This is a genomic window from Rhizobium oryzihabitans, from assembly GCF_010669145.1.
Classification (GTDB): domain Bacteria; phylum Pseudomonadota; class Alphaproteobacteria; order Rhizobiales; family Rhizobiaceae; genus Agrobacterium; species Agrobacterium oryzihabitans.
Genome location: NZ_CP048635.1, coordinates 1,305,687 through 1,362,970, shown reverse-complemented (window position 1 = coordinate 1,362,970; position 57,284 = coordinate 1,305,687). Strand labels below are relative to the sequence as shown.

Here is a 57,284-nt window from a genome sequence, read left to right as displayed (position 1 = left end):
GAAGCCTGCGGCTGGCGGGGCTGGCGCTCCTGCCGTTCACGGCGGTCCGGACGTTCGCGGCGCTCTTGACGCTCCTGGCGCGGTTCGGACCGCTCCTGGCGTTCGGGCTGCTGCGCGCGTTCAGACTGTTCGGAATGCTGCTGCGATGCAACGACGCCGTCGTCGCCATCGTTTCCATCCATCTCGTCGCCATCCGCGGCATTGTATTCGCCACGGTCGTCGCGCTGGAAACGTTCCTGCATCTGGGCCTGAGCCGTGGCGATGATGCGATTGTAGTGTTCAGCGTGCTGCAGATAGTTTTCCGCAATAACGCGGTCGCCAGAACTCTGCGCGTCCCGGGCAAGGGCAGCGTATTTTTCCGCTATGTGCTGGGCTGTGCCACGGATTTTCACATCGGGGCCGGAGCTGTCATAAGTCCTGGTGAGCGGGTTTCCACCCTTGCGGTTGAAGTTGTTGTTACCACCGCCACCATTGTTATTGTTGTTGTTGCTTCCACGCCCCCGGCCGCGCTTGTTTTGCTGTCCTGGCCTCATCAATTGCTCACCTGAATTCTGTTTTGCTGACAATCTGGTTATTTTCATGCAATTCCGGACGGAAAACCGTTGGAAATTTTTCCTGAAATTGCTCGATCACGCGCCCTGCCGAAGATAACCCCAGACAAGACCTCGCGTATGACGACCGGTCGCGCAAATGCTGCACCGCGCCGCCTGCGAACAAAGTTTACTGATTCACATGCCGGAAACGCCCAGCCTTTCAGGGCTCTCAAAGAACCCGCTTCGGGACTGACCCATACCCTGACGAATCTGCGTTCGTCCTCAGCCACCCGGCATGTGGCCGCAAACTATCCCGCTTCATGCGGAAATCCAAGCCTTTTCTTTTGCTGTGCAAAATATCCTTGCAAAAAATCCGCAGACATATCGCGAACAACTATCTCCGGAAGGTCAAAACTCTGTCGTTGCCACCATAATCCTTCACGGCGTCGAGAAGAGAGAAGCCGTTGGAAGCAAATATAGCGGAAACATCAAGCCTTTGATCGAAACCGATCTCCACACCCACAATCCCGTTTTCCACAAGAAAGCGGCCTGCATCGGCAGCAATAAGGCGGTACGGTGCAAGGCCGTCCTGACCTCCGTCCAGCGCCGCCATCGGATCGTGGTTGCGAACCTCTTGGTCGAGCGTTGCGACGATATCACTTCTTATATAAGGCGGATTCGACACAATTATGTCAAAGCCGCCAGAGATTTTTTCAAACCAGTTGCTGTGCAAGGTTTCGAAACGCGAACCAAGACCGTTGCGAGCCGCATTCTTGGCGGCCGTCTCCAGTGCATCGGTTGAAATATCGCTGCCGATACCCGACGCCTGTGGGCATTCCTTCAGAAGCGCCAGACAGATCGCGCCCGTGCCCGTGCCCAGATCCAGAATGCGCGCACTGCCCTTATCGGCCACAGCTTTCTTCAAAGCCGGCAGCAGCGTGTCGACGAGAACTTCCGTATCCGGACGGGGTTCGAGCGTTTCCTTTGACAGAAGAAGATCGAGGCCATGGAACTCCCGATGGCCGAGGATGCGATGGACCGGTTCTCCCCCAACCCGCCTTTCGATCATGGCGGCAATGCGGTCGCTTTCTTCCGCCGTAACTGGATGCTGAGGTTTCATCACGAAATCGGTCAGTGAAAAACCGGTGACATCTGCAATCAACAGGCGTGCATCGAGAAGCGGATCGGCGACGCCCGCTGCCTGCAGCCGTTTGCGAGTTGCGGCAAGCTCGCTCGAAACCGTTGCGTCAGCGCCGCCGCTCACAACTGTTGTTCGCCAAGCTGGGCAAGCTGACCGGCCTGATAATCGGCGATCAGCGCATCGAGAAGTTCGTCGATCTCACCTTCAATCATCCGGTCGAGCTTGTAGAGCGTCAGATTGATGCGGTGATCGGTAACGCGCCCCTGTGGAAAATTATAGGTGCGGATGCGCTCGGAACGATCGCCGGAACCAACCTGGCTCTTGCGGTCGGCAGAGCGTTCATTGTCCACTTTCTGGCGTTCGATATCGTAGAGCCGCGAACGCAGAACCTGCATGGCCTTGGCGCGGTTCTGGTGCTGCGATTTTTCCGAGCTGGTGACGATCAGGCCCGTCGGAAGATGGGTGATGCGAACGGCGGAGTCGGTGGTGTTGACGTGCTGGCCGCCCGCGCCCGAAGCGCGCATCGTATCGATGCGGATATCTTCCGGGCGAATTTCAATGTCGATGTCCTCCGCCTCGGGCAACACCGCAACGGTGGCTGCCGAGGTGTGGATGCGGCCGCTCGCTTCCGTTTCCGGCACACGCTGCACCCGGTGCACACCGGATTCGAATTTCAGCTTGGAGAACACCCCTCGCCCGCTGATCGTCGCGATGATTTCCTTGTAACCGCCCGCTTCGCCTTCGCTGGCGGAAAGAACTTCGACTTTCCAGCCCTTTGTCGACGCGAAGCGCTCATACATGCGGAACAGGTCGCCGGCGAAAAGCGCGGCCTCTGACCCGCCGGTACCGGCACGGATTTCAAGGATCGCGCTTTTCTCGTCTGCAGCATCCTTCGGAAGCAGCAGGACCTGCATGTCCTTCTCAAGCTCGCTGATGCGGCTCTCGACCTCCGGCAGCTCCATTTCCGCCAGATCGCGCATATCCTTGTCGGTCGTCTTGTCGGCAAGCAGCGCCTCGAGATCGGCGGCTTCGGAGACAGCCTTCTCGTAATCGCGGATTTTCTTCACCACCGGCTCAAGTTCGGAATATTCCGAAGCCAGCTTCACATAAACATCCGCTGCAGGGCCGGCGGACATACGCGCTTCGATCTCGCCGAAACGCCTTTCCAACTCGCGCATTTTTTCGACGGGAAGCTTCGCCACCAGTCACTCCAATAATGAAACAGGTCTTTTAGAGCGCTTTCGCTTTTCTTCGAAACGCGAAAACGCTCTAACTTTTTGCTTTAACGCATTTCCGGACGGAAAACCGGGGTCCACTTTTCCTGGAAATGCTCTAAATGGGAATGGAATGCGTCGCAGCAAAGCGTAACAACACCTCGCGCGCGCTTTCCAGCGAATTGTGATCGTCCAGCGCGGCATTCAGCTCATCGGCAAGGCGCGCGGCATCAAGCCCGAGCAGCATGGCCTTGACCGGCCCGATCGCCGTCGGCGACATGGAAACGGAACGGAAGCCGAGACCGATCAGAGCCATGGCGGAAAGCGGCTTGCTTGCCATTTCACCGCACAGCGTGACCGAGGTATGGTGCTTCTCACCGGCGCGCACGATATCGCGCAGAATGCGCAGGAACGGCTTGCCGAGATTGTCGAAACGATCCGAAACTCTTGCATTACCCCGATCGACCGCCATCGAGAACTGGAACAGGTCGTTCGAACCGACGGAGACGAAATCCACCTCCTGCATCAGCTCGTCGAGCTGCCACATCAAAGACGGCACTTCCAGCATCGCGCCGAATTGCAGTTTTTTCGGCAGCGCATGGCTGAACTTCGAGAGATGCTGCACTTCCTTCTGGAGAAGATCGCGTGCGGCGCGGATTTCTGACACTTCCGTCACCATCGGCAGCATCATGCGCAGTTCCGCGCCCGAGGCGGCGCGCAGCAGCGCGCGCATCTGCGTGCGCATCAGGCCCGGACGGTCGAGCGACAGGCGGATCGCCCGCCAGCCCAGCGCCGGGTTTTCCTCTTCCTGGCCGCGCATATAGGAAACGACCTTGTCGCCGCCGATATCCAGCGTGCGGAAGGTAACGCTTTTCCCCTTAGCCTGCCGAAGAACCGACCGGTAAAAAGCCTCCTGCTCCTCGCCCTTGGGCATGTTGGAGGCGATCATGAACTGCAGCTCGGTGCGGAACAGGCCGATGCCATCGGCGCCGGACTCCTCAAGCTGAGGCAGGTCCACAAGCAGGCCCGCATTCATCTTGAGATTGACCTTCTGGCCATCCTTGGTGATCGGCTCGACATTGCGGAGAGCGCGGAACTGCTCCTGGCGCTTGGCGCGCAGACGCACTTTTTCCTCATAGGCGCGCTGCAGATCCGACATCGGACGCAGATGCACCTGACCGTCATCACCATCGATGATGATGGGGTCGTTATTTTCAGCAAGTGCTACGATGCCGGTTGCCTGACCGATGATGGGAATACCCATGGCGCGCGCCACGATGACGACGTGGCTCGTCACCGCGCCGTCTTCGAGCACGAGACCGCGCAATTTCTCACGCGGATAGTCAAGGAGTTCGGCAGCACCCATGGCGCGTGCCAGAACAATCGCGTCCAGCGGAAAATCCTGCTCCGGTCCACGCCCGCCGAAACCGATCAACTGGCGTAGCAGACGGTTGGCAAGATCGTCGAAATCATGCATGCGCTCGCGCAGATAGGGATCGGTCAGGCGCATCATGCGCGCCTTGGTGTCGCTCTGCACTTTCTCGACCGCGGCTTCCGCCGTCAGGCCGTTGCGAATCGCCTCTTCCATGCGCCGCACCCAGCCCTGATCGTGGGCGAACATGCGGTAAGTCTCAAGCACCTCGCGGTGCTCCCCTTCGGTCGGCACGTCGCGGCGCTGCAACATGTCGTCGATCGACAGGCGCAACGATCCGATGGCATCGGCAAGACGCCGGATTTCCGTATCCGCATCCTCGTTCAAGAGATTGGTGACGACGATACGGGGATCGTGCAGCACGACGTGGCCAAGACCGATGCCTTCGCCATAAGCATCGCCATCGATGGAGACGGCACGGGTCAGGTCCAGCTCCACACCGGGGCGGGTGATCTTCTTCAACTCGCCGCTCGCCACTATTTCAGCGATAAGCATCGCGGTTGTCTCGAGCGCTTCAACTTCATCCTCCCGGTATGTTCGGCTGGCCTTGTTCTGGACCACAAGAACGCCAAGAGTGCGACCGGAACGCAAAATCGGCACGCCGAGGAAGGAATGATAAATTTCCTCACCGGTTTCAGGAAGATAGCGGAAAGCGGGATGCGCCTGCGCATCGGAAAGATTGAGAGGCTGGGCAGAAGCGGCGATCGTGCCGACAAGACCCTGCCCCATTTTCAGCTGGGCAAGATGCACGGCATCCTTGTTGAGACCTTCTGTCGCGTAAAGCTCCAGCACGCTGTCGGAGCGCAGCACATAGACCGAGCAAACCTCCGCCACCATGTTGCTGGCAATCTGGCGAACGATCTGATCCAGGCGGTCCTGCGGCTCAAGGTGCTCCGCCATCATTTCGCGTAGCCGCTTGAGCAGGACGCGCGGACCTGCGGAAAGGTCTCTCATCGCGTTTGCTCCCCGACGCTTCCGATCCGAATGTCATAATATTCGAGAATCAAAACGTCATTTAAAAATTTATAGCGAGAGAAGCGCGTCCCGCAAGGGACACGCTTTCATGAAACGCCACATCGGAAGAACGCAACTCCGAAGAATCGGAGCGTCGGAAACCGATGTCTCGGGTTCAAGCCTTATCGAGACCGTAGGCAGAATGCAAAGTGCGAACGGCAAGTTCGGCATAGGCACCGTCGATCAGGATCGAAATCTTGATCTCGGAAGTGGTGATTGCCTTGATGTTGATGTTCTTCTCGGCAAGTGCCTTGAACGCACTGGCTGCAACGCCGGCATGGCTGCGCATGCCGATACCGATGACGGACACCTTGGCGAGACCCGTTTCGTTCTGAGCGACGTCGAAGCCGATCTGGGCCTTGTTCTCGTCGAGAACCTTCAGAGCCTTGGCAACGTCGCCTGAGGGAACGGTGAAGGTCATGTCGGTGCGCGAACCGTCTTCGGAGATGTTCTGCACGATCATGTCGACATTGATATGCGCTTCCGCCAGCGGCCCGAAGATCGCAGCGGAGACGCCCGGACGGTCGGCCACGCGGCGCAGCGAGATCTGTGCTTCATCCTTGGCATAGGCGATGCCGGTTACGACTTCCTGTTCCACGATTTCATCCTCGTCACAAATCAAAGTACCGGGCGGGTTGATGAGGTCGCCCATGCCCGGCGCATCGGGATCCTCGAAACTGGAGCGAACGAAGGTGCGCACCTTGTGTACCATGGCAAGCTCGACCGAGCGAACCTGCAGAACCTTCGCACCGAGAGATGCCATTTCGAGCATTTCCTCGAAAGCTATCTTCTTCATGCGGCGAGCCTTCGGCTCGATGCGCGGATCGGTGGTGTAAACGCCATCGACATCGGTATAGATATCGCAGCGATCCGCCTTGACGGCTGCGGCAATCGCAACAGCTGATGTGTCCGAGCCGCCGCGGCCCAGCGTCGCAATGCGGTTATCAGGGCCGATACCCTGGAAACCGGCAACAACGGCAACCTGGCCCTCGCCCATGCGGTGGACGATATCCGAACCGTCAATCTCGAGAATGCGGGCGGCGCCATGCGCATTGTCGGTGCGGATCGGAATCTGCCAGCCCTGCCAGGAGCGCGCATTGATGCCCATGGACTGCAGCGTGATCGCCAGAAGACCAGACGTCACCTGCTCTCCGGATGCAACGACCGCGTCATATTCGCGTGCATCGTAAAAGGAAGCGGCATTGGTGCCAGCCACCTTCGCGGCGTTCTGCACCCAGTCCACCAACTCGTTGGTTTTGCCGGACATGGCGGAAACGACAACAGCCACTTCATGGCCGGCATCCACTTCGCGTTTCACGTGCCTTGCGACATTGTGAATGCGTTCGAGGTTCGCGACGGACGTGCCGCCGAATTTCATGACAATGCGAGCCATAGCCTTGACCAGTACCATCCCTTTTTTCCGCCAGCCCGTTTGCCGGGTGCGGACAAGAACAAACCCAGTCGGCTCTTCCTGACAAAGAGCCTCAAGTTGCGGGTCTCTTAGCGAAAAGGCGGGGGCACGCAATGCCGTTTATGAACCATGCGGTACGCCTTTTTTAATGGCGCCAGAGAAAGAAGATGGCGGTACGGAGCAGGCGACCGCATATCCAACCGTGAAAGAGCGTACCGCAGTGCACTGTACAAACGGGCCCATTCGCAGTATGAGCGCGGCAATGCAACCGGCCAGATGGCCGAAATGGCCTGTATCGGCTGCCCCGGAGACATTAGGACCTATTGGTTTCGGGCGGATGCGGGCAGCTTCATATCCGAAAGACGGTAGATGACAGACACCCAGGGTATCGCCCCGGCGATCGCGCAGGCGTTGGAAAAACGCGGCTACAAAGACTTGACCCCCGTGCAGCAGGCAATGCTGTCGCCGGAACTCGCCGACAAGGACGCGCTGGTTTCCGCGCAGACCGGCTCCGGCAAGACGGTTGCCTTCGGCATCGCGCTTGCGACCACGCTGCTTTCGGAAAACACCCGTTTCGGTCAGGCTTCCGCACCGCTGGCGCTTGCCATCGCGCCGACCCGTGAACTGGCCATGCAGGTCAAGCGCGAGCTGGAATGGCTTTATGAATTCGCCGGCGTGTCGATCGCCTCCTGCGTCGGCGGCATGGATATCCGCAGCGAACGCCGGGCGCTGGAGCGCGGTGCGCATATTGTCGTCGGCACACCCGGCCGCCTCTGTGACCACATCAAGCGCGGCGCGCTCGATCTGTCGTCGCTGCGGGCCGTCGTTCTTGATGAGGCCGACGAAATGCTCGACCTCGGTTTCCGCGAGGATCTGGAATTCATTCTGGAAGAATCGCCGGATACCCGCCGCACGCTGATGTTCTCGGCCACCGTTCCGCGCAGCATCGCCAAGCTTGCAGAAAGCTACCAGAAAAATGCCGTGCGCATCGCCACCGCTTCCGAACAGAAGCAGCATGTGGATATCGAATATCGCGCCCTGCTGGTAACGGGTGCGGACCGCGAGAACGCCATCATCAACGCGCTGCGTTTTTACGAAGCCCGCAACGCCATCGTGTTCTGCTCCACCCGCGCTGCCGTCAACCATCTGACGGCCCGCTTGAACAATCGCGGCTTTTCGGTCGTGGCGCTCTCCGGTGAGCTCACCCAGAACGAGCGCACCCACGCGCTGCAGGCCATGCGTGACGGCCGCGCCCGTGTTTGCGTGGCAACCGACGTTGCCGCACGCGGCATCGACCTGCCGGGTCTCGAACTTGTCATCCACGCCGACCTGCCGACCAACTCGGAAACGCTTCTCCACCGTTCCGGCCGTACCGGCCGTGCCGGACAGAAGGGCGTCAGCGCCGTCGTGGTGCCGATCAACCAGCGCCGCAAGGCAGAACGCCTTCTCGAGGGCGCCAAGGTCAGCGCGGCATGGGTTCGCCCGCCGTCCGTTGAAGAAATCGTCGAGCGCGACGGCGCCCGTCTTCTGGCCGATCCTTCGCTGACCGAGGCCGTGGCCGAGGACGAACGCGATTTCGTCACCCAGCTGCTTGAGCAGCACGGTGCGGAGAAAGTCGCCGCCGCCTTCGTGCGTCTTTACCATGCCGGACGCTCCGCTCCGGAGGACATCACGGAAGTCGCGCTGGACAATACCCGCAAACCGCGTCGCGACAGTTTCGAACCGGTCGAAAACAATGCGCCGCGCCGCGAACGGTCGGATTTCTCCGACAGCGCATGGTTTTCGCTGTCCGTCGGCCGCAAGCAGAGCGCCGAGCCGCGCTGGCTCATCCCCATGCTCTGCCGTTTCGGCAAGATCACCCGTCAGGATATCGGCGCCATCCGCATGCAGCAGACGGAGACCTTCGTGGAACTGGCGGCCGATGCCGTTGATCGTTTCACCTCCGCCATCGGCAAGGACATGATGCTTGAGAAGGGCATTCGCCTGAAGGCGCTCGAAGGCAAGCCGGAAATGACCGGCAACGTCCGCGAAGACACCCGCCCGGCCAAGGCCCAGCGCAAATTCACCAAATCGGACAATGCAAGCGCACCGCGCGATGACCGCAAGGCTGAGGACAAGCCCTGGAAAAAGAAAAAGGCCTTCGGCGACAAGCCGAAATTCGAAGGCAAGAAAGACAAGCCCTTTGAAAAGCGCGGGCCGAAGCCCACAAAGGGTTGAAGACTCACCCGCTTTCAGAATTTTCAAGACAAAGGTCCCGTTTGCACGGGACCTTTTTTATTGTGCCAACCTGCGGGATGGACGCGGTTCCCAGGGATCAGTCTTTTGTCGTCACTTCGACAAGCGCCGTCACGGGTTTGCCGTCTACCAGAACGGGCTGATGGTGATCATTGGCCAGCAGAATGCCGATGACATGCCGCCCGGTCGGGCTTGGGCAATGTCCAAAACGGGCCTTGATCAGATCGCCACCGAAGTCGCTGTTCATGCTGTTATAGGCGCGGCCGGGAATGTTGCATGTATCGCCCGAGGGGTCGATTTTCATGTGCACATGGCCGCATTGGCCGTTTCCTCCGCATTGCCCGCCGGGAAGCAGTTTGAAGTTGCTTTTCACGACGACGCCGATCGCGCCTTCCGGATCATTGCCCAATTCGATGACATCGCCGGCCTTCGGCCAGACGATTTCCAGCTTCGGGCTTTCCTCGCCCTGGGCGGCGGCGATCGGAAGGAATGAAAATACGAGAGTGATTCTTAAAAACAAATACAGCATTGAAATCTCCATAACTCAATGTAATCGATGCTTACATAAGATTCACTCCGACGCAAGAAAATAAACAGTGATTACATCTGGGTTCGGTGCTAACCAAAGACCTATGGAAAAACGCCAGGATAAAAAGACGGGGCCAGACAGGCCCTACCACCACGGAAATCTTGTCGATGAACTTGTCGCGGCGACGATCGCCATCATCGAGGAGCGGGGTGCTGAAAACGTCTCCGTGCGCGAGGCGGCCAAACGCGCGGGCGTCTCCCCCGGAGCACCATTCAGGCATTTCCGTTCAAAAACGGCACTGATGACGGCTGTCGCGGAGCAGGCCATGAACCGGCTGACCGAATCCGTCGAAACCGCGAGAGCACAGGCCGGCGATGAGGCCCCGCTTGTCATCTTTGAGGCCATTGGCCACGGTTATCTACGCTGGGCGCTGGCCAACCCGACGCATTTCGAGGTCATAAGTTCTCGAACGCTTATCGACTTCAGTTCTTCCGATATTTTGCGTGAGCAGAATGACGCCATCCGGCGCCTGATGATCAGTCTGCTGACGCAGGCGCGTGAAAACGGCCAGCTATCCCCAAGCCTCGACTTCGACCAGCTCGTACTGGGCGCTCGCGCACTGGTCTATGGCCTTGCCCGAATGGCAATCGATGGGCATTTTCCGGAATGGAATGGTGGAGAACCGCCTTCGGAGGCAATGCATAAAACCCTGCATCTCTTCATAAGGCAGCTCACCAAAAGCTGAGGTCACCATTAAAAAAGCCCCGCTTTTGCGGGGCTTTTTTGTCTCGACAGATCGGAAGATCATCAATCAGAACGTCAGGGCGCGGTCGCCGTTTTCGTCCTTGATGCGGTTCGGCAGGCCGATCTTGTTCAGAAGGTTGAGGAACGGCTTCGGCGGCAGTTCTTCCACATTGGCCATCTGCTTCACATCCCACTCGCCGGTGGCGATCAGCATGGCGGCGGCGACCGGCGGAACACCGGCGGTGTAGGAAATGCCCTGCGAGCCGACTTCCTCATAGGCGTCCTTGTGGTCAGCCACATTGTAGATGAAGACTTCGCGTTCCTTGCCGTCCTTGGTGCCCTTGACGATATCGCCGATGCAGGTCTTGCCGACATAATCAGGTGCCAGCGAAGACGGATCGGGAAGGACAGCCTTGACCACCTTCAGCGGCACGACTTCAAGGCCTTCAGCCGTCTTGACCGGTTTTTCGGACAGCAGGCCGAGGTTCTTCAGCACGGTGAAGACGTTGATGTAGTGATCACCGAAGCCCATCCAGAAGCGCACGTCGGCGCCGTCCATGTTCCGGGACAGCGAATGGACCTCGTCATGGCCGGTCATATAGGCCTTCTGCTTGCCGACGACAGGCAGATCGAACTCCTGGCCGACTTCGAACATCTGGTTCGTCTGCCACTCGCCATTCTGCCAGGAATAGACGACCCCGGTGAATTCACGGAAGTTGATTTCCGGATCGAAATTGGTCGAGAACCAGCGGCCATGGCTGCCGGCATTGATGTCGACGATATCGACCGAGGTGACCTTGTCGAAATATTCATCCTTGGCAAGGCGGGCATAGGCATTGACCACGCCGGGGTCGAAACCGACGCCGAGAATGGCGGTCACGCCCTTTTCCTTGCATTCCGCGGCACGCTTCCACTCGTAGTTTCCGTACCACGGCGGCGCCTCGCAAATCTTGGTAGGATCCTCGTGGATCGCCGTGTCCATATAGGCAACGCCTGTATCCATGCAGGCCTGAAGAACGGACATGTTGACGAAAGCCGAACCGACATTGATGACGATTTCAACACCGGTCTGTTTAATCAAGGCTTTCGTCGCCTCGATATCCATAGCGTCAAGCGCATGGGCCTCAAGTTTCACATCTGTCTTGAGGCTCTTCTTTTCGCGTACGGACTCGACAATCTTGCGGCACTTTTCCAAAGTCCGTGACGCAATATGAATGTCTCCCAATACATCGCTGTTCTGGGCGCATTTATGCGCCACGACCTGTGCTACGCCACCGGCGCCGATGATCAGAACGTTCTTCTTCATTTCAGGTGATGCCTCCTTTTCCCCGCAGGGATGAGCTTCGTTTCATGTTAAAACAGGGGTTTAAGACAGGCTTTGCTCGAAATCGGCAAAGTCGAATTCGCGAACGGCGCGGACGGTGCCGTCGAGTTCCTTGATGGCGATGGTCGGCATCTTCACGCCGTTGAACCAGTTCTTCTTGACCATGGTGTAACCGGCCGCATCCTGGAAGGAGATGCGGTCGCCGACCTTCAACTCCTTGTCGAACCGGAAGTCGCCGAAAATATCGCCGGCGAGGCAGGATTTGCCGCAGACCATGTAGGGATGCTCGCCCTCGTTCGGAGAAACCTTGGCGGTTTCCCGATAGATCAGGAGGTCGAGCATGTGCGCTTCGATGGAGCTATCGACGATGGCGAGGTTCTTGCCGTTGAAAAGCGTATCGAGAACCGTCACTTCCAGCGTCGTGCTCTTGGTGATCGAAGCTTCGCCCGGCTCCAGATAGACCTGTACGCCGTATTTTTCCGAGAACTCCCGGAGACGGTCGCAGAACTGGTCGAGCGGGTAATTGTCGCCGGTAAAATGAATGCCGCCGCCAAGGCTCACCCATTCCGCGCGCGACAGGAGCGATCCGAATTTCTCTTCGATCTGTGTCAACATGCGGTCGAACAGCGAAAAATCGCCGTTTTCGCAATTATTGTGGATCATGAAACCGGAAATACGGTCCATGACCTTGTCGACCTTGGCGACATCCCATTCGCCAAGACGGCTGAAGGGACGCGCGGGATCGGCAAGATCGAAGCTTGAGGAGCTGACCTGCGGATTGAGCCGCAGACCCCGAGTAATGCCCGACGCCTTCTCCGCGAAACGCTCCAGCTGGCCGATGGAGTTGAAGATGATCTTGTCCGCGTTCGAGATCACCTCGTCGATTTCGTAATCGGCATAGGCGACGGAATAGGCGTGCGTTTCACCGCCGAATTTCTCACGGCCGAGACGGACTTCGTAAAGCGAAGACGAGGTCGTGCCGTCCATATATTGCGACATGAAATCGAACACCGACCATGTGGCGAAGCACTTCAGCGCCAGCAGCGCCTTGGCGCCGGATTTTTCCCGCACATAGGCAATCTTCTCCATGTTGCGAAGAAGTTTTGTCTTGTCGATGAGGTAATAAGGCGTCTGAAGCATGTCGTTTCACATATTGATTGAAGTCAAGGTACGTCTCGATGATGGGCCTTATATGATGCTTGTGACAGGAAAACAAATGTTCGGCACCGAATTCCCGGAAATTTGCCCCCGCCCTTAAATCTGCATGAAGAAAACATCGGAGACGCGGAACCAAGCATGCATCGGCGCGTTTGAATGGCGGACAGGCGGGTGTTTCGGTCGCCGGAACGAATGGTCTTGAGCGACAGAATGCACCTGCAGCGGCGGTCGGTTTGGCCCGCCGCAATTTCCATCAACGATGTTCCAGGAAGGACTTCACCTATGGCAAGCGTGCGTAGCAGCGTTAATGACAAGATCCAGCAATCCCTCGAAAGCGGTGATGCAGCCGACGTGGCGGCACAGCTTGCCCAGCTTCGCGAAGATCTCGCAAATCTTGCCAAGAGCGTTAAGGCGCTAGGCGTTGGCGCCTCGCATGAGCTGAAGGCGCAGGCCGCCCGCGTTGCCGACGATGCGCTGACCGCCTCCGGCGAAATGGCCGACAGCGTTCGCAACGAAATTTCTTCGCTGAACGACAATCTGACGGATCAGGTCCAGAAAAATCCGCTCCAGTCCCTCGGCATCGCCGTCGGCGTCGGCTTCGTGCTCGCTCTTCTCACACGTCGATAAGGCCGCATCATGCTTGAGGCATTGCTGGTCTATCTGGGAGACACCCAGCGCGAAGGACGCGTGGTGACGCGGCGTCTGCGCGCCACCATCATTCTGTGGGTGCTGACCGGTGTCTTTTTCCTGATCGCCTTCGTCGCCGCTGTGGTTGCGGGGTCGATCTATCTTGCCCGGCATGTCGGCGCCGGTCCTGCCGCGCTTGTCGTCGCCGGCACGGCGTTTCTACTCGGCGTCATCATGCTGGTGGCGCTGGCGATCGTCAAACGCCCAAGAGCCTATGCCGCACGGCCAGTCGCACCTTTGACGGCGGCACCCTTAACCGCAGCACCCCTCGCCCTGCAATCGCTGCTGACGCTGGCGATCCAGGCGCGGCCCTATGCAACGCTTGCTGTCGCCATGGCCGCCGGTTTTCTGGCGACACGGGCGAATACGAGGAAAAAGAAATAAACACGCCTCCGGGCGTGTTCTCGACACTTATTAAAACTCTCATGCAGGCTGCACATCCAGATGATGGATGCGCAGTTTTTTTTATGTTACCCGCGATGGATAGACTGGTTGCTGGCGCCTGCCGCCACGCCGCCCTTATTTGAACAAAGTGACATACAGTCTCGGCGCGTCCTCGTATTTTTCTGAAAGGCGATTGATGAAGAAGAAAGTCCTTGTCGTCGGTGGTGCCGGCTATATCGGTTCGCACACCTGCCTCCTTCTCTCCGAAAGAGGATATGAACCGGTCGTTTTCGACAATCTGTCTAATGGACATGAGGAATTCGTCCGCTGGGGACCTTTCGAGCAGGGTGATATTCGCGACCGGGCGCGGCTTGACGAAGTCTTTGCCAAACACCAGCCGGAAGCCGTCCTGCATTTTGCCGCGCTGATCGAGGTCGGCGAATCGGTGAAGCAACCGGTCGCCTTTTACGACAACAACGTCATCGGCTCGCTCAACCTTCTCTCCGCCGCCATCGATGCGGGTGTCACGGCCTTCGTCTTTTCGTCGACTTGCGCCACTTATGGTTTGCCGGAACAGGTGCCGATCGACGAAACGCACCGTCAGGCGCCGATCAACCCCTATGGCCGCACCAAATGGGTGGTCGAGCAGGCATTGAAGGATTACAGCACTTACAAGGGGCTGCGCTCGGTGATGCTGCGATATTTCAATGCTGCCGGCGCGGATTTCGAAGGCCGTATCGGTGAGTGGCACAAGCCGGAAACCCACGCGATCCCGCTTGCCATCGAGGCGGCACTTGGACGGCGTCAGGGGTTCAAGGTGTTCGGCACGGATTACGACACCCGTGACGGCACCTGCGTGCGTGACTATATCCACATTCTCGATCTCGCCGACGCCCATGTGCGGGCAGTGGATTATCTGCTGGCGGATGGTGAAACGGTTGAACTGAACCTCGGCACCGGCACCGGCACGACGGTGAAGGAATTGCTGGCGGCGATTTCGGAAGTGTCCGGCCGCCCCTTCCCCGTGGAATATACAGACCGCCGCGATGGCGATTCCACAACCCTTGTCGCCAATAATGACAAGGCAAAGGCGGTTCTCGGCTGGGAACCGCGTTATTCGCTGGCCGACATCATCAAATCCGCCTGGGCCTGGCATTCCTCGCGCAACGCTGGGGACTGAACACCTGCAGGTGTAAACAGCACAAAAAAGACACCGGCCTTTTGGCCGGTGCCTCTCGCGAGACGGCTGGTGTCAGCCAGTCCCGCTCCTGCCTCCCAGGTATGGGATTAAGGCTTTGTAGCGGAAGTGGTCGTGCTGTCGGGAGCAGCAGGTGTCGCGGCATTCTTTTCACTGGTCTTCTGCTCCAGCGTCTTGAATTCCGGAGCCGCCTTCAGCGTTTCCGCCGTCTCCGTCGTCGTCAGACGGATTGTCCCGTCCTCAGCATTCCGCGTCATTGTCACCTTGTCCATGGGAACAGCCACATCCTTGGCGCCGATGCCGAGGAAGCCGCCGACGCCGATCACGGCTGCGACAAGACCGCCATCTTCTTCCATGATGAGGTTGGTGACGTTACCGATGCTTTCATCAGCGGCGGTGTAGACCGATTTGCCGATATAATCATTGGCGCTGATCTGCGCTTCACCCTGCTCGGTGATATAGGCGCCGCCCGTCGTTGCTGCCGCGCTGTCATTGGCCATAGGGGCCGCCGGCGCCATCGGGGTGGCCGGGGGCGTTGCCGGCTCGGTCTGCGCGCTCGGATTTGCAGGTGCAGGCTGGGTGGTGCCCTGAGCGATGGCAAGCGGCGCGAAAGCCGTCGTGCCCATCAGGGCAGCGGTGACGAGTATCGTAAGTTTCTTTGCCATTTTCGTACCTTCCTTTCATCGTTCTCAACTGGCCGGGCGGTGAATGAATTTCGTTTCCGCTCCATGACCGGTTCGTCTTGCAAACGGGTTGATCGTTGAAATAGTTCCGATTTTTTCAATCATGCCGATGCAATTGTGGCGTGTCGCGACAACCGGGGGTAAAAATCAGGCATTGCTAAAGGGGCTGGCACGCTATTATCCCTGACGTAACAATGCAGTAACTGCCGGAGTTTTTGTATGCCTCAACCCGGCAAAAAAATGAAAGACGTGATCTCCGCTTTGCGTCGACGCAGCGCGAATTTTTTCCCGACCGCATCCATCGGCACCTATCTGGTGGTGATGGCAACCGTCATTACCCTGCCGCTTATTCTTTTCGGCGGCTATCTGATGCTGCGTCTCGAAGCGGAAAAACGCGATGACCTGCAACGCGAGACGATCGAGGATGCGCGGGTCGTCAGCCGCAATATCGATCGCCGCCTGCAGGAAATCGCCACCTCCCTCAATCTGCTGTCGCAATTCCCCGAGCTTGAAAGCGGCAATCTTTCCGCCTTTCAGGGACGTGTCGCCGAAAGTCTGAAGCGGGAGGGCTTTTCGCCATTCTCGCCACCAAGGACGGCCAGCAGCGCCTCAATACCCGCGTGCCCTATGGCCAGCCCCTGGGCAAAGTGCCGGCCGAGGCCAATCTCGCCAAGGCGATCGAGTCCCGCCGCATCACCGTCTCGGACATGTTTTTCGGCGCGACCAGCAAGGAATGGGTATTCAACGTCACCATGCCGCTCAACCCGGAACTGGGTTCGGCCGGAGACGCCCTGATCCTGACGCAGAATGCCAGCGACCTCAGCCGGCTCATCCCCACCGAAAACCTGCCGCGCAACTGGGTGGTCGCCATCATCGACGGTACAAGTCGCGTCGTCGTTTCCAGTTCGCAGGGTGAGGCGGAGGTGGGCAAACCCTTCGTCACCCCCGCCGTTCTTTCGGAAATGCAGGCCTTCAGCGGCAATTTTTTCGACGGCAAAGGCAATCTTTACGCTTACGCCCAATTGCCCGGCTGGCAATGGAAGATCGTGATGTGGGGACCGCTTGCAGCAAGCCAGGCGGCACTGGTGGATACCTGGCGGCAAATGATGATCGGCAGCCTGATGCTGGTGCTGATCGCCGTCGGCGGCGCGTATCTGGTCGGCCGGCAATTGCGGATGTCCATTCGCGACCTGACCCATATGGCCGAGCGCATCGGTGAGGGCGAGATCGTGGCACCCGTCGACACCAAGATCAAGGAGGCCAACCAGGTTGCCATTGCGCTCTCCAACGCCTCCTTCGACAGAAGTCAGTCGGAAGAACGGCTGCAATTGCTGCTGCACGAACTGGTTCACCGCTCCAAGAACATTCTGACGCTGGTTCAGGCCATGATCCGGCAGCTGGGTCGCGAAAACAAAAGCATTCCGGAATTCCAGAAAGAAGTGGATCATCGACTGCGCGGTCTTGGAATGTCGATCCGGGCACTGGCCGAGGTTCAGTGGCAGGGTCTGCCGATCCGCAAGCTGATCGAGACACACCTCGACGTCTTCGGCACCGTATCGGAGCGTTTCGTGCTTTCGGGAGACGATTTCATGCTTTCGCCGGAAGCGGCGCAGAATTTTGGCCTCGTGGTACATGAGCTGACGACAAACTCCATCAAATATGGGGCCCTGTCAGTTGCGGCGGGGAAGATCAACGTCGGCTGGACGGCTTTCGAAAAAGACGGGCGGCAGATGATCCGTCTCGTCTGGACAGAAACCGGAGGCCCCCTGCCATGGAGCCGACCCGCAAGGGTTTCGGCACCACCGTTATCAAAAGGCACGCCGAAGGCGCATTCGGCGGACAGGTAACGACGGAATATCGGGAAACCGGGTTCGAATGGTCGCTTGAAGCACCCATGCGCTACTTCATTCCCAAGCGGGCCGAACAGCCGCACTGAAGGATAAACCACGGGCAAAATCTGGCCTTTGTCAAAAAAATGCATTTTATGGGAACCGAATCCGGCGACATGCATTTTTACTGCAGGCCAAGCAATTCCCCCGTCCCCGCCTGAAGCTTGGCTGAAAATAAACAGGTTTCGCCCCTGAAAACCTGTTATAAAAATAGCACGGCTCTCATACGAGCCGTGCTTTTTTATTGCGCTTTTTGCACGATCGAAGCCGGGTCACGCCTGTCAGGCCCGACCTGCACATCCGGCAATCCTCTCAAGAATCTACGCTATCCCCGGTGGGAAATTTCAGCCGGTAGACGATCCGTTCCGGTGTCAGCTGATATTCGGCGCTTCCGCCCAGTGCGGATGGAACCACCTTTTCAAGCACAACGCTGCCAAAACTGCCGCGCCGGGTCTCTGCCGGCTCTTTCGACGGTTTGATCGGCTCTATCCATTCGACGATGTAGACATCATCTTCCTGGCGACACTGCAGCGATATCGGCGGATGATAGGCAAGATTGCCGCTGTGGCTCACCGTATTGACGACCAGCTCGTGGAAGGCGAGGCCGATATAAAGCGCACCATTTGGATTGAGCAGCAGGTTTTCCCCTTCCATGTGGATGAGGTTTGGATATTCCGGCACATAAAGATCGAATTGCTGGCGAAGAAGTTCGAAAATACGAGCGCCCCTCCAATCGGAATCGGTGATGAGATCCTGACTTTGGGCCAAGGCATGCAACCGCCCCGGAACTTGCGCAGAAAATCATCCTTGGTGAGGCTGAATCGAGCCGTCTGGCCCGCAAGGCTCTGGATGATAGCCAGGAGGTTCTTGGAACGGTGGCTGACTTCACGCAGCAGTGAGCGCAAAAGCTGCTCGCGCCGCCTTTCCGCTGTCACTTCCCGTATGGTGGTTTTCAACACGGTCTGGTTCGACTGATTGAAGGTGGAATAGACCTGAAACTGGAAGACCCGGTCATTCCCGGCATTGACTTCCAGCATGCCCCGGCTGCCCGCGGCATTCATATCCTTTTTAAGTTCGGCAAGCCGCGCAGAGAGATCGTTGCCGAACAGGTTCTCATCGGTCGGATGGGAATCTGCCGGCAAACGCCAGACATCCGGCAGGTTGGCCACGAATATGTAATCGCGGTTCCAGTCCTGCAGCATGACTGTTTCACCCGAGTCGAGCAACGCAAGGACGAGCGAATCGTGAAGCTCGCTCTCGTTCCTTTCCGCGTTATGCCATGCCAGCCGATGCAAATTCGTCTCCTTGCAGAAAGCCGCGGGATAGCCCCACGACCGTAACCGCCAACGCCCAGATACCCCACTGGTTCCCAGTTCGTCCGCGGTTTCGGCAAACTTCACGCTGCGACGCGAGAGCTTTCGTTAAAAAACAGAGCCTGGCTGATAAGTGCTTTTACCATATCCGGGTTAAACGGCTTGGTAACGAGGAAGGTCGGTTCCGGACGTTCACCCGTCAGAAGCCGTTCCGGGAAGGCCGTGATGAAGATCACCGGCAGGGACGTCATCTGAAGGATATCCTTCATCGCATCGAGGCCGGAGCTGCCATCCGCGAGCTGGATGTCGGCAAGGATCATTTTCGGCTGGGTGCGATGGAAGAGGTCGAGCGCCTCGGTATGTGTGCGGGCAATGCCCGTGACGCGGTGGCCGAGATCGGTGACCATCTGCTCGATATCCATGGCGATCAGAGGCTCATCCTCGATAATCATGATATCGGTCGCCACCTGGCGGGCGATTTCCGAAGCCGCCTCGTCGATCAACTGGCCGACGCGATCTTCGGACACTTTCAGAACCTCTGCTGCTTCCGAAGGCGTGAACTCCTCGACCGTGGTCAGAAGGAAAGCCTGACGGGCGAGAGGCGGCACGGCGGAGAGGTTCGCAGAGGCGCGTTTTTCCCATCCCGACAGGTTTTCGTCGGCCTTAATATTGATCGTGACGGAACTAAAGATTGATACAAACAATTGATAGAGCGAAGCCCGATCGCTGCTTGTCTGCGGGAAGATGCTGATATCGGCAATCAGAGCTTCGAGTGTTGCCGCAACATAGGCATCGCCCGTGGATTGTGAGCCGCAAACGGCACGCGCGAACCTGCGCAGATATGGCAGGTGCGGTGCGATGCGTGTAGAAACTGACATGGAATTCTCCCCTTTCATGCGGCCTGCAACGCAAACCCAAGATAGCAACGTGCGCATCGCAAAAAAAGTTCCGAAGCGTCGGAACTATTTTTTTCACCGCGCATTCTTTGCTCGACACAAAAGGAATACCGGACGTTATGAACATATTTCAATCGGACCAAGACTCGCCGGACAATCCGGCCGCCCCCCAGGTTCCGCACTCCGGGCGGGCGGTGATTTCCCGCAAGCTCAGAGAACTTTACGATGCTGTTCAGGATGAAGGCATCCCAGATAAATTCCTCGATCTTCTCGAAAAACTTGATGAAGCCGAAAGCAAAGCCAAAATCAAGGCTTCGGAGGAATGATGGCGAAAGAGCCGGAGCAGACAGAATATAATTTCAAGCGGGAAATGCTGGCAGCGCTGCCAAACCTGCGAGCATTCGCGATTTCGCTTATCCGCTCAAGGGACCGCGCCGACGATCTTGTCCAGGATACGATCATGAAAGCCTGGGCGAAACAGGACAGCTATCAACCGGGCACCAATATGCGCGCCTGGCTGGTGACGATCCTCCGCAACGAGTTTTACAGCCAGATCCGCAAATCCGGTCGCGAAGTGCAGGATACGGATGGGGTTTACACCTCGCGCCTGTCAGTGCCGCCTGAGCAGCATGGATCGGTCGACCTGCAGGATTTTCGCACGGCGCTCGCGAAGCTGCCGGACGATCAGCGCGAAGCGATCCTCCTCATCGGAGCCTCGGGCTTTGCTTATGAGGAAGCTGCCGAGATTTGCGGCTGCCCCGTCGGCACGATCAAGAGCCGCGTCAGCCGCGCAAGGTTGCGCCTGCAGGAACTCCTCGGCATCGAGAACGAAAACGAGTTCGGCCCGGACGCGCAGATGAGCGCGGTAACCGCTGCGGCAACGGCGCGTTGAAATAACGGGATTCACCAGGCAATAAACGGGTAGGCAAACGCCTGCCCGTTTTTCGTTGCTCGCTTCGCTAGATGCCGGTTTCTTTGACCGACTGCATCACCACGAATGTGGAGGTGTTGGAAACCGATGGCAGGCTTGAGATTTTTTCGCCGAGCACCCTGCGGTATTTGCGAATGTCACTGGTACGCACCTTCAGGAGATAATCGAAGGCGCCTGCAATCATGTGGCATTCCTCCACTTCCTTGATCTTGCGCACCGCAGTATTGAATTCCTCCAGCGCCTTTTCCCGCGTATCGGAAAGCTTCACCTCGGCAAAGGCGATGTGATCGACCCCAAGTTTGTGCGGATTGAGAACGGCCCGAAAGCCGAGAATATAGCCCTCGTCCACCAGCCGTTTCAGCCGCGTCTGGCACGGCGTCTTGGAGAGGCCCACCCTTTTTGACAGCTGCAGCACGGACATGCGCCCATCTTCACTCAGGGCCTCAAGAATCTTGAGATCGAAATGATCCAGATCGTCTGTTTTATGACTATTTGCCATGTAATTTCACGCCTAAATCGAGCAATAAAAGTTCATATTTCCTGTTTTAATCCAAAAATAGGGCCATAGCAATTTCCGCGGCAATGGTATTGTACCCGCCAGGATGAAAAGCGGCGGGCGGAGGACACGCTGCCGCCGACGGTCTGTCTTCAACGCTTTTTCAGGATCTTCAGAATGGCCGATGGTGCAAGCAACGCCAGTGTAGCAGTGAACGGTATTTTCCAGAATTTTGCGCCGCCGGTGCGCGAACAGAGCCTGCTGCGCAAGGCGATTACCGCCGCTTATCGCCGCCCCGAGGAAGAATGCCTTGCGCCGCTGATCGAGGCTGCGACCGTCACGCCCGAGCAGGCGAGCGCCATTCGCACCACGGCTGCCAAGCTGATCGAGGCACTGCGCGCCAAGACCAAGGGCACGGGGGTCGAAGGGCTGGTGCAGGAATATTCGCTTTCCAGCCATGAGGGCGTGGCCCTGATGTGCCTTGCCGAAGCGTTGCTGCGCATTCCAGACACCGCCACCCGCGATGCGCTAATCCGCGACAAGATCGCCCGCGGCGACTGGAAGTCCCACATTGGCGGCGGGCGTTCGCTTTTCGTCAACGCCGCCACCTGGGGTCTCGTCATCACCGGCAAGCTGACCTCGACGGTCAATGATAGCGGCCTCTCGGCGGCGCTGACCAAGCTGATCGCCCGCGCCGGCGAACCAGTCATCCGTCGCGGCGTCGATATGGCCATGCGCATGATGGGAGAGCAATTCGTCACCGGCGAAACCATCGGCGAAGCGATCAAGCGTTCGAAGCCGCTCGAAGAGCAAGGCTTCCAATATTCCTACGACATGCTGGGCGAAGCCGCGACCACCGCCAAGGATGCGGAACGTTATTACAAGGACTACGAAAACGCCATCCACGCCATCGGCAAGGCGTCTGCCGGCCGCGGCATCTATGGCGGCCCCGGCATTTCCATCAAGCTTTCGGCGCTGCATCCGCGTTACGCCCGCGCCCAGGCCGAGCGCGTGATGGCGGAGCTGCTACCGCGCGTCAAATCCCTAATGCTGCTCAGCAAGAAATACGATATCGGCCTCAATATCGATGCGGAGGAAGCCGACCGGCTGGAACTGTCGCTCGATCTTCTGGAAGAGCTGGCGCTCGACAAGGACCTTGCGGGCTGGAACGGCCTCGGTTTCGTCGTGCAGGCCTATGGCCGCCGCTGCCCCTTCGTTCTGGATTACATTATCGATCTCGCCCGCCGCTCGGGCCGCCGCATCATGGTGCGTCTCGTCAAGGGCGCCTATTGGGACGCGGAAATCAAGCGCGCGCAGGTGGAAGGGCTGGAAGACTTCCCGGTCTTCACCCGTAAGGTCCACACGGACGTCTCATACATCGCCTGCGCCCGCAAGCTGCTCGCCGCACGCGATCTGGTCTTTCCGCAATTTGCGACCCACAATGCGCAGTCCATGGCGACGATCTACCATCTCGCCGGCCCCGGCTTCAAGCTCGGCGACTATGAGTTCCAGTGCCTGCATGGCATGGGCGAACCGCTTTACAGCGAAGTCGTCGGCAAGAAGAAGCTCGATCGGCCCTGCCGCTTCTACGCCCCGTCGGCACGCATGAGACGCTGCTGGCCTATCTCGTCCGCCGCCTGCTGGAGAACGGTGCGAACTCTTCCTTCGTCAACCGCATCGCCGATCCTGCCGTGCCGGTGGACTCCCTGCTGGAAGACCCGGTTGCCGTCGTCAAGGCCTATACTGTTCCCGGCGCGCGTCACGACCGCATCGCCGCCCCCGAAGGCCTGTTCGGCCCGGAACGCAAAAACTCCGCCGGTCTCGATCTTTCCAGCGAAACGACGCTCGCCGCACTGGACAAAACCCTGAAGGCAGGTGCTGCGACGGAATGGAAAGCCACCGCGCCGCAGGCAGGTGGCAACACGCGCCCGGTTCTCAATCCCGGCGACCACAATGATATCGTCGGCCATGTGACGGAGCCGACTGAAGCCGATGTCGAAGCCGCCATGCAGCGGGCGGCAGCCTCAAGCTGGCCGTCCACCCCGGTGGAAGAACGCGCCGCCTGCCTGGAGCGGGCCGCCGACGCCATGCAGGCCGAAATGCCCGCCCTGCTCGGCCTCATCATGCGCGAGGCGGGAAAATCCATGCCCAACGCGATTGCCGAGGTGCGCGAGGCCATCGACTTCCTGCGTTATTACGCAGCGGAAGCCCGCAGGAACTTCAAATCCGGCGAGGCCCCGCTTGGCCCCGTCGTCTGCATCAGCCCGTGGAACTTCCCGCTCGCCATCTTCATCGGTCAGGTGACGGCGGCGCTGGTTGCCGGCAATCCGGTGCTGGCAAAGCCCGCCGAAGAAACGCCGCTGATTGCGGCGCAGGGCGTGCGCCTTCTCCATGAGGCAGGCGTTCCACAGGACGCCGTGCAGCTTCTGCCGGGCGACGGCAAGACGGGGGCGGCCCTTGTTGGTTCACCTCTTACAGCCGGTGTGATGTTCACCGGCTCCACGGAAGTGGCGCGGCTCATTCAGGGCCAGCTTGCCGGCCGGGTTCTAGCCAATGGCCAGCCGGTGCCGCTGATTGCCGAAACCGGCGGCCAGAACGCCATGATCGTCGATTCTTCCGCACTTGCCGAGCAGGTGGTCGCCGATGTCATCGCATCCGCTTTCGACAGCGCCGGCCAGCGCTGCTCGGCATTGCGCATCCTCTGCCTGCAGGAGGATGTGGCGGACCGCACGCTGACGATGCTGAAAGGCGCGCTACATGAATTGCGCATCGGCCGTACCGACAAGCTCTCCGTCGATGTCGGCCCCGTCATTACCGCCGAGGCGAAGGGCATCATCGAAAAGCACATCGAGGGCATGCGCGGGCTCGGCCATCGCATCGAACAGATCACGCTTGCCGGCGAAACCGGCAAGGGCACCTTCGTGCCGCCGACGATCATCGAGATGAAATCGCTCGCCGATCTGAAACGCGAAGTCTTCGGCCCGGTGCTGCACGTCATCCGCTTCAAGCGCGACAATCTCGACCGGCTGATCGATGAAATCAACGCCACCGGTTACGGCCTGACCTTCGGCCTGCATACGCGCCTCGACGATACGATCCAGCACGTCCTGTCGCGCGTCGCCGCCGGCAATCTTTATGTGAACCGCAACATCATCGGCGCCGTGGTCGGCGTGCAGCCGTTTGGCGGGCGCGGCCTTTCCGGCACCGGCCCCAAGGCCGGCGGACCGCTTTATCTTGGCCGCGTGACACAGACCGCGCCAAAGATTGATCGTGTCGCCAGCCAGCAGGACCAGGCGGCCGTCGATCTTGCCCGCTGGCTGGATGAAAACGGCCAGACCATCGCGGCTGAGGCCGCAAGGCAGGCTGCGGCCCTTTCCGGCCTCGGCTTTGAAACAGAACTGGCAGGCCCGGTCGGGGAGCGCAATGTCTATGCGCTGCATCCGCGCGGCAAGGTTCTGCTGATCCCCGCTACGGAACAGGGGCTGTATCGCCAGCTGGCGGCAGCACTTGCCACCGGCAACTCGGTCGTCATCGACAATGCGTCGGGACTGGAAAAAGCGATCTATGGATTGCCGGCAACCGTCACCTCGCGCATCGCCTGGGCTGACAACTGGGAAAAATCCGCACCCTTCGCCGGCGCGCTGATCGAAGGTGATGCGGAGCGTGTCGTGACGATCAACAAGAAGATCGCCGCTCTGCCCGGCCCGCTGGTTCTGGTTCAGGCTGCGACAACGGAAGCGCTTTCCGGTGAAAGCCAGCCCTATACGCTCGACTGGCTGGTGGAAGAAGTCTCGGTCAGCGTCAACACCACGGCCGCCGGCGGCAATGCCAGCCTGATGAGCATCGGCTGATAAATAACCCGGCAGGGCCGAGGCCCCTGCCGGCCAACTCCTATCCACTGATCTCGCCACGCCCGAAGAGCTGGTTCAGGACCTGCTCTTCCAGCTTTGCAAATTCCGCTGTGCCGTGACGGCGCGGTCGCGGCAGTTTCACATCGAGATCAAGCGCAATGCGTCCTTCATCGATGACGACAATGCGGTCGGCAAGCGCAACAGCTTCCGAGACATCATGGGTGACGAGAACGGCGGTGAATTTCTGCTTGCGCCAGATGCGCTCGAGCAGAAGCTGCATTTCGATGCGGGTGAGTGCATCAAGTGCGCCGAGCGGTTCGTCCAGCGCTAATATTTGTGGATGGGCCACCAGTGCGCGCGCCAGCGCCACGCGCTGCTTCTGACCGCCGGACAGGACATAGGGCCACTCGCCCGCCCGATCCTTCAGCCCGACTTCGTCGAGAATGGCAAGCGCCTGCTCATTCGCGGCCTCGCCTTTGGCAATGCCGGTCAGGCCCACGGACACATTGTTTGCAATGCGCTCCCATGGCAGAAGGCGCGGCTCCTGAAACATCATGCGGGTGCGGCTCGATGCGTCTTTCGAAACGGTGCCGCTTGTGGGCGCATCGAGACCGGCCAGGATACGCAGAAGCGTACTCTTGCCGCAGCCGCTCTTGCCGATGATTGCCAGAAACTCGCCTTCCCGCACATCGAGATCGATGCCGCGCAGCACCGGCTTGTCGCCAAAGGTCTTGGTCAAATTTCGGAAGCTGAAGGCGACCTTGCTGTCGTTCTGCTTGCCGCGCTGTTCAACCTTCGGCTCCGCCCCGGGCGGGGAGGATGGCGGGGCATCGGGGCGTCTCAACGTCGTAACATTGCTGGTCGACATGGGTTACCTCAGACTTTCTTGAAGGCTGGATGCCATTGCAGGAAGATGCTTTCGAGGAAGCGGGCGAAACTGTCCGCCAGCTTGCCGAGAAGCGCATAGATGAGGATCGACAGCACGACGACATCGATCAGCAGGAACTCGCGCGCCTGCATGGCCATGTAGCCGAGGCCGGAGGACGAGGAGATGGTTTCGGCCACGATAAGCGTCAGCCACATGATGCCGAGCGCATAACGCAGGCCGGTGAAAATGGAAGGCAGCGCACCGGGCAGGATCACCCGCCGGAACAGGGTGAAGGGCGACATGCCATAGGTGCGGCCCATCTCCACCAGTTGCGGATCGACACCCTGAATGCCGAGCAGCGTGTTGATGTAGATCGGGAAAAACACCCCGAGTGCCACAAGGAAAAGCTTCGCCTCCTCGTCGATGCCGAACCACAGGATAACGAGCGGAATGAGCGCCAGATGTGGGATGTTGCGGATCATCTGCAGCGTTGTGTCGGTGAAGCTGCGGGAGAATTTGGAAAGGCCATTGGCCAATCCGAAAATGAAGCCGATGGAGCCGCCAATGGCGAAACCCACAAGCGCACGAGCGGAACTGACGCCGATATTGGCGAGAAGCTCACCCGAAAGCAGAAGCCGCCAGAAGGCTTCCGCGACAGCGGAAGGGGCTGGCAGCACATTGGCGGAAATCAGACCGGCACGCGCCGCCGCCTCCCAGCCCGCAAGAATGAGTGCGGGGAGCAGCCAGCCTGTGATGCCGCCAATCTCGATACGCTTTCCGGTGCTCATGGCATGCCCTCCGGCTCTTGCTCAGTTGGTCGCGCCCGACCAGACGGCATCGCTGATGCTGATCTGTTTCGGGATCAGGCCGAGACGATAAAAGCGGTCGGCGGTTTCCTGCTGGCTGGCAACGATCTTGTCGTCGATCTTGGTAATCCCGAATTCTGAGCGGTTGGCGGCAAGCGTCTGCGCTTCCAGCGGCACACCCGTCACCTCGTGCAGCGCTGCGGCAACCTTGTCACGGTTCGCGGCAGACCATTTGGCCGCTTCGCCCAGGGCATCGATGGTGGTGTTGATGGTGTCCGCATGCGACTTTGCGTAGTCGCGATTGGCGAGGAAATAGGTGCTGACGTTGAGGACATCGCTGGTACGGGCGAGCGTTACCGGTTTGTAGCGAGTCTCCGCAATCGCATAGAAAGGATCCCAGACGGCCCAGGCGTCGATCTTGTCGCTGGCAAAAGCTGCGGCGGCATCAGCCGGGGTGAGATAGACCACCTCGATATCGCTGAATTTCAGGCCGTTCTTCTCCAGCGCCGCCACCAGCAGATTATGAGCACTGGTGCCCTTGCCGACGCCGACCTTCCTGCCCTTGAGATCTGCAACCGACTTGATGCCGCTCTCCGGCTTGGTGAAAACCGCCTCGCCCTTACCGTTCGAGGGCAGGGCCGCAACATACACGATGGCCGAACCGGCCGCCTGACCAAAAATCGGCGGTGCATCACCCGTCCAGCCAACATTGATCGAGCCGACATTCAAGGCCTCCACCAGCGGCGGGCCTGCAGTGAATTCGACCCACGACACTTTGACGCCCTTGGCTTCAAGCGGCTTTTCGATGACGCCCTGTTGCCTTGCGATCACCGGCAGACCGGTTTTCTGATAACCGATCTTCAGCTCTTCCGCCGCCTTAGCCTGCAAAGGCAGACTGGATAATGCCGCAACGGCGAGAATGCTGGCGGAGAGGGTACGGCGGGTGATGACTGGCATTTTATCTCCTTATCACCGGCGCTGTGCCGGTTTGCGATATGGAGCAATGCTAGGGTTTTCCATTAAAACGATAGAGAGACGATAATTCAATATCAGCAATCTTGCGGGAATAAAATTCCGCAGAGAGGCCGCTTTCCCGCAAATCATCGCAGGCGCCCTTGTATGAACCCTTTCGACAAGCAAATGCCGGTGCGGAACGAACCGCACCGGCATAATGGATCAATGTCACAATCGCGTTCAGACCTGCGAGCGATTTATTCGATGTCGAAGGACACGCCCTGCGCCAAAGGCAGAGCCTTGGAGTAATTGATCGTGTTGGTAGCGCGGCGCATATAGGCCTTCCACGCATCCGAGCCGGATTCGCGGCCGCCGCCGGTTTCCTTCTCACCACCGAAGGCACCGCCGATTTCTGCGCCCGAGGTTCCGATATTGACGTTGGCAATGCCGCAATCCGAGCCTTCCGACGACAGGAAACGTTCCGATTCCTGAATGTCGCGGGTGAAGATCGATGACGACAGACCAGCGGCGACGGCGTTATGCGCGTCGATTGCCTGATCGAGATCGCTGTACTTCATCACGTAAAGGATCGGCGCGAAGGTCTCTTCCAGCACCGGTCCAGCCTGCTTCGGCATTTCGACCAGAGCGGGCTTGACGTAATAGGCATCCGGCGCACCCGTATCCACGCGGCCGCCGCCATTCACCACACCGTCATGCGCTTTGGCCGCTTCGAGCGCCTTCTGCATGCCGTCAAAAGCCGCCTTGTCGACCAGCGGGCCGACGAGTGCGGAGGTTTCCAACGGGTTGCCGACGGAAACGGAGGCATAGGCCTTTTTCAGGCGCGGCACGAGCTGGTCGTAAACACTGTCATGCACGAAGAGGCGGCGAAGCGTGGTGCAGCGCTGGCCGGCCGTGCCCATGGCGCCGAAGGCAATGGCGCGCAGCGCCATGTCGAGATCGGCAGAGGGGCAGACGATGCCGGCATTGTTGCCGCCAAGTTCCAGAATGGCGCGGGCGAAGCGTTTCGCCAGACGCGGACCGACATCGCGGCCCATGCGGGTGGAACCGGTGGCCGAAACAAGCGGAACCTTGGGGTTGTCCACCAATGCCTCACCCACGGCGCGGTCACCGATCAGAAGCTGCGAAAGACCTTCCGGCGCATCGCCAAAACGGGCGGCCGCGCGCTCGAAGATGCCCTGCACGGCAAGCGCCGTGAGCGGGGTCTTTTCAGATGGCTTCCAGACCACCGAATTGCCGCAGACGAGCGCAAGCGCCGCGTTCCACGACCAGACCGCAACGGGGAAATTGAATGCCGAGATGACGCCGACAACACCGAGCGGATGCCAGGTCTCCATCATGCGATGGCCAGGGCGTTCCGTGGCAATGGTGAGGCCGTAAAGCTGGCGGGAGAGGCCGACGGCGAAATCGCAGATATCGATCATTTCCTGCACTTCGCCGAGACCCTCGGACGGCACCTTGCCCGCTTCCAGCGAAACAAGGCGGCCGAGGTCGGCCTTGAAGGTGCGCAGCTCTTCGCCCAAAAGCCGGATCAACTCGCCACGGCGGGGTGCCGGCACGTTGCGCCATGTCTTGAAGGCCGCATCGGCCTTCTCGACCACGGCTGCGACATCTTCGACCGAAACGGTCCTGAGGCTGGCGACCTGTTCACCCGTAACCGGGCTGAAGGACGCCATGTCGCCACCGATGTAAAGATCGCGGGCAACACCCATCCGGTCGAGCAGGGCCGCGGCTTCCTTTTTCACGTCAAGCTTCGTGGTCGCATCCATGTCCAATTGTCCTTTTTGGCTCAAAGGGGAGGAAAGGCCGTTTTTGATACGGCTCTTTCAACTCCCGTCGCTGTTCTTTCCCCGAATTTGTCATTCTGTGAAACGGCCTCCGCCGCAACCGGCAAAACACCATTCCATTCTTTCCCGTAATCATATATGGGCATAATGACCCTTTTCCAATGAGGAAAGCGGGTAAGTTGATGCGAGAATGGTATGGATCCGCGCAGAAGACTGGTCCCTGACATCGTCACCCTGCAAGCTTTCGAGTGTGCTGCAAGGCATGGGAATTTTACCCGTGCGGCGGAAGAACTCAACCTCACGCAAAGCGCCGTCAGCCGGCAGATCGGCGAACTCGAGGCCCAGACCGGGATGCAGCTTTTCGAACGCATCCGCCGGCGCGTCGTCTTATCGGAAGCGGGCCGTAAATTTCTGCCCGATGTGCGGCGCCTGCTGCAGCAATCCGAACAGCTGATGGTGCGCGCGGTTTCGGCCGGAACATCGCACGCCTCGCTTTCCGTCGCCACTCTGCCAACGTTTGGCAGCCGCTGGCTGATGCCACGTCTGCACCGCTTCATCGATGCCAATCCGGACATGACGATCACCATCGGCTCGCGCTCGCACCCCTTCGATTTCGACGAGGAAGGTTTCGACCTCGCCATTCATTACGGCCAACCGGTCTGGGCACACGGCACCTGCACCTTTTTATGCAATGAGGTGATCGTGCCGGTCGCCAGCCCCACTCTGCTTCAGCGCGCAGGAATGAGAGAGCCCGGCGATTTCAACCGGCAGCCATTGTTGCATGTGACCACGCGCCCGAAACTGTGGACGGAATGGCTGGAGATGAACGGGGTAACGGCAGAGAATGCCTATAAGGGCAGCCGTTTCGACCAGTTTTCGATGATCATTGAAGCGGCCATAAGCGGCATCGGTTTTGCCCTCTTGCCGAAATATCTGATCGAGGCGGAACTCGTCTCCGGCCGCCTCGAAATCGTCTTCGATATCCCCCTGCAAACCGACAAGAGCTATTACGTTGCCCTGCCGGAAGGGCGGCAGGACAATGTCCTTGCCCGCGCCTTCCAGGCATGGCTTCTCGATCAGGTCGGCAAGCCGGCTTAGAGATTCACACAGTTCCCGCGGAAACCTCGTCAAGCCCCGGAAGATCGGGACCGACCGGCACGATCCGGGTCGGATTGAGCGCCTTGATCGAATAATAACCGCGCTTGATGTGGTCGATATTCACCGTGTCGCGCACGCCCGGAACAGTCAGCACCCGCATCATATAAGCCTGCAGGGCAGGATAATCGGCAATACGGCGAAGATTGCACTTGAACAGGCCGTAATAGGCAGCATCGAAACGCACCAGCGTCACGAAAAGCCGGACATCCGTTTCTGTCAGGCGATCTCCGAAGAGGAAAGGTCCGCCTGATGCGAGGCGGGTTTCCAGTTCCTGAAGTGTCGCGAAGACCTCGGCGAAGGCTTCCTCATAGGCAAGCTGGGTGGTGGCGAAACCGGTTCTGTAGACACCGTTGTTGAGGCGCGGATAGATGTGGTCGTTGAGGGCATCGATCTCGCCCCGCAAATCTTGCGGATAAAGGTCGACGTCATTATCGGCCAGATCGCCGAAGCCGGAATTCAGCATGCGCAGAATATCGGCGGATTCGTTGTTGACGATGGTTTTCGTTTTTTTGTCCCACAACACGGGAACGGTGGCACGACCGGTATAGTGCGGATCGGCGCTGGTATAGGCCTCGTGCATATAGGTGAAGCCATTCAGCCCGTCGCGTCCCGAGCCCGGATAATCGCCGAACCTCCAGCCCTCATCGGAAAGCGCCGGCTCGACCACGGAAACCGAAATCACCTCTTCCAGCTTCTTGAGTTTGCGGCCGATCAGCGTGCGCGATGCCCATGGGCATATCAGCGCGACATAGAGGTGATAGCGCCTGGCCTCAGCTTTGAAACCGCCCTCACCCGTCGGGCCAACCGAACCATCAGGCGTCACCCAGTTGCGGAAACCGGATGTCTGGCGAACGAAGCCACCCTTCCTGTCGGTCGCCTGCACGGGATGCCACTCGGCCGTCCATTTTCCATCAACGAGCATTTAGGCTCTCCATTCATCTAAAGATGAAAAGCCTTATGGAGCCGCCTGCGGCCACCCCGCAAGCCGCGCTTCGGTTGACGCACTGTTTCCGATCATCACGATAACGGCGAAAGAGTCAGAGACGATTGCGGAAAAACGGGTTCCAGCGCACGGTGCCAAGCCTCACCTTTTCACGGATCATCGTCAGCAGTCCCGAGGCCGCAATGACGGCGAGACCGAGAACGGCAATCGCATCCGGATATTCGTGGAAGAAGGCCATGCCGATCGCGACGGCCCAGAGGATTTGCGAATAATGCGACGGCGCGATCTGGCTCGCCGGCGCGATGCGGGTTGCCACCAGAAGCGTTATCTGTCCCGTTGCCGTGCAAAGCCCGATGAAGGCAAAGGCAACAAGCTGGTGCAGATTGGGCATGACGAATTCAGGGATGGAGGCAAGGCCGTTGAAGGTGAGACCGTAGATCAACAGCACGCCCATGATCGAGGTGCGCTTTTCCTTACCCGCCAGCGAGCGCAGCAAAACGATGGTCATGGCTGCCAGAAATGCAACACCGATCGCGGCGAAATGCCCGAGTTCCAGCGTCTTGAAGCCGGGCCGCACGACAAGAATGACGCCGACGATGCCGGCCAGAACCGCCGCCCAGCGCCACGGCCCGATATCTTCCTTGAGGACAACGGCCGACAGCACGGTGACGAAGAGCGGCGACAGGAAGATCAGCGCATAGGCTTCCGCCAAGGGAATGGTGGTGAAGGCGTAAATGCCGAGAATACCGGCAAACAGACCCGAGATCGCCCGGCCGTGCACGGCGAAGGGACGGCTCATGCGCCAGAATTCACGCCACCTTTCTTCGCGGGGTTTGCTGAAGAAGATGAAGATGCCGGAAAACAATATGCTGAAGAAGCCGATCTCGAAAACGCTGACCTGTGATCCAAGCGACTTGATCGTGGCATCGCCCCAGGAAAAGCTCGCATAAGCGAACAGACCGAGCAGAAAACCCTTTTGCATTTGAACTTCCCCGAACACCGACCGGAATGCAAAGCGCACTCCGGCTGCGTAAAGCAACCCGGACGCCCCTTAAAGGGACAGACAGTCTGGCAGATTTGATCCTCACCCTATGGCTAGACCCGGCTACCTATGAGTGCAAGCCGGAAAAACGGCAAAATTGCCCGATTGAACCCAACCGATGCAAATGGCTGCAAGGTGCGGCAAATTTGTCCCGCCGCCGCCATCACATCACCGTCATGGAAAGAGGTTAGCCCGTGTTGATCGTGACGCTTGGCGGCAAGCGCGAAGGCGGCTAAACATTGTGGTGTGATTGCACCCGCTGATTTCGCCTCAAGCTTGCTGCGCGAACATCGCCTCACGAACCGAAAGGAAGAAGAATGCGGATAGTGATGATCGGTGCCGGTTATGTCGGTCTTGTTTCAGGCGCATGTTTTGCCGATTTCGGCCATGACGTGATCTGCGTCGACAAGATGCCGGAAAAGATCGAAGCGCTGAAAAGCGGCCATATTCCGATCTTCGAACCGGGTCTGGAGACAATCGTCGCGAATAATGCCAAGGCCGGCCGTCTGAGCTTCACCACCGATCTTTCTTCCGCGGTCGCCAATGCCGATGTCGTCTTCATCGCTGTTGGCACGCCCTCACGGCGTGGCGATGGCCACGCCGATCTCGGTTACGTCTACGCTGCGGCGAAAGAAATCGCCCATTCGCTTGATGGTTTTACCGTTATCGTCACGAAATCCACCGTTCCCGTCGGCACGGGCGACGAGGTGGAGCGCATCATTCACGAGGAAAATCCGTCGGCCGATTTCGCCGTGGTCTCCAATCCGGAATTCCTGCGCGAGGGTGCGGCCATCGAGGATTTCAAGCGGCCGGACCGCATCGTCGTCGGCCTTTCGGATGAGCGCGCGCGCCCGGTCATGACCGAGGTTTACCGTCCACTCTATCTCAACCAGTCGCCGCTGCTCTTCACCACGAGACGCACGTCGGAACTGATCAAATATGCCGCCAACGCCTTTCTGGCGATGAAGATCACCTTCATCAACGAAATGGCGGATCTGTGTGAAAAGGTTGGCGCCAATGTTCAGGACGTGTCGCGCGGCATCGGCCTTGATGGCCGCATCGGCTCCAAGTTCCTGCATGCCGGCCCCGGTTATGGCGGCTCCTGTTTTCCCAAGGATACGCTGGCGCTCGCCAAGACCGCGCAGGACTATGACGCCCCGGTGCGGCTGATCGAAACCACCATCGCCATCAACGACAACCGCAAGCGCGCCATGGGCCGCAAGGTCATCAACGCGGTGGGCGGCGACGTGCGCGGCAAGAAGATCGCGGTGCTCGGTCTGACCTTCAAACCGAACACCGACGATATGCGCGACAGCCCGGCAATCGCCATCATCCAGACCCTGCAGGATGGTGGCGCCCGGGTGGTGGGCTATGATCCGGAAGGCATGGCGAATGCCCGCCATATCATGGAGGATATCGAATATGCGACGGGTCCTTACGAGGCTGCGGAAGATGCTGACGCCGTCGTCATCGTGACGGAATGGAACCAGTTCCGCGCGCTCGACCTGCCGCGCCTGAAAGCGATCATGAAGAGCCCTGTATTGGTCGATCTGCGCAATATTTACCGCAAGGATGAAGTCGCCGCACATGGCTTCATCTATGCTGCGGTTGGCCGTCCGCACGAGAGCAGTTCCGGCAAAGAACTATAAAGTTTCGCCTTCGGCATTTCACTTAAAAGGTTTTCGCGCTTTCCGGTTCGACGGCAAACGCACCAACGGATTCGGGATATAATCATCATGCGTTATCTGGTTACGGGCACCGCGGGCTTCATCGGTTTTTACGTTGCCAAGCGGCTTCTGGATGCCGGCCACTTCGTGACCGGTTTTGACGGCATGACGAAATATTACGACGTCAGCCTGAAAGAAAAACGCCACGCCATCCTTTCCCGCTCCAATGGTTTCAGGGCCGAGATCGGCATGCTGGAAGACGTGGACGCCCTGAAGCGGGCAGCGGAGGCCGCCGAACCGGAAATCATCATTCACCTCGCAGCACAGGCGGGTGTCCGCTACAGCCTTGAAAATCCACGCGCCTATATCGATTCCAATCTCATCGGATCGTGGAACATGCTGGAGCTTGCCAAGAACCTGCGTGTCAAACACCTGATGCTGGCCTCGACCTCCTCCATCTACGGCGCCAACGAAAAAATACCCTTTGCGGAAAGCGACAAGGCCGATGAGCCGATGACGCTTTATGCGGCCACCAAAAAATCGATGGAACTGATGGCGCATAGCTATGCCCATCTCCACAAATTGCCCACCACGGCCTTCCGCTTCTTCACCGTCTACGGACCCTGGGACGGCCGGACATGGCTCCGATCAAATTCGTCGATGCCATATCGAACGGCCAGCCGATCGATATTTACGGCGAAGGCAATATGAGCCGCGACTTCACCTATATTGACGATCTGGTGGAGGGCATCGTCCGGCTGAGTGAGATCGTCCCGTCCGAGGAAAACCGGGTGACGCAGGAAGGCGTGACCGACACGCTGTCGCACCATGCCCCCTTCCGTATCGTCAATATTGGCGGCGGCCAGCCGGTGGAACTGATGCACTTTGTCGAAACGGTCGAAAAAGCGGTGGGCAGGCCGGCTATCCGCAACATGCTGCCCATGCAGCAGGGAGACGTTCCCCGCACCTTCGCCTCGCCCGATCTTTTAAGAGCCCTGACCGGCTACGTGCCGCAAACCCCGGTCGAAGAGGGCATCAAGGCCCTCGTCGCCTGGTATCGTGAGATGCGCTCGACGGAACTGCGCGAATGACTCAAAGCGTCGCCAGCAGGCGATTGGAGAGCATGCCGCCGGACGCGCTCTGCATGGCAACTTTTGTCTCTATAGACTCTATGATCGTATCGCTGAAATCGACATCGGTGAGTTCGAGGATGTTAGAGAGACCGCCCGGCGAAAACACGTTCACCTCCAGTATCTTGTCGCCGACGATATCGAGCCCGACCAGAAACATGCCGTCTTCCACCAGCTTCGGCCGCATCATTTCGGCAAGCGCCACGATCTCGTCGGTCACTTTCACCGCCTCGGCGGTGCCTTTGGCGTGAATGTTGGAGCGCAGATCGCCTTTTGCCGGCACGCGGCGAAGTGCGGCATATTTTCCGTCGCGCATCAGCGGCCTGCCATTCATCATGAAGAAACGGACATCGCCATCCTTGGCGGCCGGCAGATAAGCCTGCGCTATCAGATAGCCCTCGAGACTGACGGCCTCGAAAATCTGGTTGAGATTGGCCTCCTTGCTGGAGCCGATCTTGAAGACATTCTTGCCGCCTGAACCCTGAAGCGGCTTGACGATGACACCCTTGGGATGAGCATCGGCGAATGCGCGGATTTCATCGACATTGCGCGAGATGATCGTGGTCGGACGGACGATTTCGGGGAAGCTCTGGAAATAGAGTTTGTTCTGCGCAAGCGCCAAACCTTCGGGATCGTTCAGCACCACGACGCCCCGTTGTTCGGCAAGCCGGCCGAACAGAATGCCGGCATGCACCGCCCAAGGCCTGGTCGTCTGGTCAAGCGAAGGGTCGTTGCGCAGCATCAGCGCGTCGATTTCCTCCACATCCATCGTGCGCCGCTCCAGCGACTTGTCCTGAAGGGCGGCATGGAAAGCGTCGGCCTTCTTGTACTTTGCCTTCGGCAGCACAGAGGCATGAATGGTCAGACTGTCGTCCGACCGCAAGGTGAAATCACCAGGCGTCAGATAGACCACCTCATGGCCGCGATTGAGCGCAGCCATGGCCATAAGCCCGGTAGCGAAATTCGGTCCCTCGGTTTCGATGGAATTGACGAAAAATGCGATACGCATGTAGCCCCTCCTGTCATGTTATAGTGTCGCCAGTTCGGCGATGGATAATCCCGCCCGGATCTTTTCCAGCCGCTCATTGGCCTTGGCTGGCAGCAGAAAAGCGGGGCGTACGCCCGGCGGACGCAGGAGGCCGCGCAAGGCAAGCTCCTGCATCACCGGGAAATGGGCGGCGGCGATCTTGCCCATCCAGAATGGATCGAGCGCGCCGCCCTTGCGCAGGTGTTCCAGCACCTCTGCCAGTCCGCGCAGATAAATTGCGTCCTTCGAAAGACCACCGCCCCGATAGATGCGCAGCACCATGTTGAAGGCGCCGGCCTCGTCGAAACCGTGATCCCGGGTCATGATCCGGAACGTCTCAACGAAAGTCGCGCCGTCCAGCATGGCGGCGCAGCCGACGACGCGGCCGGCGATCAGCCGCAGGCGCTCGCGTGTCATGCCACCGGCCAGGTGCTCCGCCAGCACCGCCAACCCCTCCTGCACGCCCTCGTAACCGGAAAGTCCGGTGCGAAAGAGCCTGAGGCCCTGAGACGAACCGTTGAAATAGGTGAGCAGATGCACGCCTATCTCGTGCGAGAGAAGCGCCTCGACCCGGCGCTGTTCCATGACAGTGTGGCGCGAGATCAGCAGTTTTTCGCCCGTCACCATCAGGCCGGGTGGCAGGTCGTCCCTGATTTCGACACGGGCCTTGAATTCCGGCTCCTCCGCCAGATAGGTCTCGACCATCTCGCGCGACTTTCTGGCGACCGCATAACAATCAACCATGGCGATTTCGCCGCTCTCATCCTTGCGCGGGCAATCCGCAAGCACGCTGAGCGCCAGTGTCAAAAGAGCGGGTTCAACGGCGCCGTAAAGGGCGCGGGAGAAATCTGTGAACGTGCGGCGATGCAGATTGGCGAGCATCGTCAGTTGCAGATCGATCTCCTGCTGCTTTTCCCGGTAAAGATGATAAAGAACCGGGTCTTCCAGATGGTCGAAAACCACGGAATACAGCTTGCGTTTCTGTTCCTCGACATCAACGCCGAGGGCCGGTAAAGCAGGCGCGGCGCATATTGAAAGCTGCCGTCACGAAACTCCTCGAATGCCCGGCGGGCATTGATCGGCGTGACGGACAGAAGAAAATCGAAGGAAGAGACGATGTCGTCGATCGAGCGATCGGCGCGCCTGACGGCATCGACGAAAGCCTTGCGGCCGAGCGCCCGGTGACTGGTGACCTTGAGGGCATCTTTACCGGCCGCGAATGACGAGAAGGCCTGCAAACCGGCATCGAAAATATCGGCAATCATCGTCTCGCGCAGGCCGGGATAATCCGCGCCGGATTCCGGTTGCCGGTAGATCGGCGCAAAACGGACACTGATGCAGGGGAAATCGAGGCCGGCATTCTGAAATCTAAGGATCGGATCCGCCGCCGCTTCTGGCCTGGTGATGCGCGGCGTGCGAAACCGCACTTCGGCGTCGCAAACCGCCTTGATGAAAACACGGCGGGCGTTCTGTGTTTCGGGCTCGTCCGTCGCCGAGACGGAAACCTCATAATGCGGCAGAAAGGGCGAATCGTCGGCGAGCAGAATGTCATGTTCCAGTTCGCCGATATCGAGAACCATGAAGGCGCCGAAGCGTTGCCGCATGGCAGCACCCACGGCCTCAATCAGCGGCGCAGCCTCCTGAATGGTCGATGCGATCAGATAGGACGCATGTGCAGACGCGATGTCGCGGGCCGCGAGATCCTTCGTACCGCCAGTCAGATGCAGGCAGAGAAACGGCAACGGCCGGTCGATATGCAACCTGCCAGTCTTTCCGACATCGCGACGGACCGCCTTGCCAGCTTCCAGACAGGAGACAACATCGTCTACCAGATCGGCGACCGGTGACGGTTCGCTGCGTGCGGAAGAGAGGTTCATCGCCGCGCCCTCAGGCACTCTTCAAGAACCGGCTGAAGTGCGGCCATCGTGTCGCGAATATCCGACACCACGCGTACGTCCGGTTTGCCGGTCCATTCATCCATGAAGAATTTCTTGAACTCCACCGCAATCGCACAGCCGTTCTGCGCAAAACGCTCGTGAATGAACCGTGTCTGCTCTCCCTTGCCCTGAAAGGCCACATTCTCGCGAACATCGAGACGGCGGCCGCCGATGGTCGCTGACGCAAAATGATGGCCAACGGCGCTGACGACATCGCTCCAGCGGCTGCGGTCCATGGAAAAGGTGCCGATATTGATATCAGGCGCTTCCGCCTGGGCCGTCGGCGGCGCGGCGGCACCCTGCCGGCGATGATTATAGCTGTGCACGTCCAGTACCACGAAAGCACCGTGCCGCCGTTCGACCGTTGAAAGAACGGTTTCAAGCATTGCGTAATAGTCGGCGTGAAAATCGAGCGATTGGCGGATGGATGCCGCGGGCGGCTCCTGTTTCCAGACCTCCAGTCCCCAGGATTGCTCCGGCTTGAGGTAGATTGCCTGGTCGGCCGCACGGTTGAGATCGATTTCGAAACGCGAATGATGGACGACGATGCGGTTGGTCATCCCCGCGATCATTTCGCCGGTAAAGGGATCTTCTTCCCGCAGGCGTTCGTCCGGGGAAAGCGCCATCAGATCGGCAATATCGGGGCGGATGCGATGACCGTCATGAATGGCCGTGCCGATGACGGGCGAATTGTCGAAGTCGATCGACCAGAAACCCTTGTTTTCGTTGTTGTCGCTGTATTCGCCGTCGCTCTGTCTGGCTGCCATGCTGCCTCCCCTGCATCACGGCTAAAACAACGTGACTTGCCCGTTTGTTCCGGGAAAAATTGCGCGCGATGTATTTGGCCTCGGCAATAACAGCCCTTCAAAAAATGGGGAACCATACCGGAAAGCTCACGTTGTTCTGGCAGGAGGGCCGCCGTGTCAAACGGACGCGATGGCGCTGAAGAACATCGGGATTTTTCCGTTTTCTCCCGGTGGCCAACGAAATGGCAGCCGAGCTTCTTACCCATCCGGCGTCCCTCCGTCCCCGCTTTCCACGCACAAGGAGCCGCGACATGGAAAAAACCGAAACGCGCAAACTTGCGGAAGAATATCTGCGGCTCGGCGGAACCCGCCAAGTCATGATCGACGACAACAAGACCTTCGTGCGCCAATGGAAAGACGAACCGGCGGAAGCGGAGAGATTCTGGCAGACCAACATCGAAAATCTCGACGAGGAGCGCCTGAAGGACGTGGAATTTTTCCTCCCTTCCGTGAATTCCGACAAGGACGATTGAACCCATAAGGAGACAGATATGACTGCCATCAACGCTGCAAAGATCCTCATTCTCGCAACGGACGGCTATGAGCGCTCCGAACTGCGCGTGCCCTATAACCAGTTGAAGGCCAAGGGTGCGGACGTAAAGATCGCCTCAATCAAGGAAGGCGAGATCAGGAGCTGGGATAAAAAGGACTGGGGCGACAGCATTGCCGTCGATCTTTCCGCCGGGAGCGTCAAATCGGATGACTTCGATGCGCTGGTTCTTCCAGGCGGCCAGATCAATCCGGATGTCCTGCGCCACGACGAGGATGCGATGCGCGTCATTCGCGATTTCGTCAAGTCCGGCAAGGTCGTGGCTGCGATTTGCCACGCCCCCTGGCTTCTCGTTGAAGCGGATGCCCTGCGCGGCCGTAACGCCACGTCCTATTGGTCGATCAAGACCGACCTGAAAAACGCCGGCGCCAACTGGAAAGACGAAAAGGTGGTGACGGACAAGGGCATCATCACGTCCCGCAGCCCGGAAGACCTCGATGCCTTCGTTGCGAAAATCGTCGAGGAGGTCGAGGAAGGCCGCCACGAACGCCGCGCCGCCTGAGGCCCACGACATTCCCGTGCCGCCGCTTGCCGGCGGCACTTTTATTGGGAGACATCCATGAAAAGCAGATTGCTGGCCACCGGTGCCGAACGTACCTTCATTCTTGTCATCGACCCGGAGGAAGAGGCATTCGAGGCGATCCGCCGCTTCGCAAAATCGGAAAACATCAACGCCGCCTCGGTGACCGCGATAGGTGCCTTTTCAACTGCGACGCTCGCTTTTTTCGACCTTTCGACGCGGGAATATAAGGAGATTCCCGTGACGGAGCAGAGCGAGGTTCTGAGCCTGCTTGGCGATATTACGCTTGACGAAAACGACGCGCCAAATCCGCACCTGCACGTGGTGCTGGGCTTTGCCGATGGTTCCACAAAAGGCGGCCATTTCCTGAAGGGGGTGGTGCGCCCGACGCTCGAAGTCGTCATTCGCGAAACACCCGCGGAATTGCGGCGCAGTTACCGCCGCGAATTCGGCATCGCCCTCATCGATCCCGCGAAATAGACCAACGGAACCGGAAAAACGCCATTGCGTTATCCCTTCATGCAGGGGGACGCATGGCGGCGGCAATCATACGAAAAGATGCGGATAGTGATGAGGTCAGGCAATTTCTGATCGGTCTTGCACGTGGAACGGCAGGCGCACTGCTGTTTGCCCTGCCCATGCTGATGACCATGGAAATGTGGTTTCTGGGCCTCTATGTCAATTCCTGGCGGCTTCTGCTGCTCTGCATCCTGAACCTGCCGCTGCTTTTCCTGCTCGCCCGCCGCATCGGCTTTGAAAATATTCATTCCCGAACACAGGCGCTGCGTGACGCGATAACGGCCTATGGGCTTGGCATTGCCGTCAGCGCCGCCGTGCTTTTGCTGTTCGGCATTTTGAACGATCAGCTCACCACCTCAAATCTCATCGCCAAAATCGCCCTGCAATCCGTGCCCGCCAGCATCGGGGCGCTGCTTGGCCGCAGCCAGCTCGGCGAACATTCCGACACCGAGGATGAGGAGGATGGCGAATATTCGGGCGAGACGGGTTATCTGCACGAACTCTTCATGATGATGGTCGGCGCGCTTTTTCTCAGCCTCAATGTCGCCCCAACGGAAGAAATGATCCTGATTGCCTACAAGGTAACCCCCTATCACATTCTGGCGCTTTGCCTGGTCTCGATCGCCATCATGCATGGCTTCGTCTATGCGCTTCATTTCAAGGGGTCGCACCAAGTGAACGAGGGGCAGGAATGGTGGCAGTCTTTCCTGCGTTTCACCCTGCCCGGTTATGTCATTGCCATTGCCATCAGTATCTACACGCTCTGGACCTTCGAACGTCTCGACCATACCTCGCTGTCGCAGATCATGAATGCCGCCGTTATTCTCGGCGTTCCCGCTTCGATCGGCGCAGCCTCTGCCCGGCTGATCCTGTGAGGACAAAATGACCATATCGAAGGGCCGCAAAAATGTGGAAAGCCCCGAACCGCATTGGGTGGAGTGGCTGACGGGCGCCGTCTGCACGCTTCTTGTCATCGCGATGCTCGGCTGGATCGGCTATGACATCTATCGCTACAAGCCGGACAAGGCACGCTTCGAGATTGCCGTAACGGACGTCGAGGCGCAGTCGGGACAGTACCGGGTGAGTTTCGACATTCGCAACCTCTCCATGACGACGGCGGCGCAGGTGCATGTGCGCGGCGACCTGCAGCAAAATGCCGCCACGCTGGAAAGCGCCGACGTGACGTTCGATTATGTCGCCTCGGAATCCCGCGACACCGGCACGCTCTTCTTTCGCAACAATCCCCAAAACGGAACGCTCATCATCAACGTCGCCGGCTATACCGAGCCGTGAGACCTCTCAGGACACTTTCATGCCCACATCGGAACTGACGAAGGAACGGGACCTCAGGGAATCAAAACCCCTGTGGGCCGATACGCCCCGCATCGGCATTCGCAGCGGAAAGACCCCGGAAGCCAACCATTATGACACGATCGTGGTGGGTGCCGGCATCAGCGGCGCGCTTGTGGCCCATGCGTTGCACAGGCCGGGCCAGTCGATGCTGATCGTCGACCGGCGTGACCCGGTAATGGGCAGCAGCGTCGCCAGCACCGCGATGATTCAGCACGAGATCGACACGCCTCTGACCGAGCTCAGAAAGATGATCGGCAGGGACGCTGCGGATCGGGCGTGGCAACGCTCGGCGCGGGCCGTCCTGCGCCTTGAGGAAATCGTCTCGTCGCTCGGCATATCCTGCAGCATGGCGCGCAAGCAGGCGCTCTATCTCGCCGGCGACGAAATGGGGTCGCGCGCGCTGAAGGCTGAAGCGGCAGCCCGGGAAGAAGCAGGAATTGCAGCGCGTCTCCTTGGCCCCGCCGAATTGAGGAGCGACTACGCCATCGATCGGACTGGGGCTATCCTCAGCGACATTTCGGCCTCCGCCAATCCCGCTCAGCTGACGGCCGGCCTTTTGCGCCACACGTCGGGCGCCGGTGCGGAAATCGTGTCCCATCTGGAGATTACCGATCTCAGAAACCTCGGTGACGAGGTGGTCGTCGCCACCGCACAGGGCAAGATCCTGTCCGCCCGCAATGTCGTTTTCTGCACCGGATACGAATTCCTGAAGTCGCTTGAAAGCCCGAAACATCAGATCATCTCCACTTGGGCGCTGGCGAGCAGGAAGGGCATCGATCTGCCGGACTGGCTGAAAAGCCATATCGTCTGGGAGGCTTCCGATCCCTATCTCTACCTGCGTACCGACCGTGACGGACGCCTGATCGCGGGGGGCGAGGATGAGGAAAGCCCGACATCGTACCTTTCTGAAGGAAAGCTCTTTACCAAACAGGACGCAATCCGGCGCAAGATAGAAAGTCTCCTTGGTATCGACATCGGAGAGCCGGAATATCGCTGGGCGGCGGCCTTCGGCACCACCACCACCGGCCTGCCGCTGATCGGCGCGGTTCCCGGCATGAGGAACGTCTATGCCGTCATGGGCTTTGGGGGCAACGGCATCACCTTCAGCCAGATCGCCGCCGAGATAATCGCTGCCGCCGTCAATGGCGGCAAGGATCCCGACGCCGATCTCTTCCGGTTCGATTGATCATCGTTTATTCGTCCTTGATGCTGGCCACCACCTGTATGCGGCGCAGCGTCCACAGGACGACAATGCCGATGCCGGCGGCAACAATGGCCAGCGGCCACATGCCGAGACCGGCGGCAAGGCCGATCGCCGCGGAGAGCCACATGCTCGCCCCCGTCGTCAGACCTTTGACATCGCCCCTGGTATAGACGACCACACCTGCCGCAAGAAAGGCGATGCCCGCCGTCACGGCCTCCACCAGCCGGATGGGATCGAGCCGCGCGGCCTCATGACCTTCCGCCATCGTCTCCATCATATGGATGGTGATGACGCAGAAAGTGACCGCTGCAAGACCGATCAGCATATTGGTGCGAAGACCGGCAGTATTCTTGTGAAATTCGCGCTCCAGACCGATCAGGCCGCACAGGATGACCGCACCAAAAACGCGCACCACCAGCACCTCGAAGGGAATGGAAATATTCATGGAAAATTCTTCTGCAAGGCTTTGGGGCACAGTCGTGTCTCCTCCCGAAATTTCAGCACAGTAAGTTCGGGAAAGCCTGTTGGTTCCCTGCAGCAATATAAACGTTGCGCGCAATGGAGCCGGAACCATAGGATCGGCGAAAGGTTTGTCTCCCGTGCGCTTGGGCGCACGTCGCGTATTTTCACACATGGGAGAAGGAACAATGGCCGAGAAGAAACTCGACGATCTGTTTTACGACACGTTGAAGGATATCTACTACGCCGAAAGACAGATTCTCAAAGCCCTGCCGAAGATGGCACGGGCAGCGACCGATCCGAAGCTGAAACAGGCCTTCGAAAAGCACAAGGAAGAAACCCAGGGCCAGATTGAACGCCTGCAGGAAGTGTTCGAGATGATCGGCAAGCGGGCGCAGGGAAAGACCTGCGAGGCAATCCAGGGCATCATCGCCGAGGGCGAGGAAATCATGGATGACTTCAAGGGCACGGCCGCTCTCGATGCCGGTCTCATCTCGTCGGCTCAGGCCGTCGAACATTATGAGATCGCCCGTTACGGCACCCTCAAGGCATGGGCGGAAAAGCTTGGACACGCCAACGCCGTTTCCCTGCTGGATGCGACGCTCAAGGAAGAAACCAAGACCGACGACGCGCTGACCTCGCTTGCCAAGACTTCGATCAATGCGGCCGCCCAGAAAAAGGCAGCCTGATCACGGCATCAGCTGCACAAGCAAAAACCGGAATGGTCGCCCATTCCGGTTTTTTATTTGCCTGAAGCGGCCGCGTTTTACGGCAGGGTATAGGCGATCACATAATCGCCCGGCTTGGTTCCGACGGACCCATGACCACCGGCAACCATCACGACATATTGCTTGCCGCCGTCCAGCGCGTAGGTCATCGGCGTTGCCTGGCCGCCGGCCGGCAGGCGCGCTTCCCATAGCTGCTTGCCGGTAGTGAGGTCGTAGGCCCGCAGATAGTTATCGACGGCGGCACCGAGGAAGGCAACGCCACCCTTGGTGATCATCGGTCCGCCAATGCCCGGCACGCCCACCTTGAAGGGCAGCGGCAGCGGCGTCATGTCATAGACCGTGCCGTTCTTGTGCTTGTAGGCGATATCGCCGGTGCGAAGGTCAGCGCCTGCCACATAGCCCCACGGCGGTGCCTGGCAGGGAATTTGCAGCGGGCCGAGGAAAGGACCCATGAACACACCATAGGGCGCACCATCATTACGGTTCAAACCCTGTTCGCTGCCCTTTTCGTCCTGCCCCTTCGGCGGAATGTCGGCGCGCGGCACGAGCTTCGAAGTGAAGGCAAGGTATGTCGGCATGCCGAACATGACCTGACGTTCGGGATCGACCGCCACGCTGCCCCAGTTGAAGGTGCCGAAATTGCCGGGATAGATAATCGATCCGGTCAGCGACGGCGGGGTGTAACGGCCCTTGTAGTTCAGCTGGTGGAAGCGGATACGGCAGGCGAGCTGATCGAACATGGAGACGCCCCACATGTCCTTTTCCTTCAGCGGCTCCGGCTTGAACGACAGCGCGGTCGTCGGCTGAGTCGGAGAGGTGAAGTCTTCAGGGATCGCGCCACTCGGAGCCGGTTCTTCCGTGATCGGCAGAAGCGGCTCGCCGGTACGACGGTCCAGAACGTAGATATCGCCCTGCTTGGTGGGACCGACGAGCGCCGGAACGCTCTGACCGTCCTTGGTGATGTCGAGCAGCACCGGCTGAGCGGGCACGTCCATATCCCAAAGGTCGTGGTGAACCGTCTGGCGCACCCAGCGGTCCTTTCCGGTATTGATATCGAGCGCGACGATGGAGGAGGAATATTTCTCCACATTCTCGCTTCGACCCATGCCGAGCTGGTCCGGCACCTGATTGCCCAGCGGGACGTAAACGAGACCCAATCCTTCATCATAACTCAGCACGGACCAGCTGTTCGGCGAGTTCGTCGTATAGGTTTCGCCTTCCGCCAGCGGCTCGGTCTTTGTCGGATTGCCGGAATCCCAGTTCCAGATAAGTGCGCCACTGTTCACATCGAAAGCACGGATGACACCGGACTGTTCCTGTGTGGAATAGTTGTCGTTCACCGCGCCGCCAATGATGATCTTGCCCGCCGCGATCACGGGCGGCGAGGTCGAATAATAATAACCGGCGGGATTGTATTTCATGCCCTGTTCAAGATGCAGCACACCCTGATCGGCAAAGGAAGTGCAGACCTGACCGGTTGCCGCATCAAGCGCGATCAGCCGTGCATCCGAGGTCGGCAGGTAGACGCGTTCTGCGCATGCCGTACCCTGTGCGGCGTTAGGTTCGGCATAATAGGATACGCCGCGGCACGTCTGGTGCTGGCGGTCCGGGTTAAGGCCGACATTCGGGTCGTATTTCCACTTTTCCTTGCCGGTAGCCGCGTCGATGGCAATCGCCCAATTGTGCGGCGTGCAGATATAAAGCGTATTGCCGACTTTGAGCGGCGTGACCTGATAGGTGGTCTCACCCACATCATCCGGCAGCTTCACGTCGCCCGTCTGGTAACGCCAGGCTTCCTTCAGCTGAGAGACATTGTCGACATTGACCTGCGTGAGCGGCGAATAACGCTGGCCATAGGGCGTGCGGCCATATTGATGCCAGTCACCGTCAGGCACGTTGCCGCCATAGACGGGTGCGGCAGACGCAGTCTCCTGCGGCAGGGAGCCCGGCTTGTCATGCGGATCCTGCGCCATGGAATATCCGGCCACCACGATGGAGGCCAGAACCGAGAGCGCAAGCGGCCAGGCATTCGGGCCGTAACTCAGCCCTGTCGGGCTCGCAAAACCAAGCGGTTTTCTGACCCAGGGCACCAGAAGCCAGAGGCCGATGAGAATGATGATACCGCCACGCGGGCCAAGCTGCCACCAGTCGAAGCCGACTTCCCAGACAGCCCAGGCGAGGGTCGCGACAATGAAAACGGCGTAGACGTGGAGTGCTGCGCGATTGCGCTTGAACAGGAGGATGGCCGTCAAAAGGAAGGCCAGCCCGGAAAGAACGTAATAAAAGCTCCCGCCCAGCATGACGAGCTGAGAGCCGAAACCGAACAGCGCAAGGCCGATCAGCGAGAGAATAACCGCAGTGACTGTGACTGCCATGAATGAGACCCCCGATTCCTGTCACTTTGCGTGAAATGAAATCGGGTGCGATCTGGTTCCATACAAACTATTCATTTGGCATGAAAAATTTCACGGCATGGTAGTCATGGGTTTTGCGGGGCGCCGGTCGAGTCCTGCGGCGCAGGATTTGTCTCCGTCGATGACGGCGGTGCGGCACGGCCATTCGCCGGGTTGTTATCGAAGCTTCCGGAACCGGATGGCTGCTGCGGAACAGGCGCGCTCTCGGTCTGAGAATTTGGTGGCCGGTTCTCATCGGGCTCAAAAACCGAATATTCGACCACGGCCCAGACCACCAGTGCGAGAAGCACGCTGACGATCAATATGACGAGGACAGGCCGTCCTCTGGCCCCTTGCCGCGCGCGCGTTGCCGTCTCGTTTTTCGGGGAATCCCGACCGTCGAGATAGCTGGCATTTTCTCTGGCCATGTCTTTTACTCCCTGTAACCCTGCAGATTTAATCCACGGGGCCACAGTTTGGTTCCAGACGTGGGAACAGGCACCGGTTGCGCGAAGATTATTTTGCGGTCCAGCCGCCATCGATGGAAATGGTCGCGCCGGTAATCGAGCGGGCCATATCGCCGGTGAGATAGAACGCCATCTCCGCCACTTCCTCCGGCTGTATGAAACGTCTCGTCGGCTGTGGCGCAAGCATCACCTTCTTCACCACATCCTCCTCGCTCATGCCATGCACCCGCGCCTGATCGGCGACCTGCGCGGCCACAAGCGGTGTCCAGACGTAACCGGGGCAGATTGCGTTGCAGGTAATGCCGAGCTCGGCCACCTCAAGCGCCACGCTTTTGGTCAGGCCCACCACGGCATGTTTGGTCGCCACATAGGGCCCCTTGAACGGTGATGCGCGCAAGCCATGTGCGGAAGCGATGTTGACGATGCGTCCCCATCCCCTTTCCTTCATTCCGGGGAGGGCGGCACGGATCGTATGAAAAGCGCTGTCGAGCGAGATCGCGACAATATGGGAGAAATCGGCGAAATCGAACTCATCGATCGGCGCGACCTTCTGGATGCCGGCATTGTTGACGAGCACGTCGATGTGATCGAACTCGGCAATGACCTTTTCCGGCAGATGTGCACTCTCATCATAATTCGCAAGGTTGGCTGAAAAATAGACCGGGCGATGTCGCGCCACTTTCGCAACCGCCTCCAGTGCCTGCGCCGCTTCCTCCGACGTTTCAATGCCGTGGACGGCGACCAGAAATCCCTCCCCGGCGAAACGTTTGGCGATGGCGAGCCCGATGCCGCTGGTGGAACCCGTAACGAGAACGGTCTTCGGTTGATCCTCCATCGGCCTAGTCCTTCAGCTGCGGCAGGTTGCGGAAAAGATCGAGCGCTTCGGGATTGGCGAGCGCATCGGTGTTCTTCACCGGCCGGCCATGAATGGTGTCACGAACCGCGATTTCGGAAATCTTGCCCGAGCGGGTGCCGGGAATGGCGCTGACGGCGATGATCCTTGCCGGAACGTGCCGGGGCGTCGCGCCCGAACGTATGCGGCTGCGAATGGTCTTTTCCAGCGGCTCCGTCAGTTCAGCCCCCGCTTTCAGGCGCACGAAAAGGATGACCCGCTGGTCGCCGTCGAAATCCTGCCCGACGGCAATGGCTTCCTCGACCTCCGGCACGGTTTCCACCTGGCGGTATATTTCCGCCGTTCCAATGCGAACCCCACCGGGATTGAGCGTCGTGTCCGAACGCCCGTGAATGACATATCCGCCTGACGGACGCATTTCGGCAAAATCGCCATGCGCCCAGATACCAGGAAAGCGGTCGAAATAGGCGGCCTGATACCGCGAACCGTCCTCATCACCCCAGAACTTGACCGGCATCGACAGGTGGGCATTGCGGCAGACGAGTTCACCGGCAACGCCTCGAACGGAACGCCCTTCGTCATCCAGCGTATCGATATCCATGCCCAGCATCGCGCCCTGCAATTCGCCGCGATGAACCGGCTGCAGCGGATTGCCGCCGAGGAAACAGGCGCAGATATCCGTGCCGCCGGAAATGGAGGCGAGATGCACGTCCGCCTTCCAGTCGCGATAGATATAATCGAAGGATTGCGGGATGAGCGGTGAGCCGGTGGAAAGGATCGTGCGCAAGGACGAAAGGTCATGACTTTCGCGCGGCTTCAGCCCGGCCTTCAGGCAGGCGTCGATGAATTTGGCCGAGGTTCCGAAGGTGGCGATCCGTTCGGCGTCGATGAGATCGATCAGCCGCGCAGGGTTGGGATAACCGGGATTGCCGTCATAGGTCACCAGAGTAGCGCCAAGCGCCAGACCGGAGACCTGCCAGTTCCACATCATCCAGCCGCAGGTGGTGAAGTAGAAGAAACGCTCCCCTTGCTGAATATCACATTGCAACTTCTGCTCCTTCATGTGCTGAAGAAGCAGGCCGCCGCCGGAATGGGTGATGCATTTCGGCTTGCCTGTCGTGCCTGAGGAATAAAGGATTGCGAGCGGCGCCTTGACCGGCAGCCGGTTGAACGCAATTTCACCCGGCTCAAAGGGCGCGACGAAATCAGGCAGCGTCACGCAGCCGAGATCGGAAAGGCTGGCCGGAACGGCATCGCCGATCAGCACGATCTCTTGAGGCGCAGCGCTTTCCGCCACCGCGCGGATGGTGGGGCCGACATCGATGCGCTTGCCGGCATAACCATATTCCGGCACGGCGATGAGAATTTTCGGATCGATCTGCGATAACCGGTCGGAGGCTCCCGCCGGGCCGAAATCCGGCGAGCAGGACGACCAGATGGCCCCGATGGCGCTCGTTGCCAGATAGCTGACAATCGCCTCAATATCATGGGTGACGATGGCCCCGACGCGGTCGCCCTCCTTCACGCCGGCATGGACGAGCGCCTGCACCAGACGGGAGACATGGTCATAAAGCTGCCTGCGGCTTATCTCGCGCCTCGTGCCATCATCACGATGGGCGATGATCGCCAACCGGTCGTCGGCATCACGCAACAGGTTTTCGGCATAGTTGAGCCTCGCGCCCGGATAAAACTCGGCCTCGCGGATCGTCGCGCCGGGTTTGAAGGCCGCTTCACCGCGTGTGCCGATAATCCCGAGCTCATCCCACAAGGCGTCGTAAAAGGTATTCGGTGCTTCGATGGACCAGCGCAGCAGACCGGAATAATCATCGGCAGCAATCCCGTGCTGCGACGCCGTCCTTACAGCGAAGGTAAAAAGCGAGGAGCGCTCCATCCTTTCCCGAGGCGGCACCCATAGAATATCCGACGGCGTAGCGTCCATCATGCCTCGCCCCCGCGTAGCATCTCGACGATGGCGGAGAAATCACGCGCCCCGCCGCCCTCACCGACGAAGTTCTCATAAAGCGCAGCCGCAGCCGCACCGAGCGGGGTGGAGGCCCCGGCTCCATTCGCCGCCGCCTGCGAAAGCTCCAGGTCCTTCAGCATCAGGGCCGCCGCAAATCCCGGCTGATAATCCTTGTTGGCGGGCGATGTCGGCACCGGTCCCGGAACCGGGCAATAGGTGGTGAGCGACCAGCATTGGCCTGACGAGGTGGATGCGACATCGAACAGCGCCTGATGCGAAAGGCCGAGCCTTTCACCCAGCACGAAGGCTTCGGAAACCGCGATCATGGAAATGCCGAGGATCATATTGTTGCAGATCTTTGCCGCCTGCCCGTTGCCGCCCTTGCCACAATGGACAATCTTCTTGCCCATCGCTTCCAGCACCGGTTTTGCCGCCGAAAATGCCTCTGCCTCGCCGCCGCACATGAAGGTCAGGGTGCCGGCGGCCGCGCCACCCGTGCCGCCCGAGACAGGGGCATCGACGGAGGGGCAACCGGCGGAAGCGGCCAGTTCATGCGCTTTCAGGGCGCTTTCCATATCCACCGTCGAGCAATCGATGAGCAGCGTTCCGGCAGAGATTTTCTGCACCAGATCACCATAAACCGAAACGACATGTTCCCCTTTCGGCAACATGGTGACGATCACCTCCGCCGCTGCAATGGCTTCGGCAGTATCAACTGCCACGGGAATGCCTGCCTCCCTTGCCGCCGCACGGCAGGCCTCGGAAAGGTCGAAACCCCTGACGGCGTAACCCGCTTTGACAAGATTGGCGGCCATCGGCAGGCCCATATGTCCAAGTCCGATAAAAGCGACGGTCTTCATGGGAACGCTCCTCTTAACGATTATCCGCAAGGATCATGTCGGCGGCCTTTTCGGCAATCATGATCGTCGGCGAATTGGTGTTTCCGGACGTGATCCTCGGCATGATGGAGGCATCCGCGACGCGTAAGCCGGCAAGCCTGCGGAATTTCAGTCGCGTATCGACGACACTTTCGGCGTCCGATCCCATGCGGAGCGTGCCGACGGGATGGAAGATCGTGGTGCCGATATCCCCTGCCGCTTTGGCAAGATCGTTGTCGTTTTCGAAAGACGGGCCGGGCCGGTATTCCTGCGGCTTGAACCGGGCAAAGGCCGGCTGGGAGACGATGCGGCGCGTCAGCCGCATGGAATCGATGGCAACCTGGCGGTCGCCTTCCGTTGAAAGATAGTTCGGGCGGATTTCCGGCTGCATGGCGAAATCCGGTCCTTTCACATGCACTGAGCCTCGGCTTTCCGGCCGCAGATTGCAGACACTTGCCGTAATGGCCGGAAAAGTGTGAACCGGATCACCGAACTTGTCGAGAGAAACCGGCTGGACATGATACTCCAGATCCGCGGTCTCCTTTTCCGGCGAGGAGCGGGTGAAGACGCCAAGCTGGCTCGGCGCCATCGACATCGGCCCGGAGCGGGTCAGCGCATATTCGAGGCCGATCCTCGCTTTGCCGAACAGGGTGGAAGCCCTTTCGTTCAGCGTGAGAACATCGGAGACCTTGTAGACCATGCGCAATTGCAGATGGTCCTGCAGGTTCTCGCCCACACCCTGAACTTCCGCCACGGTATCGATACCGGCTGCCTGCAGGACGTCACCCCGGCCAATACCGGAAAGCTCCAGAACATGCGGCGAGCCGACCGCTCCTGCGGACAACACCGTCTCGCGGCGCGCGCGCATCTTTTTCAGGACACCGTCATGGTGAAACTCGACGCCCATGACCCGGCCCTCCTCGATGATGAGACGCTTGACATGGGCCTTGGTCATGACTGTCAAATTCTTGCGGCCAAGCGCCGGTTTCAGAAAGGCCTTGGCCGTATTCCAGCGCCAGCCGGCGCGCTGGTTCACATCGAAATAACCGGCACCTTCATTGTCGCCCCGGTTGAAATCATCCGTCGCGGGAATGCCCGCCTCGCCCGCCGCCTTCTGGAAAGCGTCCAGCACGTCCCACCGCACGCGCGCCTTCTCCACCCGCCATTCGCCGCCGGTGGAATGCATGTCGCTCTTGCCGCGATAGAAATCCTCAGACTTCATGAAATAGGGCAGGATATCGTTCCAGCCCCAGCCTTCGCAGCCAAGCTGGCGCCAGACATCGTAGTCCCGCGCCTGGCCACGCATATAGATCATGCCGTTGATGGAAGAGCAGCCGCCCAAAACCTTGCCGCGTGGATAGATCAATGACCGGCCGTTAAGCCCCGGCTCTTCCGCCGTCTTGAAACACCAGTCCGTGCGCGGATTGTTGATGCAATAGAGATAACCGACCGGAATATGGATCCAGTGATAATTATCGTTGCCGCCGGCCTCCAGCAGCAGGACGCGGTGGTTCGGATCTTTCGAAAGGCGGTTGGCGAGAACGCATCCGGCACTCCCCGCTCCGATGACGATATAGTCATATTCGCCCATGCTCTTCTCCATGCGGCGCCCTTGCCGCGTCGCCCGGGACGCAGGGGAGGCCTTTGCTTGTTGTAAAAAAATTCTAGCCGCGGTGTTGAAAGCCCAGTTTTCGCCCCAGCCGCGAAGCGTAAAATTCACCGATCAATCCGCGCCGGAACACCAGGACACAGGCCATGAAAACGAGGCCGGTGATGATGGTGACCGGAAAATCCGATGTCGCGAGATAGTTCTGCAAGGTAACGACGAGGCCCGCGCCGAAGATCGGGCCGATCATGGTGCCGATGCCGCCAAGCAGGGTCATCAGAATTACCTCGCCGGACATCTGCCAGGTCACGTCGGTCAACGTCGCGAACTGGAAGACCAGCGCCTTCAGGCCACCCGCAAGACCAGCCAGCGTCGCCGACATGACGAAGGCGCCAAGCTTGTAGCGCTGAACGCTGTAACCCAGCGAAATGGCGCGCTGCTCGTTCTCGCGGATGGATTTCAGGATCATGCCGAAGGGTGAATTGACGAAACGCCAGATGACAAGAAGCGCGAGCACAAAGGCGGCCAGCACCGTGTAATAGATGTTGAGCGGCGCATTGAGGTCGAGAAGGCCGAAGAGATGGCCGCGCGGCACGCCCTGCAAACCATCCTCACCATGGGTAAACGGCGCCTGAAGGCAGAAGAAATAAAACATCTGCGACAGCGCCAGTGTGATCATGGCGAAATAGATGCCCTGGCGGCGAATGGCGAAGAAGCCGATGACGAGACCGAGCAGCGCCGCACCCGCCATGCCGATGACAAGGCCGATCTCCGGTGTCACGCCCCATTCCTTCACCGAATAGGCGGTGAAATAGGCAGCACCGCCGAAAAACGCCGCATGGCCGAAGGACAGCAGCCCGGTATAACCGATCAGCAGATTGAAGGCGCAGGCAAACAGCGCAAAGCAAAGCAGCTTCATCAGAAAGATCGGATAAACGAACATCGGCGCGGCGATCAAAACGGCGAGACCAGCCAGTATGAGCACGGTCTTGATGGTTGCGGCGGTCGTTGAAACCTGCGTCTGCGGCATCGCACCGGCAGTGGGGCTATGGGTGGCTTTGGACATATCAGGCGTCCTTTCCGAAAAGTCCGGCGGGGCGGATGAGCAGCACAAAGGCCATGATGACGAAAATGACGATGTTGGACGCCTCCGGGTAGAACACCTTGGTCAGGCCTTCGGCGATGCCGAGCATGTAGCCGGTCACGATGGCGCCCATGATCGAACCCATGCCGCCGACCACGACAACCGCGAAGACGACGATGATGAGGTTGGTGCCCATCAGCGGCGAGACCTGATAGATCGGCGCGGCGAGAACCCCGGTGAACCCGGCAAGGCCCGCACCCAGCGCGTAGGTCAGCGTCAGGAGCACCGGCACGTTGATGCCGAAAGCCTGTACCAGCGTCGGATTTTCCGTCGCCGCGCGCAGATAGGAGCCAAGCCGCGTCTTTTCGATCAGCGCCCAGGTGGCAAGGCAGGCGACCAGCGAGATGACGACGACGAAAGCGCGGTAATTCGGCAGGAACATGAAGCCGAGATTGGTGCCGCCGGCAAGCTGCGGTGGAACCGAATAGGGCTGGCCGGCAGCGCCATAAAGCCAGCGGAACGTGCCTTCAACCACCAGCGCCAAGCCGAAGGTGAAGAGCAACCCGTAGAGCGGATCGAGATCATAAAGCCTGGATAGCATGAGGCGTTCGACGATCGCGCCAAGGAGCGCCACGACCAGCGGCGTCACAACCAGCGCCACCCAGAAGCTGATGCCGAAATATTGCAGTCCGAGAAAGGCGACGAAAGCGCCGAGCATATATTGCGCGCCATGGGCAAAATTGATGACACGCAGCAGGCCGAAAATGACGGCAAGGCCGAGCGACAACAGGGCATAAAACGACCCGTTGATGAGGCCGATCAGCAATTGCCCGAGCAGGGCCTGAATTGGAACGCCGAAGAGCATCGTCATCGTTAAACCCCCAGCACTTTATTGAGTTCGCCCATGCGGTCGGAAAGCTCGCTCACCGGAAAATTGCTGACCATCTGGCCATGATCCATCAGGTAGAAACGGTCCGCGATGCGGCTGGCGAAGCGGAAATTCTGCTCGACCAGAACAACGGTCATGCCCCGGCTTTTCAAGGTCTTCAGCACTTCGCCGATGCGCTGCACGATAACAGGTGCAAGCCCCTCGGTCGGCTCATCGAGCAGGAGAACCTTGACCCCGGTGCGCAGGATGCGCGCCATGGCCAGCATCTGCTGCTCGCCGCCGGAGAGCTTGGTGCCTGGACTTGTCCGACGCTCGTAGAGATTAGGAAACAGCTCGTAGATTTCATCGAGCGTCATGCCGCCGGATGCGACGACGGGCGGCAGCTTCAGGTTCTCCTCGACGCTCAGCGTCGCGAAGATGCCGCGCTCTTCCGGCACGAAACCGATGCCGTATTTTGCCGTGCGATGCAGCGGCACCGGCATCAGATCCTTGCCACCGAGCTTGATCACGCCCTTGCGGTTGCGGATGATGCCCATGATGGTGCGCAGCGTCGTGGTTTTGCCCACGCCGTTGCGGCCGAGAATGGTGATGGTTTCGCCTTCGCCGACGTTCAGATCGACGCCGTGCAGCGCCTGGCTTTCGCCGTACCAGGATTTCAGGTTGGAGACTTCGAGCATTGCCGCCATATCAAGCCTCCTCCGTGCCCATATAGGCCGTGCGCACACGCGGATCGGCGGAAACGGCGGCATAGTCGCCCTCCGCCAGAATTTCACCGCGTTGCAAGACCGTGACGTGGTGGCAGATATCGGCCACGACTTTCAGATTATGTTCGACCATCAGCACCGCGCGGGTCTTGGCCACCTCGCGGATGAGTTCGGCAACATGGGCGACATCTTCACCGCCCATGCCGGCCATCGGTTCATCGAGCAGCAGAACCTTTGGATCAAGCGCGAGCGTGGTGGCGATTTCGAGGACCCGCTTGCGGCCGTAAGAAAGATCGGCCGCAAGCGCATGTTTTTCCCGCGTCAGACCGACCATGGCGATCAGTTCCTCGGCACGGGCGTTCAGCCTGTCGAGCGAAGAGAGCGGCAGCCAGAACTGCGTTGCAAGGCTGTTGGGCCGCTGCAACGCCACCCGCACATTTTCCAGAACCGTCAGATGCGGAAACACCGCCGATATCTGGAACGACCTGACGAGGCCGAGACGCGCCACCTTGTCTGGTGGCGTCCTTGTTATGTCCGTTCCCATGAAGGTGATCGCCCCGCCTGTCGGCTGGAGAAACTTGGTCAACAGGTTGAAGACCGTAGTCTTGCCGGCGCCGTTCGGACCGATCAGCGCATGCACGCGGGCATGATGCACGTCGAGATCGACGTTTTTCACAGCTGCGAATGCACCGAAGGTCTTGGTGAGACCACGCGCCGAAAGAACGACGCGAGGTTCGGCCTGCCCGGCAGGGGCGGGAGCGATCGTCATGAAACTTTCCCCTTTATTGCATCAGTCTTTTATTGGGTCACCAGCGGGCAACCGCTCTTTGCCGGGTCCATGAAGGCTTCCTTGCCGGGGATCGTGGCAAGCACCTTGTAATAGTCCCACGGCTGCTTGCTCTCATCCGGCTTCTTCACCTCCATGAGATACATGTCGTGGATCATACGGCCGTTCGCTGCCACATGGCCGTCCTTGGCGAAAACGTCGTTGACCGGCATTTCCTTCATGGCCTTGGCAACGGCGTCGGCATCATCCGTCCCGGCCTTTTCGATGGCTTTCAGATAGTGCAGGACGGCGGAATAAGTGCCTGTGTGCACCATGTTCGGCATGGCGCCGGTGCGTTCCTTGAACCGTTCGCCGAATTTGCGCGATTCATCGTCGCGGTCCCAATAGAAGCCTTCCGTCAGCGTCAGGCCCTGGGCTGCCTCGAGGCCGAGGCCATGCACTTCGGCAAGCGTGAAGAGAAGAGCCGCGAGCCGCTGGCCGCCTGCGACGATACCGAACTCGGCCGCCTGCTTGATGGCATTGGAGGTGTCGAGGCCGGCATTGGCAAGGCCGATGACCTTCGCGCCTGATGACTGCGCCTGCAACAGGAAGGAGGAATAATCAGTCGTCGCCAGCGGATGGCGCACGGAGCCCAGCACCTTGCCGCCATTGGCCTTGACGAAATTGGCAGTGTTTTCTTCAAGCGAATAACCGAAGGCGTAGTCGGCGGTCAGGAAGAACCAGCTGTCGCCGCCCTGCTTCACCAGCGCGCCGCCGGTACCGACTGCGAGCGAATAGGTGTCGTATGCCCAATGGAAACCATAGGGGCTGCATTGCTTGCCCGTCAGCTCCGTCGTTGCCGCGCCCGTGTTGACGGTGATCTTCTTCTTGTCCTTGGAGAGCGCCTGCACGGCCAGCCCCACCGACGACGAGGTCAACTCCATGATCGAGTCGACCTGTTCCGTGTCATACCATTGCCGGGCGATGTTGGAGGCGACATCCGCCTTGTTTTGGTGGTCGGCGGTCACCACTTCCACTGGCGCATTGAGCACCTTGCCGCCGAAATCCTCGACCGCCATCTTCGCGGCCTCATAAGAGTATTTGCCGCCGAAATTGGCGTAGACGCCCGACTGGTCGTTCAG

At 59.3% G+C, this 57,284-nt stretch carries 48 protein-coding genes and 5 pseudogenes (2 of these 53 cut by a window edge); 20 read left to right on the top strand and 33 right to left on the bottom strand.

The window, feature by feature from the left end; all coding sequences use genetic code 11:
* The 5 genes from G3A56_RS23060 to G3A56_RS23040 form a co-directional block, all read right to left on the bottom strand.
* Positions 1 to 533, bottom strand: the 5' portion of a protein-coding gene (locus tag G3A56_RS23060; protein WP_082185039.1) for a DUF4167 domain-containing protein. It extends 262 nt beyond the left edge of the window; 533 of the gene's 795 nt are visible here — the first part of the coding sequence; the start codon lies at positions 531 to 533; its stop codon lies beyond the left edge, outside the window.
* A gap of 394 nt (positions 534 to 927) precedes the next feature.
* Positions 928 to 1,797: a peptide chain release factor N(5)-glutamine methyltransferase gene (prmC, locus tag G3A56_RS23055; protein WP_082185040.1), complete on the bottom strand. Its 870-nt coding sequence runs from the start codon at positions 1,795 to 1,797 to the stop codon at positions 928 to 930.
* Positions 1,794 to 2,876 (bottom strand): peptide chain release factor 1, encoded by a 1,083-nt coding sequence (gene prfA, locus G3A56_RS23050; RefSeq protein ID WP_003498546.1) that lies wholly within the window; start codon positions 2,874 to 2,876, stop codon positions 1,794 to 1,796. Before prfA ends, prmC begins: the two co-directional genes overlap by 4 nt.
* 130 nt (positions 2,877 to 3,006) lie before the next feature.
* Positions 3,007 to 5,274, bottom strand: a complete 2,268-nt coding sequence (ptsP, locus tag G3A56_RS23045; RefSeq protein ID WP_003498545.1) for a phosphoenolpyruvate--protein phosphotransferase — start codon at positions 5,272 to 5,274, stop codon at positions 3,007 to 3,009.
* Between the two features lie 175 nt (positions 5,275 to 5,449).
* Positions 5,450 to 6,727, bottom strand: coding sequence for an aspartate kinase (locus tag G3A56_RS23040; RefSeq protein WP_035243307.1), 1,278 nt, complete (start codon positions 6,725 to 6,727; stop codon positions 5,450 to 5,452).
* A 387-nt stretch (positions 6,728 to 7,114) separates the two neighbouring features.
* Here G3A56_RS23040 and G3A56_RS23035 point away from each other — a divergent pair, with 387 nt between their 5' ends.
* Complete coding sequence (locus tag G3A56_RS23035; RefSeq protein WP_003498539.1) at positions 7,115 to 8,962, top strand: DEAD/DEAH box helicase; 1,848 nt, start codon at positions 7,115 to 7,117, stop codon at positions 8,960 to 8,962.
* A gap of 97 nt (positions 8,963 to 9,059) precedes the next feature.
* On the opposite strand, the gene G3A56_RS23030 is transcribed toward G3A56_RS23035, so the two are convergent.
* Entirely contained in the window at positions 9,060 to 9,509 is a 450-nt protein-coding gene (locus G3A56_RS23030; RefSeq protein ID WP_164056836.1) for a hypothetical protein, read from the bottom strand.
* 103 nt (positions 9,510 to 9,612) lie between these two features.
* Here G3A56_RS23030 and G3A56_RS23025 point away from each other — a divergent pair, with 103 nt between their 5' ends.
* A complete protein-coding gene (locus G3A56_RS23025) occupies positions 9,613 to 10,254 on the top strand; it encodes a TetR/AcrR family transcriptional regulator (RefSeq protein ID WP_082185042.1) in 642 nt (213 codons plus the stop codon).
* 66 nt (positions 10,255 to 10,320) lie between these two features.
* Here G3A56_RS23025 and G3A56_RS23020 read toward each other — a convergent pair whose 3' ends face one another.
* Both G3A56_RS23020 and nspC read right to left on the bottom strand, forming a co-directional pair.
* Positions 10,321 to 11,559 carry a saccharopine dehydrogenase family protein gene (locus G3A56_RS23020; RefSeq protein WP_082185043.1) on the bottom strand — a complete coding sequence of 413 codons (1,239 nt, stop codon included), beginning with the start codon at positions 11,557 to 11,559 and terminating at the stop codon, positions 10,321 to 10,323.
* Between the two features lie 60 nt (positions 11,560 to 11,619).
* On the bottom strand, positions 11,620 to 12,717 hold the full coding sequence (nspC, locus tag G3A56_RS23015) for a carboxynorspermidine decarboxylase (RefSeq protein WP_003498532.1): 1,098 nt from the start codon (positions 12,715 to 12,717) through the stop codon (positions 11,620 to 11,622).
* 300 nt (positions 12,718 to 13,017) lie between these two features.
* Between nspC and G3A56_RS23010 the strand changes: the two genes are divergently transcribed.
* From G3A56_RS23010 to galE, 3 genes are all read left to right on the top strand, one after another.
* A complete protein-coding gene (locus G3A56_RS23010) occupies positions 13,018 to 13,362 on the top strand; it encodes an ElaB/YgaM/YqjD family protein (protein WP_003498530.1) in 345 nt (114 codons plus the stop codon).
* A 9-nt stretch (positions 13,363 to 13,371) separates the two neighbouring features.
* A complete protein-coding gene (locus tag G3A56_RS23005) occupies positions 13,372 to 13,806 on the top strand; it encodes a hypothetical protein (RefSeq protein WP_003498528.1) in 435 nt (144 codons plus the stop codon).
* A gap of 196 nt (positions 13,807 to 14,002) precedes the next feature.
* On the top strand, positions 14,003 to 14,986 hold the full coding sequence (gene galE, locus G3A56_RS23000) for a UDP-glucose 4-epimerase GalE (protein WP_137067617.1): 984 nt from the start codon (positions 14,003 to 14,005) through the stop codon (positions 14,984 to 14,986).
* A 107-nt stretch (positions 14,987 to 15,093) separates the two neighbouring features.
* On the opposite strand, the gene G3A56_RS22995 is transcribed toward galE, so the two are convergent.
* Positions 15,094 to 15,669 (bottom strand): PRC-barrel domain-containing protein, encoded by a 576-nt coding sequence (locus tag G3A56_RS22995; RefSeq protein WP_082185046.1) that lies wholly within the window; start codon positions 15,667 to 15,669, stop codon positions 15,094 to 15,096.
* 237 nt (positions 15,670 to 15,906) lie between these two features.
* On the opposite strand from G3A56_RS22995, the pseudogene G3A56_RS22990 reads away from it, so the two are divergent.
* A pseudogene (locus G3A56_RS22990) lies at positions 15,907 to 17,623 on the top strand (sensor histidine kinase).
* Between the two features lie 265 nt (positions 17,624 to 17,888).
* Here the strand turns inward: G3A56_RS22990 and G3A56_RS22985 are convergent.
* Positions 17,889 to 18,871 (bottom strand): annotated as a pseudogene (locus G3A56_RS22985) (sensor histidine kinase).
* A gap of 101 nt (positions 18,872 to 18,972) precedes the next feature.
* Entirely contained in the window at positions 18,973 to 19,767 is a 795-nt protein-coding gene (locus tag G3A56_RS22980) for a response regulator (RefSeq protein WP_035223533.1), read from the bottom strand.
* Positions 19,768 to 19,904: 137 nt separating this feature from the next.
* Here G3A56_RS22980 and G3A56_RS22975 point away from each other — a divergent pair, with 137 nt between their 5' ends.
* Positions 19,905 to 20,111: a NepR family anti-sigma factor gene (locus tag G3A56_RS22975; RefSeq protein WP_035243021.1), complete on the top strand. Its 207-nt coding sequence runs from the start codon at positions 19,905 to 19,907 to the stop codon at positions 20,109 to 20,111.
* Positions 20,111 to 20,677: an RNA polymerase sigma factor gene (locus tag G3A56_RS22970; RefSeq protein ID WP_035243019.1), complete on the top strand. Its 567-nt coding sequence runs from the start codon at positions 20,111 to 20,113 to the stop codon at positions 20,675 to 20,677. The genes G3A56_RS22975 and G3A56_RS22970 overlap by 1 nt, the downstream gene beginning before the upstream one ends.
* 67 nt (positions 20,678 to 20,744) lie before the next feature.
* Here G3A56_RS22970 and G3A56_RS22965 read toward each other — a convergent pair whose 3' ends face one another.
* Positions 20,745 to 21,215, bottom strand: coding sequence for an Lrp/AsnC ligand binding domain-containing protein (locus G3A56_RS22965; protein WP_003498512.1), 471 nt, complete (start codon positions 21,213 to 21,215; stop codon positions 20,745 to 20,747).
* Between the two features lie 174 nt (positions 21,216 to 21,389).
* On the opposite strand from G3A56_RS22965, the pseudogene G3A56_RS29665 reads away from it, so the two are divergent.
* Positions 21,390 to 22,828: pseudogene (locus tag G3A56_RS29665) on the top strand (proline dehydrogenase family protein); the annotation flags it as partial.
* A complete protein-coding gene (gene putA, locus G3A56_RS29660) occupies positions 22,724 to 25,063 on the top strand; it encodes a bifunctional proline dehydrogenase/L-glutamate gamma-semialdehyde dehydrogenase PutA (RefSeq protein WP_425503375.1) in 2,340 nt (779 codons plus the stop codon). The pseudogene G3A56_RS29665 and the gene putA, both read left to right, overlap by 105 nt.
* 40 nt (positions 25,064 to 25,103) lie before the next feature.
* On the opposite strand, the gene G3A56_RS22955 is transcribed toward putA, so the two are convergent.
* From G3A56_RS22955 to amaB, 4 genes are all read right to left on the bottom strand, one after another.
* The gene (locus G3A56_RS22955; protein WP_082185050.1) at positions 25,104 to 25,931 is read right to left on the bottom strand and encodes an ABC transporter ATP-binding protein; all 828 of its coding nucleotides are present in this window, start codon (positions 25,929 to 25,931) and stop codon (positions 25,104 to 25,106) included.
* An 8-nt stretch (positions 25,932 to 25,939) separates the two neighbouring features.
* The gene (locus G3A56_RS22950) at positions 25,940 to 26,719 is read right to left on the bottom strand and encodes an ABC transporter permease subunit (RefSeq protein ID WP_082185051.1); all 780 of its coding nucleotides are present in this window, start codon (positions 26,717 to 26,719) and stop codon (positions 25,940 to 25,942) included.
* A 21-nt stretch (positions 26,720 to 26,740) separates the two neighbouring features.
* The gene (locus G3A56_RS22945; RefSeq protein ID WP_082185052.1) at positions 26,741 to 27,694 is read right to left on the bottom strand and encodes a sulfonate ABC transporter substrate-binding protein; all 954 of its coding nucleotides are present in this window, start codon (positions 27,692 to 27,694) and stop codon (positions 26,741 to 26,743) included.
* A 254-nt stretch (positions 27,695 to 27,948) separates the two neighbouring features.
* Positions 27,949 to 29,478: an L-piperidine-6-carboxylate dehydrogenase gene (amaB, locus tag G3A56_RS22940; RefSeq protein ID WP_082185054.1), complete on the bottom strand. Its 1,530-nt coding sequence runs from the start codon at positions 29,476 to 29,478 to the stop codon at positions 27,949 to 27,951.
* Positions 29,479 to 29,691: 213 nt separating this feature from the next.
* Between amaB and G3A56_RS22935 the strand changes: the two genes are divergently transcribed.
* On the top strand, positions 29,692 to 30,594 hold the full coding sequence (locus G3A56_RS22935; RefSeq protein WP_082185055.1) for a LysR family transcriptional regulator: 903 nt from the start codon (positions 29,692 to 29,694) through the stop codon (positions 30,592 to 30,594).
* 4 nt (positions 30,595 to 30,598) lie between these two features.
* Here G3A56_RS22935 and G3A56_RS22930 read toward each other — a convergent pair whose 3' ends face one another.
* The gene (locus G3A56_RS22930) at positions 30,599 to 31,576 is read right to left on the bottom strand and encodes a glutathione S-transferase family protein (RefSeq protein ID WP_082185056.1); all 978 of its coding nucleotides are present in this window, start codon (positions 31,574 to 31,576) and stop codon (positions 30,599 to 30,601) included.
* Between the two features lie 115 nt (positions 31,577 to 31,691).
* Positions 31,692 to 32,579: a DMT family transporter gene (locus G3A56_RS22925; protein WP_035243014.1), complete on the bottom strand. Its 888-nt coding sequence runs from the start codon at positions 32,577 to 32,579 to the stop codon at positions 31,692 to 31,694.
* Positions 32,580 to 32,956: 377 nt separating this feature from the next.
* Between G3A56_RS22925 and G3A56_RS22920 the strand changes: the two genes are divergently transcribed.
* Together G3A56_RS22920 and G3A56_RS22915 are read left to right on the top strand one after the other, a co-directional pair.
* Complete coding sequence (locus tag G3A56_RS22920) at positions 32,957 to 34,288, top strand: UDP-glucose dehydrogenase family protein (protein ID WP_082185057.1); 1,332 nt, start codon at positions 32,957 to 32,959, stop codon at positions 34,286 to 34,288.
* Between the two features lie 87 nt (positions 34,289 to 34,375).
* Positions 34,376 to 35,397: pseudogene (locus G3A56_RS22915) on the top strand (NAD-dependent epimerase).
* 1 nt (position 35,398) lies between these two features.
* Here the strand turns inward: G3A56_RS22915 and G3A56_RS22910 are convergent.
* The 3 genes and pseudogenes from G3A56_RS22910 to G3A56_RS22900 all read right to left on the bottom strand — a co-directional run bounded on the left by G3A56_RS22910 (position 35,399) and on the right by G3A56_RS22900 (position 39,167).
* Complete coding sequence (locus G3A56_RS22910; RefSeq protein ID WP_082185059.1) at positions 35,399 to 36,445, bottom strand: glutathione synthase; 1,047 nt, start codon at positions 36,443 to 36,445, stop codon at positions 35,399 to 35,401.
* An 18-nt stretch (positions 36,446 to 36,463) separates the two neighbouring features.
* Positions 36,464 to 38,340: pseudogene (locus G3A56_RS22905) on the bottom strand (flavohemoglobin expression-modulating QEGLA motif protein).
* Positions 38,337 to 39,167 (bottom strand): N-formylglutamate amidohydrolase, encoded by an 831-nt coding sequence (locus tag G3A56_RS22900; protein WP_082185061.1) that lies wholly within the window; start codon positions 39,165 to 39,167, stop codon positions 38,337 to 38,339. Before G3A56_RS22900 ends, G3A56_RS22905 begins: the two are co-directional and overlap by 4 nt.
* A gap of 290 nt (positions 39,168 to 39,457) precedes the next feature.
* Between G3A56_RS22900 and G3A56_RS22895 the strand changes: the two genes are divergently transcribed.
* From G3A56_RS22895 to G3A56_RS22870, 6 genes are read left to right on the top strand one after another with little or no spacing between them, the layout of a single operon-like run.
* Positions 39,458 to 39,679 carry a hypothetical protein gene (locus G3A56_RS22895; protein ID WP_035223556.1) on the top strand — a complete coding sequence of 74 codons (222 nt, stop codon included), beginning with the start codon at positions 39,458 to 39,460 and terminating at the stop codon, positions 39,677 to 39,679.
* An 18-nt stretch (positions 39,680 to 39,697) separates the two neighbouring features.
* The gene (locus G3A56_RS22890) at positions 39,698 to 40,258 is read left to right on the top strand and encodes a type 1 glutamine amidotransferase domain-containing protein (RefSeq protein WP_082185062.1); all 561 of its coding nucleotides are present in this window, start codon (positions 39,698 to 39,700) and stop codon (positions 40,256 to 40,258) included.
* Positions 40,259 to 40,315: 57 nt separating this feature from the next.
* A complete protein-coding gene (locus tag G3A56_RS22885; protein ID WP_082185063.1) occupies positions 40,316 to 40,756 on the top strand; it encodes a PPC domain-containing DNA-binding protein in 441 nt (146 codons plus the stop codon).
* A 53-nt stretch (positions 40,757 to 40,809) separates the two neighbouring features.
* Positions 40,810 to 41,670, top strand: coding sequence for a TIGR02587 family membrane protein (locus tag G3A56_RS22880; RefSeq protein WP_082185064.1), 861 nt, complete (start codon positions 40,810 to 40,812; stop codon positions 41,668 to 41,670).
* A 7-nt stretch (positions 41,671 to 41,677) separates the two neighbouring features.
* Complete coding sequence (locus tag G3A56_RS22875; protein WP_082185065.1) at positions 41,678 to 42,088, top strand: TIGR02588 family protein; 411 nt, start codon at positions 41,678 to 41,680, stop codon at positions 42,086 to 42,088.
* A gap of 19 nt (positions 42,089 to 42,107) precedes the next feature.
* Complete coding sequence (locus G3A56_RS22870; protein ID WP_082185066.1) at positions 42,108 to 43,334, top strand: NAD(P)/FAD-dependent oxidoreductase; 1,227 nt, start codon at positions 42,108 to 42,110, stop codon at positions 43,332 to 43,334.
* Positions 43,335 to 43,341: 7 nt separating this feature from the next.
* On the opposite strand, the gene G3A56_RS22865 is transcribed toward G3A56_RS22870, so the two are convergent.
* Positions 43,342 to 43,827 carry an MgtC/SapB family protein gene (locus G3A56_RS22865; protein WP_082185067.1) on the bottom strand — a complete coding sequence of 162 codons (486 nt, stop codon included), beginning with the start codon at positions 43,825 to 43,827 and terminating at the stop codon, positions 43,342 to 43,344.
* A 172-nt stretch (positions 43,828 to 43,999) separates the two neighbouring features.
* On the opposite strand from G3A56_RS22865, the gene G3A56_RS22860 reads away from it, so the two are divergent.
* Positions 44,000 to 44,500 (top strand): YciE/YciF ferroxidase family protein, encoded by a 501-nt coding sequence (locus G3A56_RS22860; protein ID WP_082185068.1) that lies wholly within the window; start codon positions 44,000 to 44,002, stop codon positions 44,498 to 44,500.
* A gap of 77 nt (positions 44,501 to 44,577) precedes the next feature.
* On the opposite strand, the gene G3A56_RS22855 is transcribed toward G3A56_RS22860, so the two are convergent.
* The 11 genes from G3A56_RS22855 to G3A56_RS22805 form a co-directional block, all read right to left on the bottom strand.
* Entirely contained in the window at positions 44,578 to 46,914 is a 2,337-nt protein-coding gene (locus G3A56_RS22855) for a glucose/quinate/shikimate family membrane-bound PQQ-dependent dehydrogenase (RefSeq protein ID WP_003498464.1), read from the bottom strand.
* 104 nt (positions 46,915 to 47,018) lie between these two features.
* Complete coding sequence (locus G3A56_RS22850; RefSeq protein ID WP_082185069.1) at positions 47,019 to 47,360, bottom strand: flagellar basal body-associated FliL family protein; 342 nt, start codon at positions 47,358 to 47,360, stop codon at positions 47,019 to 47,021.
* Positions 47,361 to 47,448: 88 nt separating this feature from the next.
* Positions 47,449 to 48,234, bottom strand: a complete 786-nt coding sequence (locus tag G3A56_RS22845; RefSeq protein ID WP_082185070.1) for a 3-hydroxybutyrate dehydrogenase — start codon at positions 48,232 to 48,234, stop codon at positions 47,449 to 47,451.
* 4 nt (positions 48,235 to 48,238) lie between these two features.
* Positions 48,239 to 50,194 (bottom strand): acetoacetate--CoA ligase, encoded by a 1,956-nt coding sequence (locus G3A56_RS22840; protein ID WP_082185071.1) that lies wholly within the window; start codon positions 50,192 to 50,194, stop codon positions 48,239 to 48,241.
* On the bottom strand, positions 50,191 to 51,075 hold the full coding sequence (gene mmsB / locus G3A56_RS22835; RefSeq protein ID WP_082185072.1) for a 3-hydroxyisobutyrate dehydrogenase: 885 nt from the start codon (positions 51,073 to 51,075) through the stop codon (positions 50,191 to 50,193). The genes G3A56_RS22840 and mmsB overlap by 4 nt, the downstream gene beginning before the upstream one ends.
* A 13-nt stretch (positions 51,076 to 51,088) precedes the next feature.
* Complete coding sequence (locus G3A56_RS22830) at positions 51,089 to 52,684, bottom strand: GMC family oxidoreductase (protein WP_082185073.1); 1,596 nt, start codon at positions 52,682 to 52,684, stop codon at positions 51,089 to 51,091.
* Between the two features lie 73 nt (positions 52,685 to 52,757).
* Entirely contained in the window at positions 52,758 to 53,765 is a 1,008-nt protein-coding gene (locus G3A56_RS22825; protein WP_082185074.1) for a branched-chain amino acid ABC transporter permease, read from the bottom strand.
* A 1-nt stretch (position 53,766) separates the two neighbouring features.
* A complete protein-coding gene (locus tag G3A56_RS22820) occupies positions 53,767 to 54,654 on the bottom strand; it encodes a branched-chain amino acid ABC transporter permease (RefSeq protein ID WP_082185075.1) in 888 nt (295 codons plus the stop codon).
* 2 nt (positions 54,655 to 54,656) lie between these two features.
* Positions 54,657 to 55,358 carry an ABC transporter ATP-binding protein gene (locus G3A56_RS22815; protein ID WP_082185076.1) on the bottom strand — a complete coding sequence of 234 codons (702 nt, stop codon included), beginning with the start codon at positions 55,356 to 55,358 and terminating at the stop codon, positions 54,657 to 54,659.
* Between the two features lies 1 nt (position 55,359).
* The gene (locus G3A56_RS22810; RefSeq protein WP_003498452.1) at positions 55,360 to 56,145 is read right to left on the bottom strand and encodes an ABC transporter ATP-binding protein; all 786 of its coding nucleotides are present in this window, start codon (positions 56,143 to 56,145) and stop codon (positions 55,360 to 55,362) included.
* A 29-nt stretch (positions 56,146 to 56,174) separates the two neighbouring features.
* A protein-coding gene (locus G3A56_RS22805; protein WP_082185077.1) for an ABC transporter substrate-binding protein crosses the window boundary here: on the bottom strand, positions 56,175 to 57,284 show its 3' portion. Its footprint extends 99 nt past the window's final position; 1,110 of the gene's 1,209 nt are visible here — the last part of the coding sequence; its start codon lies beyond the right edge, outside the window; it ends in the stop codon at positions 56,175 to 56,177.

Excerpts from the sequence above, each read along its gene's own strand:
- G3A56_RS23030 (WP_164056836.1), bottom strand. The coding sequence starts at position 9,509 with ATGCTGTATTTGTTTTTAAGAATCACTCTCGTATTTTCATTCCTTCCG.
- G3A56_RS22845 (WP_082185070.1), bottom strand. The coding sequence starts at position 48,234 with ATGGAGGATCAACCGAAGACCGTTCTCGTTACGGGTTCCACCAGCGGC.
- G3A56_RS22900 (WP_082185061.1), bottom strand. The coding sequence starts at position 39,167 with ATGGCAGCCAGACAGAGCGACGGCGAATACAGCGACAACAACGAAAAC.
- G3A56_RS23005 (WP_003498528.1), top strand. The coding sequence starts at position 13,372 with ATGCTTGAGGCATTGCTGGTCTATCTGGGAGACACCCAGCGCGAAGGA.
- G3A56_RS22830 (WP_082185073.1), bottom strand. The coding sequence starts at position 52,684 with ATGGGCGAATATGACTATATCGTCATCGGAGCGGGGAGTGCCGGATGC.
- G3A56_RS23025 (WP_082185042.1), top strand. The coding sequence starts at position 9,613 with ATGGAAAAACGCCAGGATAAAAAGACGGGGCCAGACAGGCCCTACCAC.
- G3A56_RS22935 (WP_082185055.1), top strand. The coding sequence starts at position 29,692 with ATGGATCCGCGCAGAAGACTGGTCCCTGACATCGTCACCCTGCAAGCT.
- galE (WP_137067617.1), top strand. The coding sequence starts at position 14,003 with ATGAAGAAGAAAGTCCTTGTCGTCGGTGGTGCCGGCTATATCGGTTCG.
- G3A56_RS22850 (WP_082185069.1), bottom strand. The coding sequence starts at position 47,360 with ATGGCCAGAGAAAATGCCAGCTATCTCGACGGTCGGGATTCCCCGAAA.
- G3A56_RS22810 (WP_003498452.1), bottom strand. The coding sequence starts at position 56,145 with ATGACGATCGCTCCCGCCCCTGCCGGGCAGGCCGAACCTCGCGTCGTT.
- G3A56_RS22945 (WP_082185052.1), bottom strand. The coding sequence starts at position 27,694 with ATGCCAGTCATCACCCGCCGTACCCTCTCCGCCAGCATTCTCGCCGTT.
- mmsB (WP_082185072.1), bottom strand. The coding sequence starts at position 51,075 with ATGAAGACCGTCGCTTTTATCGGACTTGGACATATGGGCCTGCCGATG.
- G3A56_RS22815 (WP_082185076.1), bottom strand. The coding sequence starts at position 55,358 with ATGGCGGCAATGCTCGAAGTCTCCAACCTGAAATCCTGGTACGGCGAA.
- G3A56_RS23020 (WP_082185043.1), bottom strand. The coding sequence starts at position 11,559 with ATGAAGAAGAACGTTCTGATCATCGGCGCCGGTGGCGTAGCACAGGTC.
- G3A56_RS23040 (WP_035243307.1), bottom strand. The coding sequence starts at position 6,727 with ATGGCTCGCATTGTCATGAAATTCGGCGGCACGTCCGTCGCGAACCTC.
- G3A56_RS22885 (WP_082185063.1), top strand. The coding sequence starts at position 40,316 with ATGAAAAGCAGATTGCTGGCCACCGGTGCCGAACGTACCTTCATTCTT.
- G3A56_RS22855 (WP_003498464.1), bottom strand. The coding sequence starts at position 46,914 with ATGGCAGTCACAGTCACTGCGGTTATTCTCTCGCTGATCGGCCTTGCG.
- G3A56_RS22890 (WP_082185062.1), top strand. The coding sequence starts at position 39,698 with ATGACTGCCATCAACGCTGCAAAGATCCTCATTCTCGCAACGGACGGC.
- G3A56_RS22950 (WP_082185051.1), bottom strand. The coding sequence starts at position 26,719 with ATGAGCACCGGAAAGCGTATCGAGATTGGCGGCATCACAGGCTGGCTG.
- nspC (WP_003498532.1), bottom strand. The coding sequence starts at position 12,717 with ATGCTTCAGACGCCTTATTACCTCATCGACAAGACAAAACTTCTTCGC.
- G3A56_RS22975 (WP_035243021.1), top strand. The coding sequence starts at position 19,905 with ATGAACATATTTCAATCGGACCAAGACTCGCCGGACAATCCGGCCGCC.
- G3A56_RS22840 (WP_082185071.1), bottom strand. The coding sequence starts at position 50,194 with ATGATGGACGCTACGCCGTCGGATATTCTATGGGTGCCGCCTCGGGAA.
- G3A56_RS22880 (WP_082185064.1), top strand. The coding sequence starts at position 40,810 with ATGGCGGCGGCAATCATACGAAAAGATGCGGATAGTGATGAGGTCAGG.
- amaB (WP_082185054.1), bottom strand. The coding sequence starts at position 29,478 with ATGGATGCGACCACGAAGCTTGACGTGAAAAAGGAAGCCGCGGCCCTG.
- G3A56_RS22860 (WP_082185068.1), top strand. The coding sequence starts at position 44,000 with ATGGCCGAGAAGAAACTCGACGATCTGTTTTACGACACGTTGAAGGAT.
- G3A56_RS22930 (WP_082185056.1), bottom strand. The coding sequence starts at position 31,576 with ATGCTCGTTGATGGAAAATGGACGGCCGAGTGGCATCCCGTGCAGGCG.
- G3A56_RS22980 (WP_035223533.1), bottom strand. The coding sequence starts at position 19,767 with ATGTCAGTTTCTACACGCATCGCACCGCACCTGCCATATCTGCGCAGG.
- G3A56_RS22910 (WP_082185059.1), bottom strand. The coding sequence starts at position 36,445 with ATGCGTATCGCATTTTTCGTCAATTCCATCGAAACCGAGGGACCGAAT.
- G3A56_RS22870 (WP_082185066.1), top strand. The coding sequence starts at position 42,108 with ATGCCCACATCGGAACTGACGAAGGAACGGGACCTCAGGGAATCAAAA.
- G3A56_RS22825 (WP_082185074.1), bottom strand. The coding sequence starts at position 53,765 with ATGTCCAAAGCCACCCATAGCCCCACTGCCGGTGCGATGCCGCAGACG.
- G3A56_RS23010 (WP_003498530.1), top strand. The coding sequence starts at position 13,018 with ATGGCAAGCGTGCGTAGCAGCGTTAATGACAAGATCCAGCAATCCCTC.
- G3A56_RS22995 (WP_082185046.1), bottom strand. The coding sequence starts at position 15,669 with ATGGCAAAGAAACTTACGATACTCGTCACCGCTGCCCTGATGGGCACG.
- G3A56_RS22895 (WP_035223556.1), top strand. The coding sequence starts at position 39,458 with ATGGAAAAAACCGAAACGCGCAAACTTGCGGAAGAATATCTGCGGCTC.
- G3A56_RS22925 (WP_035243014.1), bottom strand. The coding sequence starts at position 32,579 with ATGCAAAAGGGTTTTCTGCTCGGTCTGTTCGCTTATGCGAGCTTTTCC.
- G3A56_RS23035 (WP_003498539.1), top strand. The coding sequence starts at position 7,115 with ATGACAGACACCCAGGGTATCGCCCCGGCGATCGCGCAGGCGTTGGAA.
- ptsP (WP_003498545.1), bottom strand. The coding sequence starts at position 5,274 with ATGAGAGACCTTTCCGCAGGTCCGCGCGTCCTGCTCAAGCGGCTACGC.
- G3A56_RS22965 (WP_003498512.1), bottom strand. The coding sequence starts at position 21,215 with ATGGCAAATAGTCATAAAACAGACGATCTGGATCATTTCGATCTCAAG.
- G3A56_RS22920 (WP_082185057.1), top strand. The coding sequence starts at position 32,957 with ATGCGGATAGTGATGATCGGTGCCGGTTATGTCGGTCTTGTTTCAGGC.
- G3A56_RS22955 (WP_082185050.1), bottom strand. The coding sequence starts at position 25,931 with ATGTCGACCAGCAATGTTACGACGTTGAGACGCCCCGATGCCCCGCCA.
- G3A56_RS22875 (WP_082185065.1), top strand. The coding sequence starts at position 41,678 with ATGACCATATCGAAGGGCCGCAAAAATGTGGAAAGCCCCGAACCGCAT.
- G3A56_RS22820 (WP_082185075.1), bottom strand. The coding sequence starts at position 54,654 with ATGACGATGCTCTTCGGCGTTCCAATTCAGGCCCTGCTCGGGCAATTG.
- G3A56_RS22970 (WP_035243019.1), top strand. The coding sequence starts at position 20,111 with ATGGCGAAAGAGCCGGAGCAGACAGAATATAATTTCAAGCGGGAAATG.